Source organism: Gilliamella sp. Pra-s60, assembly GCF_009795755.1.
In the GTDB taxonomy this organism is placed as follows: domain Bacteria; phylum Pseudomonadota; class Gammaproteobacteria; order Enterobacterales; family Orbaceae; genus Gilliamella.
On record NZ_WTFA01000001.1, the window covers coordinates 170893 to 228563 of the forward strand.

General features: G+C 34.3%; 63 protein-coding genes, 2 tRNA genes and 2 pseudogenes (2 of these 67 only partly in view). 45 read left to right on the plus strand and 22 right to left on the minus strand.

Annotated elements, in window-relative coordinates; genetic code table 11:
* From GQ596_RS00915 to GQ596_RS01005, 20 genes are all read left to right on the plus strand, one after another.
* Positions 1–975: the 3' portion of a DUF2213 domain-containing protein gene (locus GQ596_RS00915; protein ID WP_160399816.1), read on the plus strand. 159 nt of this gene lie to the left of the window's left edge; only the last 975 of its 1134 coding nucleotides appear in the window; the start codon falls outside the window, past its left edge; its stop codon occupies positions 973–975.
* 1 nt (position 976) lies between these two features.
* Positions 977–1477 carry a hypothetical protein gene (locus tag GQ596_RS00920; protein WP_160399817.1) on the plus strand — a complete coding sequence of 167 codons (501 nt, stop codon included), beginning with the start codon at positions 977–979 and terminating at the stop codon, positions 1475–1477.
* Entirely contained in the window at positions 1477–2433 is a 957-nt protein-coding gene (locus GQ596_RS00925; protein ID WP_160399818.1) for a major capsid family protein, read from the plus strand. Before GQ596_RS00920 ends, GQ596_RS00925 begins: the two co-directional genes overlap by 1 nt.
* A gap of 15 nt (positions 2434–2448) precedes the next feature.
* Entirely contained in the window at positions 2449–2826 is a 378-nt protein-coding gene (locus tag GQ596_RS00930; protein ID WP_160399819.1) for a DUF4054 domain-containing protein, read from the plus strand.
* Positions 2823–3290: a hypothetical protein gene (locus tag GQ596_RS00935; protein WP_160399820.1), complete on the plus strand. Its 468-nt coding sequence runs from the start codon at positions 2823–2825 to the stop codon at positions 3288–3290. The genes GQ596_RS00930 and GQ596_RS00935 overlap by 4 nt, the downstream gene beginning before the upstream one ends.
* Positions 3280–3606, plus strand: a complete 327-nt coding sequence (locus GQ596_RS00940; protein WP_160399821.1) for a hypothetical protein — start codon at positions 3280–3282, stop codon at positions 3604–3606. The genes GQ596_RS00935 and GQ596_RS00940 overlap by 11 nt, the downstream gene beginning before the upstream one ends.
* Before the next feature lie 127 nt (positions 3607–3733).
* Entirely contained in the window at positions 3734–4024 is a 291-nt protein-coding gene (locus tag GQ596_RS00945) for a hypothetical protein (protein WP_160399822.1), read from the plus strand.
* Positions 4025–4026: 2 nt separating this feature from the next.
* Positions 4027–5538 carry a DUF3383 domain-containing protein gene (locus GQ596_RS00950; RefSeq protein ID WP_160399823.1) on the plus strand — a complete coding sequence of 504 codons (1512 nt, stop codon included), beginning with the start codon at positions 4027–4029 and terminating at the stop codon, positions 5536–5538.
* Positions 5539–5547: 9 nt separating this feature from the next.
* The gene (locus GQ596_RS00955) at positions 5548–5979 is read left to right on the plus strand and encodes a phage protein (protein ID WP_065590540.1); all 432 of its coding nucleotides are present in this window, start codon (positions 5548–5550) and stop codon (positions 5977–5979) included.
* Positions 5979–6395, plus strand: a complete 417-nt coding sequence (locus GQ596_RS00960; RefSeq protein WP_160399824.1) for a phage tail assembly chaperone — start codon at positions 5979–5981, stop codon at positions 6393–6395. The genes GQ596_RS00955 and GQ596_RS00960 overlap by 1 nt, the downstream gene beginning before the upstream one ends.
* Positions 6396–6403: 8 nt before the next feature.
* On the plus strand, positions 6404–6547 hold the full coding sequence (locus GQ596_RS11070; RefSeq protein WP_174798400.1) for a hypothetical protein: 144 nt from the start codon (positions 6404–6406) through the stop codon (positions 6545–6547).
* Entirely contained in the window at positions 6547–8334 is a 1788-nt protein-coding gene (locus tag GQ596_RS00965) for a hypothetical protein (RefSeq protein ID WP_160399825.1), read from the plus strand. Before GQ596_RS11070 ends, GQ596_RS00965 begins: the two co-directional genes overlap by 1 nt.
* Complete coding sequence (locus GQ596_RS00970) at positions 8334–9041, plus strand: phage baseplate protein (RefSeq protein WP_160399826.1); 708 nt, start codon at positions 8334–8336, stop codon at positions 9039–9041. Before GQ596_RS00965 ends, GQ596_RS00970 begins: the two co-directional genes overlap by 1 nt.
* 1 nt (position 9042) lies before the next feature.
* Complete coding sequence (locus GQ596_RS00975; protein ID WP_160399827.1) at positions 9043–9384, plus strand: hypothetical protein; 342 nt, start codon at positions 9043–9045, stop codon at positions 9382–9384.
* The gene (locus GQ596_RS00980; RefSeq protein WP_160399828.1) at positions 9353–10177 is read left to right on the plus strand and encodes a hypothetical protein; all 825 of its coding nucleotides are present in this window, start codon (positions 9353–9355) and stop codon (positions 10175–10177) included. The genes GQ596_RS00975 and GQ596_RS00980 overlap by 32 nt, the downstream gene beginning before the upstream one ends.
* A 106-nt stretch (positions 10178–10283) precedes the next feature.
* Entirely contained in the window at positions 10284–10934 is a 651-nt protein-coding gene (locus GQ596_RS00985) for a Gp138 family membrane-puncturing spike protein (protein ID WP_160399829.1), read from the plus strand.
* Positions 10931–11296: a hypothetical protein gene (locus tag GQ596_RS00990; protein ID WP_160399830.1), complete on the plus strand. Its 366-nt coding sequence runs from the start codon at positions 10931–10933 to the stop codon at positions 11294–11296. Before GQ596_RS00985 ends, GQ596_RS00990 begins: the two co-directional genes overlap by 4 nt.
* Entirely contained in the window at positions 11277–12398 is a 1122-nt protein-coding gene (locus tag GQ596_RS00995; protein ID WP_160399831.1) for a baseplate J/gp47 family protein, read from the plus strand. Before GQ596_RS00990 ends, GQ596_RS00995 begins: the two co-directional genes overlap by 20 nt.
* Positions 12391–13035: a DUF2612 domain-containing protein gene (locus GQ596_RS01000; protein ID WP_160399832.1), complete on the plus strand. Its 645-nt coding sequence runs from the start codon at positions 12391–12393 to the stop codon at positions 13033–13035. The genes GQ596_RS00995 and GQ596_RS01000 overlap by 8 nt, the downstream gene beginning before the upstream one ends.
* A 10-nt stretch (positions 13036–13045) precedes the next feature.
* The gene (locus GQ596_RS01005; protein ID WP_160399833.1) at positions 13046–13771 is read left to right on the plus strand and encodes a hypothetical protein; all 726 of its coding nucleotides are present in this window, start codon (positions 13046–13048) and stop codon (positions 13769–13771) included.
* 14 nt (positions 13772–13785) lie between these two features.
* On the opposite strand, the gene GQ596_RS01010 is transcribed toward GQ596_RS01005, so the two are convergent.
* Positions 13786–14976, minus strand: coding sequence for a glycosyltransferase family 9 protein (locus tag GQ596_RS01010; protein ID WP_160399834.1), 1191 nt, complete (start codon positions 14974–14976; stop codon positions 13786–13788).
* A 583-nt stretch (positions 14977–15559) separates the two neighbouring features.
* The gene (locus GQ596_RS01015; protein WP_160399835.1) at positions 15560–15781 is read right to left on the minus strand and encodes an ogr/Delta-like zinc finger family protein; all 222 of its coding nucleotides are present in this window, start codon (positions 15779–15781) and stop codon (positions 15560–15562) included.
* A 19-nt stretch (positions 15782–15800) separates the two neighbouring features.
* On the opposite strand from GQ596_RS01015, the pseudogene GQ596_RS11085 reads away from it, so the two are divergent.
* The 6 genes and pseudogenes from GQ596_RS11085 to GQ596_RS01050 form a co-directional block, all read left to right on the plus strand.
* Positions 15801–16419: pseudogene (locus tag GQ596_RS11085) on the plus strand (integrase core domain-containing protein); the annotation flags it as partial.
* 262 nt (positions 16420–16681) lie between these two features.
* Entirely contained in the window at positions 16682–17200 is a 519-nt protein-coding gene (locus tag GQ596_RS01025) for a BRCT domain-containing protein (protein WP_160399837.1), read from the plus strand.
* A 250-nt stretch (positions 17201–17450) separates the two neighbouring features.
* Positions 17451–18443 (plus strand): Abi family protein, encoded by a 993-nt coding sequence (locus tag GQ596_RS01030; protein ID WP_160399838.1) that lies wholly within the window; start codon positions 17451–17453, stop codon positions 18441–18443.
* A gap of 80 nt (positions 18444–18523) precedes the next feature.
* Positions 18524–18860 (plus strand): annotated as a pseudogene (locus tag GQ596_RS11090) (tyrosine-type recombinase/integrase); the annotation flags it as partial.
* Positions 18861–18871: 11 nt separating this feature from the next.
* Positions 18872–19549 (plus strand): hypothetical protein, encoded by a 678-nt coding sequence (locus tag GQ596_RS01045; protein WP_160399839.1) that lies wholly within the window; start codon positions 18872–18874, stop codon positions 19547–19549.
* A gap of 554 nt (positions 19550–20103) precedes the next feature.
* On the plus strand, positions 20104–20280 hold the full coding sequence (locus GQ596_RS01050) for a hypothetical protein (RefSeq protein ID WP_160399840.1): 177 nt from the start codon (positions 20104–20106) through the stop codon (positions 20278–20280).
* A 113-nt stretch (positions 20281–20393) separates the two neighbouring features.
* Here GQ596_RS01050 and GQ596_RS01055 read toward each other — a convergent pair whose 3' ends face one another.
* Positions 20394–20861, minus strand: coding sequence for an STY0301 family protein (locus GQ596_RS01055; RefSeq protein WP_160399841.1), 468 nt, complete (start codon positions 20859–20861; stop codon positions 20394–20396).
* A gap of 445 nt (positions 20862–21306) precedes the next feature.
* Here GQ596_RS01055 and GQ596_RS01060 point away from each other — a divergent pair, with 445 nt between their 5' ends.
* From GQ596_RS01060 to GQ596_RS01085, 6 genes are all read left to right on the plus strand, one after another.
* Positions 21307–21513, plus strand: coding sequence for a hypothetical protein (locus GQ596_RS01060; protein WP_160399842.1), 207 nt, complete (start codon positions 21307–21309; stop codon positions 21511–21513).
* A 237-nt stretch (positions 21514–21750) separates the two neighbouring features.
* Positions 21751–22194: a hypothetical protein gene (locus tag GQ596_RS01065; protein ID WP_160399843.1), complete on the plus strand. Its 444-nt coding sequence runs from the start codon at positions 21751–21753 to the stop codon at positions 22192–22194.
* 555 nt (positions 22195–22749) lie between these two features.
* Positions 22750–23223, plus strand: a complete 474-nt coding sequence (locus GQ596_RS01070) for a hypothetical protein (RefSeq protein ID WP_160399844.1) — start codon at positions 22750–22752, stop codon at positions 23221–23223.
* 89 nt (positions 23224–23312) lie between these two features.
* On the plus strand, positions 23313–23513 hold the full coding sequence (locus GQ596_RS11215) for a DUF4234 domain-containing protein (RefSeq protein ID WP_370516472.1): 201 nt from the start codon (positions 23313–23315) through the stop codon (positions 23511–23513).
* 415 nt (positions 23514–23928) lie between these two features.
* Positions 23929–25233, plus strand: a complete 1305-nt coding sequence (locus GQ596_RS01080) for a DEAD/DEAH box helicase (RefSeq protein WP_160399846.1) — start codon at positions 23929–23931, stop codon at positions 25231–25233.
* A gap of 31 nt (positions 25234–25264) precedes the next feature.
* A complete protein-coding gene (locus GQ596_RS01085) occupies positions 25265–25603 on the plus strand; it encodes a YggL family protein (RefSeq protein ID WP_160399953.1) in 339 nt (112 codons plus the stop codon).
* A gap of 155 nt (positions 25604–25758) precedes the next feature.
* On the opposite strand, the gene GQ596_RS01090 is transcribed toward GQ596_RS01085, so the two are convergent.
* Positions 25759–27351, minus strand: a complete 1593-nt coding sequence (locus GQ596_RS01090) for an ABC-F family ATPase (protein ID WP_160399847.1) — start codon at positions 27349–27351, stop codon at positions 25759–25761.
* 208 nt (positions 27352–27559) lie between these two features.
* Between GQ596_RS01090 and GQ596_RS01095 the strand changes: the two genes are divergently transcribed.
* The 5 genes from GQ596_RS01095 (at position 27560) to GQ596_RS01115 (ending at position 32680) form a co-directional block, all read left to right on the plus strand.
* The gene (locus tag GQ596_RS01095; protein ID WP_160399848.1) at positions 27560–28966 is read left to right on the plus strand and encodes a hypothetical protein; all 1407 of its coding nucleotides are present in this window, start codon (positions 27560–27562) and stop codon (positions 28964–28966) included.
* A gap of 26 nt (positions 28967–28992) precedes the next feature.
* Positions 28993–29865: a DUF6708 domain-containing protein gene (locus tag GQ596_RS01100; RefSeq protein ID WP_160399849.1), complete on the plus strand. Its 873-nt coding sequence runs from the start codon at positions 28993–28995 to the stop codon at positions 29863–29865.
* A gap of 45 nt (positions 29866–29910) precedes the next feature.
* Positions 29911–30783 carry a DUF6708 domain-containing protein gene (locus GQ596_RS01105; protein ID WP_160399850.1) on the plus strand — a complete coding sequence of 291 codons (873 nt, stop codon included), beginning with the start codon at positions 29911–29913 and terminating at the stop codon, positions 30781–30783.
* 45 nt (positions 30784–30828) lie between these two features.
* Positions 30829–31704, plus strand: a complete 876-nt coding sequence (locus GQ596_RS01110) for a DUF6708 domain-containing protein (protein ID WP_160399851.1) — start codon at positions 30829–30831, stop codon at positions 31702–31704.
* Between the two features lie 118 nt (positions 31705–31822).
* Complete coding sequence (locus GQ596_RS01115) at positions 31823–32680, plus strand: carboxylate/amino acid/amine transporter (protein ID WP_160399852.1); 858 nt, start codon at positions 31823–31825, stop codon at positions 32678–32680.
* Positions 32681–32690: 10 nt separating this feature from the next.
* Here GQ596_RS01115 and GQ596_RS01120 read toward each other — a convergent pair whose 3' ends face one another.
* Together GQ596_RS01120 and yaaA are read right to left on the minus strand one after the other, a co-directional pair.
* Complete coding sequence (locus GQ596_RS01120; RefSeq protein ID WP_160399853.1) at positions 32691–33635, minus strand: AEC family transporter; 945 nt, start codon at positions 33633–33635, stop codon at positions 32691–32693.
* Positions 33636–33661: 26 nt separating this feature from the next.
* Entirely contained in the window at positions 33662–34435 is a 774-nt protein-coding gene (gene yaaA, locus GQ596_RS01125; protein ID WP_160399854.1) for a peroxide stress protein YaaA, read from the minus strand.
* A 73-nt stretch (positions 34436–34508) separates the two neighbouring features.
* On the opposite strand from yaaA, the gene GQ596_RS01130 reads away from it, so the two are divergent.
* Together GQ596_RS01130 and rnz are read left to right on the plus strand one after the other, a co-directional pair.
* Entirely contained in the window at positions 34509–34736 is a 228-nt protein-coding gene (locus tag GQ596_RS01130) for a YccJ family protein (protein ID WP_160399855.1), read from the plus strand.
* A gap of 6 nt (positions 34737–34742) precedes the next feature.
* A complete protein-coding gene (gene rnz, locus GQ596_RS01135) occupies positions 34743–35660 on the plus strand; it encodes a ribonuclease Z (protein WP_160399856.1) in 918 nt (305 codons plus the stop codon).
* Positions 35661–35715: 55 nt separating this feature from the next.
* On the opposite strand, the gene argE is transcribed toward rnz, so the two are convergent.
* Positions 35716–36879: an acetylornithine deacetylase gene (argE, locus tag GQ596_RS01140; RefSeq protein WP_160399857.1), complete on the minus strand. Its 1164-nt coding sequence runs from the start codon at positions 36877–36879 to the stop codon at positions 35716–35718.
* A gap of 263 nt (positions 36880–37142) precedes the next feature.
* Here argE and GQ596_RS01145 point away from each other — a divergent pair, with 263 nt between their 5' ends.
* From GQ596_RS01145 to GQ596_RS01165, 5 genes are all read left to right on the plus strand, one after another.
* Positions 37143–37664, plus strand: coding sequence for a DUF2867 domain-containing protein (locus GQ596_RS01145; protein ID WP_091124885.1), 522 nt, complete (start codon positions 37143–37145; stop codon positions 37662–37664).
* Between the two features lie 267 nt (positions 37665–37931).
* Positions 37932–39005: an HlyD family secretion protein gene (locus GQ596_RS01150; RefSeq protein WP_160399858.1), complete on the plus strand. Its 1074-nt coding sequence runs from the start codon at positions 37932–37934 to the stop codon at positions 39003–39005.
* Positions 39006–39018: 13 nt separating this feature from the next.
* Positions 39019–41817, plus strand: coding sequence for a ribosome-associated ATPase/putative transporter RbbA (gene rbbA, locus GQ596_RS01155; RefSeq protein WP_160399859.1), 2799 nt, complete (start codon positions 39019–39021; stop codon positions 41815–41817).
* 5 nt (positions 41818–41822) lie between these two features.
* Positions 41823–42953: an ABC transporter permease gene (locus tag GQ596_RS01160; protein WP_160399860.1), complete on the plus strand. Its 1131-nt coding sequence runs from the start codon at positions 41823–41825 to the stop codon at positions 42951–42953.
* Positions 42954–43726: 773 nt separating this feature from the next.
* Positions 43727–44710 (plus strand): AEC family transporter, encoded by a 984-nt coding sequence (locus GQ596_RS01165; RefSeq protein WP_160399861.1) that lies wholly within the window; start codon positions 43727–43729, stop codon positions 44708–44710.
* Positions 44711–45343: 633 nt separating this feature from the next.
* Here GQ596_RS01165 and GQ596_RS01170 read toward each other — a convergent pair.
* Positions 45344–46228, minus strand: a complete 885-nt coding sequence (locus tag GQ596_RS01170; protein ID WP_160399954.1) for a LysR family transcriptional regulator — start codon at positions 46226–46228, stop codon at positions 45344–45346.
* A gap of 98 nt (positions 46229–46326) precedes the next feature.
* Here GQ596_RS01170 and GQ596_RS01175 point away from each other — a divergent pair, with 98 nt between their 5' ends.
* On the plus strand, positions 46327–46914 hold the full coding sequence (locus GQ596_RS01175; RefSeq protein ID WP_160399862.1) for an NAD(P)H oxidoreductase: 588 nt from the start codon (positions 46327–46329) through the stop codon (positions 46912–46914).
* A gap of 502 nt (positions 46915–47416) precedes the next feature.
* Here the strand turns inward: GQ596_RS01175 and GQ596_RS01180 are convergent.
* The 14 genes from GQ596_RS01180 to GQ596_RS01245 form a co-directional block, all read right to left on the minus strand.
* A tRNA-Gly gene (locus tag GQ596_RS01180) sits at positions 47417–47492 on the minus strand.
* 18 nt (positions 47493–47510) lie between these two features.
* A tRNA-Leu gene (locus GQ596_RS01185) sits at positions 47511–47598 on the minus strand.
* Positions 47599–47806: 208 nt separating this feature from the next.
* Positions 47807–48361 (minus strand): CDP-diacylglycerol--glycerol-3-phosphate 3-phosphatidyltransferase, encoded by a 555-nt coding sequence (pgsA, locus tag GQ596_RS01190; RefSeq protein ID WP_160399863.1) that lies wholly within the window; start codon positions 48359–48361, stop codon positions 47807–47809.
* Positions 48362–48471: 110 nt separating this feature from the next.
* Positions 48472–50307, minus strand: a complete 1836-nt coding sequence (gene uvrC, locus GQ596_RS01195) for an excinuclease ABC subunit UvrC (protein WP_160399864.1) — start codon at positions 50305–50307, stop codon at positions 48472–48474.
* Position 50308: 1 nt separating this feature from the next.
* On the minus strand, positions 50309–50986 hold the full coding sequence (gene artM / locus GQ596_RS01200) for an arginine ABC transporter permease ArtM (protein ID WP_160399865.1): 678 nt from the start codon (positions 50984–50986) through the stop codon (positions 50309–50311).
* Between the two features lie 12 nt (positions 50987–50998).
* Positions 50999–51727 carry an arginine ABC transporter permease ArtQ gene (artQ, locus tag GQ596_RS01205; RefSeq protein WP_160399955.1) on the minus strand — a complete coding sequence of 243 codons (729 nt, stop codon included), beginning with the start codon at positions 51725–51727 and terminating at the stop codon, positions 50999–51001.
* A gap of 144 nt (positions 51728–51871) precedes the next feature.
* On the minus strand, positions 51872–52606 hold the full coding sequence (locus tag GQ596_RS01210; RefSeq protein WP_160399866.1) for a transporter substrate-binding domain-containing protein: 735 nt from the start codon (positions 52604–52606) through the stop codon (positions 51872–51874).
* A 23-nt stretch (positions 52607–52629) separates the two neighbouring features.
* Positions 52630–53358: an arginine ABC transporter ATP-binding protein ArtP gene (gene artP, locus GQ596_RS01215; RefSeq protein WP_160399867.1), complete on the minus strand. Its 729-nt coding sequence runs from the start codon at positions 53356–53358 to the stop codon at positions 52630–52632.
* A gap of 164 nt (positions 53359–53522) precedes the next feature.
* A complete protein-coding gene (locus GQ596_RS01220) occupies positions 53523–54119 on the minus strand; it encodes an ElyC/SanA/YdcF family protein (RefSeq protein WP_202113716.1) in 597 nt (198 codons plus the stop codon).
* 52 nt (positions 54120–54171) lie between these two features.
* Positions 54172–54861 (minus strand): CidB/LrgB family autolysis modulator, encoded by a 690-nt coding sequence (locus GQ596_RS01225; protein WP_160399869.1) that lies wholly within the window; start codon positions 54859–54861, stop codon positions 54172–54174.
* Positions 54858–55313 carry a CidA/LrgA family protein gene (locus GQ596_RS01230; protein ID WP_160399870.1) on the minus strand — a complete coding sequence of 152 codons (456 nt, stop codon included), beginning with the start codon at positions 55311–55313 and terminating at the stop codon, positions 54858–54860. The genes GQ596_RS01225 and GQ596_RS01230 overlap by 4 nt, the downstream gene beginning before the upstream one ends.
* A gap of 97 nt (positions 55314–55410) precedes the next feature.
* Positions 55411–56844, minus strand: coding sequence for an exodeoxyribonuclease I (gene sbcB / locus GQ596_RS01235; RefSeq protein WP_160399871.1), 1434 nt, complete (start codon positions 56842–56844; stop codon positions 55411–55413).
* 105 nt (positions 56845–56949) lie between these two features.
* Complete coding sequence (locus GQ596_RS01240) at positions 56950–57453, minus strand: SCP2 domain-containing protein (protein ID WP_160399872.1); 504 nt, start codon at positions 57451–57453, stop codon at positions 56950–56952.
* On the minus strand, positions 57454–57671 hold the 3' end of the coding sequence (locus tag GQ596_RS01245; RefSeq protein WP_160399873.1) for a Na+/H+ antiporter. The gene runs 1411 nt beyond the window's last position; 218 of the gene's 1629 nt are visible here — the last part of the coding sequence; its start codon lies off the right edge, out of view; its stop codon occupies positions 57454–57456.

Here is a 57671-nt window from a genome sequence, read left to right on the forward strand (position 1 = left end):
GACACGCTCAAATCAATTGACGGCATGCCGATCACAATCACACATCCCGACAGAAAATCGGTTGATGCTAGCGACTGGAAAAATAAAACAGTGGGTCATGTTCAAACCCCAAGGGTTGAGGGTAATTACATCGTATGCGATGCATATATTCAAGATGCGTCAGCAATTGAATTACTCAAAAACAAAGATATTCGCGAGTTATCTGTCGGCTACGAGCCTGCGGATATTCAAGAAGAAAACGGAAAGTTTTATCACAAAAATATCAAAGTCAATCATGTTGCTATCGTTGCCGAAGGTCGCGCTGGCTCAGATTGTAGATTAAACGATAGTAAACCAAAAATAGGAGCAACATTAATGAAATTTAAAGCAAAAAGAAAGTCGCTTGTTGACGCTATCAAGAAGTTGTTAACAGACTCCGACTTATCTGCTGATGAAATCAGTAAAAAAATTGATGAACTCATGCAACAGCTTGAAGAAGTTCAAGGTAAAGAAGATGAAGAATCAAAAGCCAAGGCTGATGAACTTCAAAAACAAATCGATGAGCTAAAAGCAAAACTTGAAGCTTTGAACGATGAAGAACCAACAGCAGGCGAAGACGACAAGGACGCCAGAATTACGGCTTTAACGGCAGAGCTTGAACAGGTTAAGAAAGAGCGTGATGAATATAAAGCGCGCGTTGAAGAACTTGAAGCAGAAAAAGACAAGGACAGCGTGATGAATGATGCGAAAGCACGATTCCCGAAAGTTAAGCTAAATGATGCTAAAAGTGGGCGTGATGTTCGAGTTGGCGTGTTAGTCGATCATGGGATTTACACAAAGGGCCAAGCATCAAAATTAACAGACGCAGAAATCAGAGCAGCTTATGCTGGTCTAGTAGCTACAAGCACTAAGAAAAACAAGGTTGTTTCAAGTTTGCTTAATGACAGCAAAGAAGCACCAGCAAAATCAGCCAGTGCGCGATTAGGAGGTAAATAATATGGGTTACAGTTTTACAAGTTGGGATTCAGATCAGGGGACAATGCAACCAGGCTCTATTCACCGCGTATCAAGTTCAGATAGCAAGGTATGGGGTGAAGAAAATTTAACTGGTAAAGATTTATTGTGCGGTACTTTCGTTGCAGTCAATGCGGACGGCGGTATTAAAGCAATCGAATCAGCAAACGATTTAATTCACGGTATTATCGTGCGTGATATTTACGGCGATAAGCACCCGAATAACCGTCACATCAACATCGGACACTTTTCTCATGGTGATTCAGTTGTTGCGTTAGCGGTAAATGACATCGAGTTGAAGCGTGGTGAGCGTGTTTATATCGTACCGACGGGTGATGATGCTGGGAAAATCACAAATGTTGCCGAGGGTAATATTGACTTAGGTTACTGGGTCGAGCGTGTCAGCAATGGTAATCACTGTGCAGCGATCACACTAGGTTATGCGCAATCGGTAAAATCAGTAGCAAGAGGAGTTAAAGCGTAATGGCATATGAAAATGTAGATTATAGTGACGTTATCACAGAACAACTGTTAGAGCGTGATAAACAGTTACAAGAAAAAGAACTACCTGAAATTAATATCGGTCAAGCTGTGCCTGTTACAGAAGGGCTTGATTTTGCAACCGAAGAATGGGAATACGGTGTTACTGAAGTTCGCGGGTCTGTTAAAAATGGTGTAATTGGTATTAAAACCACATCACTCGAAACAATTGACAGCACCATTGAAGCGAAAAAATCGCCGGTAGTTCAGTGGGCTAAAGGTTTGGTTTACACTCAACAAGAAATTGAGAAAGCTCAGAAATTAGGTATCAATTTACCAGCTAAAAAGCAAAATGACTTGTACGCTAACGCGGTGGCAACTATTCAATATGCTGGATATGTTGGGCATGAACAAAAACCCGGTCAAGAAGGGCTGTTAACTGGTAAGCAGGTTGAAGTTTATAACGACACATCAGGTAAGACGTTAGAAGAAATGTCATCTGAGGAATTCGTTAAAATGATTCTTGGTGCATACGATAAAGTTTGGTCTCGTTCTGACTATACTATTCAGCCAGCCAATATCGCAATGGATGCAAAAGATTTCATGACAGCAATGCAGAAATTCGACCCAAATCCGCAAATTGTCGGCACGGATCTATTACCAATTGCTGCTATGGATCGTGTCATGGCGGCATTGCGAAAAGCGTCACAAAATGACAGCTTTAATGTCAACTTTGTTAAAATTCCTGCTGGATACGCCAAAAATATTAACAAAAACAAATCACGTTTAGTAATCTATACGCCAGACGAAGATTATCTTGAAATGAAAGTACACATGCCAGAAATCTTAGAAGTAATGCGAAAAGATTTACTCTCATATCAAAGCGGCTATCGTTCAGCATTTACTGGTGTAATGTGGAAAGAGCCTAAATCTGCGCAGTATGTAGACTATAAAGTCTAAAAATAAGGGGTATTTATGAACTTTCGTGATGAATACCCCGAATTTTCAAAAGTCGATGACGGCACAATCAAGAATTTCTTAGAAAGCAGTGCGTTAGTTGTGAGTGAAAAGGCATGGGGTAAATTATACGACCTCGGCTTGTTTGCTTACACGGCGCACAGATTAGCTATCAAGGGCTTTTTAAATCGGGATTTAGACGATAACGTTATTTTTAACAATGGCGAAAACTTTAAATCAGTATCGAGCAAATCAGCAGGCGGTTTATCAATCGGCTACACATCACAAAACACATCATCTGGCAACCCAAGTGACTACGATTTAACTTCAACATCATACGGTCAAGAATACTTACGCTTACGCCGTTTAATAACTCCGATTGGGGTTATCGGATGAGTGAATTAGAAATCGTAAAACGACTAAAAGAAGTCATGAAGCGAGCTGAACAACTAAACCGAATTCAATTGGTTGTTGGTATTCCGAGTGATGAAAATTCACGAAAAGAATCGGCTAGCATAACCAATGCCGAACTTGGTGTTATTCATGAATTTGGAGTGCCTGAAAAAGGTATTCCAGAACGTTCTTTTATGCGGTCCACAGCGTCAGAAGAAGCCGAAAACTTGGGGCGACTTGGTAATGCTCGTATCGCCGAATGCTTGAAAGGTCAAAAATCTGCGCATGATGCTTTTGCTGATGTTGGTGCTTATTTGCAAGGTAAAATCGTTGAGAAAATAACTGATGGCGATTTTGTGGCAAATAAAGAAGAAACAGCAAAGCGTAAGAAATCAAGTAAGCCGTTGATTGATACTGGACAACTACGGGCATCAATAACTTACGAGGTAAGAGAAAATGAATCGTGAATTAATATCGCAATTTTTAAGCGATCCGTTTTTTGCTACTAAAGTTAATTTTGAATCGCTTGGTGATATTACCTGCATTATTCAACCTGCTAGTAATGATGATTTACAAATATTACCCGAGGGCGATAGGTATAACCCAACCGTTAGAATATTTTCTCGTGAAAAAATCACTAATGGCATGCTGTTTCATCATCACGGTATGAGATTTAAAGTTATTTCGGAATCAATATGGAGCGATTATGGCTATTACGACTGTCTCGCGACTAGATATGATGGCTCTCAGACGCACGATAGCGGAGGTTTTGACGTTACCTGAGGAGTTAGTATTTGATGCTAACAATATGCAGGACGTTTCAAAACTGGATAAATTCATCACTGTACTAAATGCGTATCAGTCGGATATCGGGACCGAGGTTAGGTTCAATGGTACAGATGAAGAAGAAATGGCATCAACTCTTAGAGAAGTCACTATCTCAATCAATGCATACGGTAAGAATGCGTACGATATGCTGTGCAAATTAACCGAATCAATGCGATTAACGGTGGTTTGGCAGAGGTTGAGGCGTCTAGGTATGGGATATCTAAAATGCTCGCAAATTCGAAGCTTGCCAACAACTATTGCAGGTGGCAAAGAACAGCGTGCACAAGTCGATCTTACATTTTCCATTAATCCGATCGTTAAGTCTCAATTGAGGCGTGGCGATACAGTAAAATTTAATTTAGAGAAGGGGTAATAATGAGTTTACCAATCAGTCAGGTGGTGGATGTAACTCTACCACAATCACCGCGGGGCGCACAAAAGCGTGATTTGAGTGTTGTTGCTATTTTCACTGATGAAATGTGCGACGAATTTACAAATCCAGATACTCGCTACGTCGTTGTTTCAGATGTTAACAGTGTAGCGTCTTTATTTGGTACTAATTCAGATGCGTATCGTGCTGCCGCTGCGTTATTTTCAGCACGACCAAAACCGAAAACTGCGTTAATTGCTAGATATATGAAAGAAAATTTCACATCATCAGCAATTAGTTCAAAAATCAATGGCTCAGCGTTAGCAGTTTCATATATTCAATTTAAAAATATTACCGACGGTTATCTGTCATTTTACTTCAATGATGTAAAAATCGATGTTAAAGAGCTGGATTTTTCGACTGTTTCAAGTATGCACGATGTAGCAAATGTCGTTAATGCAAAGCTAAATGATCTTGGTGTCAAATTCATTTATGACGCTGTCGGCAGTCGTTTTATCTTATCAGCAAACACTGATGGCAAGGGTGCTAATTTTGGTTATGTATTTGACGCGCAATTAGATGGTACTTATATCGGTAGCATGACTAACCTAATTGATGGAAGAAGTACGCTAATTAACGGTGAAGATGCGATCACTTACAATAAAGAAACACCTGCTGAGGCATTGAGCAAGTTACAAAACCAATACCAAAATTGGTACGGCGTTTATTTTGCCAACACAATTACTGACGCTGAATTAGTTGAAGCTCATGACTGGGTTGTCGCTCAGGGCGTCGAAAATGCAAAAGTCATGGCGTACACAGAAACCCGACCAGCCAACATTGAATATACTGATACAAACGTACTTAAAACGCTATCAAAACGTAATAGCGGTCGTTTAATGGTTCAGTATAACAATAAGGGCAATACACATGCCGCGGCTGAATTAATGGGCATTGCTTTGACAACGGTTTGGACGGGTGTAAACACGGCTAAAACGGTTAAATTCAAGCAAGAAGTTAGTGTCACATCAGACGATAAAATCACTATCAACGAAGCAACAAAATGCCGACGTTTGGGTATTAATTTTTATACTGATTATGCAGGTGTAAATATGCTAGCCGAGGGTGTTATGCTTGGTGGTACATTTATTGATGAAACAGTTGGTCTAGATGCTTTCATTAATGTGTCGCAAGTGCAAATGTTTAATACGTTGCAGGGTAATCCGTTTAAAATTTCGCAAACCGATAGAGGGCAAGAAATTTTACTTAGCGCAATGAAAATTCCGGGAGAACAGTTTATTAATAATGGGTTCTTGGGTTCTGGAAAATGGACGGGCGGAGATGTTGGCGAACTATCATACGGCGATCATATTAATGGTTACTATTTCTATTCTGATTCGTTCGACATGCAAGATACAGCAGATAGAGAGGCTCGTAAGATGATGCCTATCAACTGTGCGCTTAAACTTGCTGGTGCGGGTCATAGCGTCGATATCATTGTTCAATTTAATCGATAAGGATTTTATATGTCTAAATCATTTTCTTTAGAAGATGCCGTCTTGACTATCGACGGCACTGAAATTACTGGCTACGAGAATGCACAAGATGCTATTAGCATTGCACCAATCGGCGACGACGGTGATATCACATACGGCATTAACGGCAAGGGTGTTTTTGTTCATTCTTGTAATCGTGGCGCAACTGTTACTATTAAAACGTTACAGCATTCTGAAACTAACCAAAAATTAAATCAGTTACGTAATGCTCAAATTAACAACCCAACAACAGCGACGGGTAAATTAATTACGTACAAAGATTTACGCAACGGTGATGAGTTTTTACTAACGGGGTGCTGGTTTACAACACCTCCAACGCACGCACGGGGAACGTCTCACAACGGCGTAACATGGACATTTAAAGCAACTAAGGCAGAATTTGACATTAAAGGCGGTTTATAATGCAAAGCACAGATTTTACTATTGATGATGTAGTTTATACATTCACACAAGCAGATTTTTTCAAGTCAAATAAATACCTAAAAAAATTAACAGCCTTGCTCCAAGGCTGTTTTTCATTCGAGGGTAATAAATCAGGTTTTGATATTGGTCAACTAGCATCAAATATCGGCTCTGAACAATTTGCTGAAATAGAAAAGTTCATACTTGATTATGTTACTGCTGTAGATGAAAACGGTAAAAAAGTACTGTTTCAAAAACCGCAAGAGGCAGGTGAGTTTTTTAACACACATCGAAGTCATTACTATCAAGTCATTATTGAGGGGCTAAAATTCCATTTTTTGGGTTTTTTACCAAATGGCCTATTGTCCAATCTAAGTACGCTCAGCTTGGAGGAGATAGCTCAGAAAGCGATGTAGATTGGTTTGTGTGGGGCGTTATCGTAAATAAATACGCAACGCTCCACGAGCTTCGAACCGTGTATTCTCTTGATGATGTTATCGATATGCACAACGTAATAGCTGAAACTAAATTAGCAGAAAAGCAACAACAGCAAAGTGAGGCGCAATAATGTTTTTAGAAGAATTTTTGATAAAAATCGGTGTTGATGCCTCAAAAGCTGGTGAAATAACGAAAGTTGTTAATAATTTACAAGCTGGTGCAAATCAACTTGCAGATACCGCTAATAGCATACAAGAAGATGCAAACAAGGCTATTCGCGAGACAAAAAAATCAACGGCGGAAGCAGGTAAAGCAGCAAGTCAAACAAAATCGAAATTATTTTCATTGAAGATGATTTTGGTTGCGTTAGCTGCAACAGCTGTATTGTACGGTAAAAAATTGATTGGCGCTTTTAATAACGCAATCGATAAAGCCAAAGAGCTTGCCACAAAAAAAGGTGCTTTGTTCAGCATCTCACAAAAGGAGCTTAAACAAGCTGAGCTTTATAAAAGAGAAATGAGCAAGACTGGACTAGCTCTTGATAGCATAAAAACTAAGATTGCACTAAATCTTGCGCCTGCTTTGACTAATTTAATTGCTGGATTTCGTAACTGGTTAACAGTTAATAAGGAATTGATTGCTGACGGCATTACCAAAGTCATTAAAGCGGTCGGGATGGTTATTCAGATTGTTGTTAATTTTGTTAAATTTATTGACAAGATTGTGTCGGGAACGATTGGCTGGAAAAACGCTGTAATTGCCTTTGGTGTTGCGTGGGCTATTTTAAATAGGGCTTTTTTACTAAGCCCTATTGGCAAAATTATTCTTTTGATAACTGGCTTAATGTTATTGATTGATGATCTCATGGTCTACATGAACGGCGGTAAAAGCCTGTTTGGTGAGTACTGGCAACCATTTATCGACGGAGCCAAAGCAGCGTGGGAATTTGCAAAAACATTCTGGGAATTTCTCAAAGCATTGTGGACTGGCGATACTAAAAAAATAAAATCGTTATCTAAGAGTTTGTTTGATTCGATAGTAAGCGGTTTTAAATCGCTAATAGCTGGCATCAAGTCGTTACTGTCAAAAGCGTTCAAGAGCATACTAATGTTTTTTGGTATGTCTGAAAGCGAAGCAAGCAAGACGGTAGATAGAATCGGTAAGATTTTTAACTTTATTATCGATGTGATCACCTTTCCGTTTCGAATGTCATATAAATTCATCTGCCAAATAATGGACTGGCTAGGTATTGATGCTGGTGACGTTGTTAATGCCATTGGCGAGACGTTTAAAGCCATTTGGGGTCTTATTACAAGACCCTTTAAAGAGGCTTGGGATTTTATTAATAAATTATTTGACATATGGGAAGATGACACTACCACTACTACAGAAAAACTAGGCGAAACGCTTTGGGCTATTTGGGATTTTGTGACGTGGCCGTTTCGAGCTGCTTGGGACTTTGTTAAAGATTTATTTGGATCGTGGGTTGATGATGTCAGTGACACTACCAAGAAATTTGCTGAAACGTTTTTAAAAGTGCATGAGTCAATTACTGCACCGTTCAAGAAAGCAATGGATTGGATAAAAGATAAATTTTATGGATTTATTGATTCAGTTAAAAGTAAAGTTAAAGGGGCTTTATCGTGGATTGGGCTAGGTGGTGACGATGACGAGATAGAAGTTACAGCTAAGCGATTAACTAACACAAACATACAAGCAAAGCTAAGCACAGACGGAGCTAAAGCAGGAAGTCTTATACCAGCAAACAAAAACATCAATAATAACAATGCGGTAACTATCAATAACACGATGAACGTTACAACACCTCAAGAGGGTTTTGATAGCTTGAATAGCATTTCTAATAATGCTGCGAGACGTATAAACGATAATATACAAACAGCCTTGGGGTCTAACTAATGTTTCAATCTATATTAAATAAATCATCAAAAGATAGTGGTTTGATAATTACTGATAACACAGTATTTAGTCTCGATATCAATACTGTTGAGCAACACGCGTCAAAATTAAGGGTAACTGAAAATCCAATAGAAAACGGGGCTAATATTGCTGATCATGCGGTATTAGACCCTAAAGAAGTGACAGTGTACGGTTTAGTGGTCGGGTACGAAACTAATGCATTTTCATTTGATAATTTATTGGGTTTTAATTTTTCAGATTATCCGCTACCGATGCCGATTAAGACCGTGACAGCGCAGGCGGAAAATATGATAAATCGCTTTGCATCACATTTTAAAACTGGCGCAAAAGCTGTTAATCAAGTTGTGGCTGATTTTCTCCCCGACTATCAGTCTCCGCTGTTGAATAGTTTATCATCCGATCGTATTGCTGATGCTCATGAAAAATTGTTAGCTGTACAGCGAAGCGGTGAGCCTGTAATGCTACAAACAAACACACGGCAGTATAAAAACATGATACTTACGTCTGTTGGACTTACTCAAAAGCAAAACACAAGTGGTGAATTTGTATTAACGTTTCGCGAAATTTTCATAGTTGAGACACAAATCGCTAGTGGCCTGAGTGTACCAAAACCGAAAACAAGGAACCTTGGTAAAACTCAACCGCAAGAAGAACGATCGGGGCTAGATAATATTGTTAGAGGTTAAAATGTATGTCATACAAACAACAAGCGATGATGTGTTAGAACAATCATTTTCATTATACGATATGAACTTGCGGTTAACATTAAGATATAACGCAATATCAACTGGGTATCAATTTGATTTATTTGATATTGATAAAGATGAATATATCACGAAAAACAAAGGGCTGTCTGTCGGTAGCCCGTCATTAATTGAGTTCAATTTACCTTTCGTGTTGGTATTAGATGACAAATCAAGGCTTGGAATTAATGCAATATCTAAAGATGATCTTAATAATCGTATGCAATTATTAATAATGACTAAAGGTGAGTATCGTGAAGCAATTCGGGCGAGTTCTAGAACTTAAAATCGGTAATCGCAAAGAAAGCATTGTTATTAATAATTTGCGTGTCGCTTTTTCAATTAAAAAAACGCTAACATCAGAGCCAAACACTGGCGAAATATCAGTTTATAATCTCAATGATTCAAACCGCAATCTTATTACTAGTAAACAGTATCATTTTTTAGAATTATCAGTCTGCTATAAAGAAGATGTTTTGAGGTTGATATTCTGCGGTGATATTTTGACGGTAGAAAATAAACTGACAGGGCAGGACATCATCACAACAATGCGGTGCGGTGATGGTCACCGAGCTTATACCGAGAAAACCATTATTAAAACAATGCAAAAAGGGCAAAAAGATAGCGACTTTTTAAACGAAGCGGTCAATAGCTTTGGTGTCCAAAAAGGCGCTATTAATTTGCCAAATGATAGGGCTTTGCCTCGTGGTAAGGTGCTTATGTGTGACACACGCGAGGCTATGCATAAAATCGCTATTAACAATAACGCTGATTGGTCTATACAAGATGATCAGCTAGTTGTTATACCTAAAAATAAAGCGTTAGCTAATAATGAGGGTTGGGTAATATCTAGAAATACAGGGATGATAGGAAGCCCCAAAAAAACTAATGATGGGCTAGAAATTACAACGCTATGCAATCCGCATTATAGAATCGGTTCGCTTGTTCGTGTTGAGTCAAAGCTTTCGGAGTACAACGGCGATTATAAAGTCAAATCAATTGAACATAACGGCGACTTATACGGTACTAACTGGCACAGTAAATTGGTTTGTACAGGTGGAAAGTTTGAAAAAGTATAAAAACACGTCACGCTTAAAAATATTATTTATCAATTAGTTAAGTTTATATCATGCTCAACATTGATCTTAACCTGCTTCGGCGGGTTTTTTATTGTTCGGAGAAAAGATGACAGATTCACTATTTGAAGCGGTTGAAAATCAAATAAAACGCGCTCAATCGAATATATACACTGCGCTACCAGCTAAAGTTATTAGCTTTGACGGTCATACAGTTAGCTGTCAAGTGATGGTTAATCGAGTAATGTCAAACGGGCAAGAAATAACGATACCACCGTTGGTAGATGTCCCCACCCAATTTCCTCACGCCAGTGGATTTTGCATTACTGTACCGATAAAAGAGGGTGATGAGGGGCTTGTTATCTTTTCAAGCCGTTGTATAGATGGCTGGTTTGCATCAGGTAATGCGTCAAAACCATTGGATAACCGAATCAATGATCTTAGCGATGGATTTTTTATTGTTGGTTGCAATAGCGTGCCTAATAAAATACCTGATTTTTATCATGACGGCGTATCAATGCAAACCGACGACGGTTCAACGCATATCCGACTAACAAACGGAACAATCTATATAAAAGGCAATATTGAGCACGAGGGTAACACTGAGCAAATCGGTAGCTACAATCAAACAAGTGGAAATACAACAAGCTCGGGCACGATAACGGCAGAAGATGTTAAGACAAATAAAGGTATTGATTTAAATACTCACACGCACAAAGATGTAAAAAGTGGCAATGACAAAACTGGAGCACCGACATGATTGTAAGACAGCTTGATGATAATCAAGATTGGACGTTTGGGCACGGATTAGGTAACTATTTAGATAGTTCCGAGGCGATAGCGCAATGCGTAAAAACCAAGTTATTAGCACTAAAGCGTGATTGGTTTTTAAATCGTGAGGACGGAATAGCATGGTTTGATTATCTAACTAAAAATCCGAACACAAAACAGTTAGAAATTGATGTAAAAGCTGAGATTTTCAAGGTTGAGGGTGTGATCAATATCGATAGTTTCGATATTTTGTTAGATAGCGATACTCGACAATTTCTAATACAGATTAGTTATACAGATAAATTTAACAAAACCAACGAGGCATCATTTAATGTTACAGATAACAGATAAAGGCGTCGAAATTGATGACTTATACACTATTCAAAATCGATTGGTTAGCGCATTTAAATCTATTTACGGTGAGAATGTCAACCTTGATAGCGATACGCCAGATGGGCAATTATTGGGTTTATTCTCGCAAGAGCTTGCTAACATTCATCAAGCCGTTTCGTTTATTGTCCAGATGTTAGATCCGTATCAAGCGACTGGGCATTGGTTAGAACAGCGAGCGATGTACGCCGGAATAACACGAATTACAGCATCTTATTCCTATATTGATGAAGTTATTTTCACTGGCTCACCAAAAACTACAATACCGAACAATTCTATTTATATAGACAAGAACAAAAATAAATGGGTAACGACAGAATCGATAACGTTAAACGATCTGGGTAGCGCACGTGTTAAGTTCAGGTCGTTAGAACTCGGTAATTACACTGTTAACGCACTTGATGAGTTCACACCAAGCACAATTATTATTGGCGTTGATAAAGTCACAGCAAATACAAAAAGCTACGGCGGTGTTGATGAAGAAACTGACGCGCAATTATTAAAGCGTTTCATGCTATCCCATTCAATTAATAACTACGATGATCGCCAAGGCATTCAATCCGCATTAATGAATATAACAGGCGTGACTAAATGCGTTGTATATGAAAATTACACGAATAAAACCGATGAAAAAGGCGTGCCTGCTCACTCATTTAACGCAGTTATTCTCGGTGGTGCTGATGAAAAAATAGCAGAAGTGATCACTAAGAAAAAGATTGGTGGGTGTGGGTTATTTGGTCAAATTGAAACGTCTTATCTGTTAGATGATATACCGAGAAGAGTCTACTTTGACAGACCGAAAAAAATTGATGTTAACGTCGCTATGACAATTGGTCGTTATAAATCGTTTAACGATATCAATACCGAGCAAATCAAAAGCAACCTCAAAAGTCTTGATTTTGAAATTGGCGAGAATGTTTATGCATCGCGCATTATTTCGAGCATTAATTTAGTTGATGGCTTTTATATTAAAGAGTTAACAGTTAACGGCTCAAATATAGCAAATATCGGTTATCGAGAATATGCACAGATAAATAATGTAGAGGTGCTAATTGATGAGTAGAGAGAATTTTATCATTTGGCAGTATCGAACCAAGCCAAAGGCTTTGGGGACGATTAGAGCTATCTACGCAGAAACCGATAACACGTTTAAAAATGTTGTTCAAGTAGCAGATATTCTCAATATTGACGATGCGACGGGCTACGCGCTTGACTTAGTCGGTAAACATGTTGGCGTATCGAGGGTTTTGCCGAAAGCAATAGCGAAAGAATATTTTGGATGGTTAAAAGATAGTAGAGCTTTACCATTTAGTATCGGTGAATTTTATCGACATGGCGACGCACTACATGCATCAGTTGTTTTAAATGACAATGACTATCGTTTTTTTATCAAAGCACGCATAACCAAAAACTACCAAACTGGCGAAATATCAAACATTGTCAAATCAATTAAATTCATGATCGGCGAGCACGGAAACATCATTGATGCACAAGATATGACGATGAACGTGCTAGTAAATAACGATAAACTGAATTCATTAACGCTATATGCAATTAGCAAAATGGATATTTTAGTACGTCCGATAGGCGTTATGTATCGATATTTAGTTTTAGTCAATAACGAGCCGTTTGGCTTTGAGCATGATAAACATTCATGCGGGTTTAATTCAGGTAAATTCGTAAGGCTTCAAGAAATATAGGAATCAATTTATGAACATTCAAGAAAAACCAGATTATTTAATTTTTGCTGAGTCCGCAAAAAAAGGCGAAGTTTCGGACTTTCCAGATGTGAGTAGGGGGTGGGGGATAACTATTGAGCAAACAGGTTCAAAACCTCCAATGGAATGGATGAACGGTGCATTTAATCGTGTCGATAAAAACATGCTGTATTTATTACAGCAAGGAGTGCCAGAGTGGAACGAAAGCGTAAAATATCCCGCTAACGCAATTATCAAATATAATGGCGTTTTGTACACCGCGATAGTTGAAAATGATAACGCAAAACCATCAACAAATACAACTAAATGGACGACTGTAATTGAAAATAAATACCTTCCGGCCAATAAAATTAATAATAAAAAATACGAGGTAGCAATTGAAACAAACTTCAAACAGCGTCCCAAATTTAATGATAATGATATTCTATCTGTGAATGATTTTGGCGGAATGTTGAATGAAAATGGTTATCAAAAATTACCTAGCGGTCTAATTATTCAGTGGGGGGTCGCTAATAGTAGTTACATAAGAGGAGAAGTAATCCCTCCAGTCGCTTTCCCAAATAGAGTTTTATCAGTACATTTCACCGACACTAATTCAGAACAAGCGACAAACAGCACCTCAATTTCTTGGCGTTATGAGTCAACAACAGTTAATAGATTAACGTGGTCAGCAAATGAACCCCCTGGGCTTTTCTCATTCTTTGCGATCGGGTACTAATCATAGGTATATAATTAATTTAATATATTTTTTATTCCTTCAATAATTAATCGAGGGGGGATGGTATTAATTAATTCCCCCTGTTGTGAAAAAATTTGAATTGATTTATTTGATGTTTTAGGTGACCACGCGTACTCATTAAAATGTAAGTAGTTTTCTATTTTAAAATTCTTCGGTAGTGCAGATGAATTAAAGTATTGCCATTTTAATTTTTGAAATCGAACATCCCAAAAAAACAATCCATACAGCCCCACGATTTTTTTATTAAATGCACTTGCTAAATGAACAGCGGCAGTATCAACTGAAATAACTAGATCACAGTACTTGATAATTGGGATAACATCTAATATTGAATGAGATGAATATTTATGAATACCCACTGTATCCGGTATAGTATTTAACAAAGATTGCTCTCCAATTAATACAACTTCTAGATTGTTATAATCGGACTGCAGTGTTTTAGTTATATCAGCTAATTGTTCTAAAGACATATCTCGTTCTCTTAACGAGGCGAATGGATTGATAACTACTATTTTTTTATTATTTTTTCTTAAATTGTCAATATAATTTTTCCCTTTTTCATCTATCATTTTTGACACAAATGCATCATACTCAAGCGAGTCATTATTTAAATTAAAAACTGAGTCCATGATCGCTTTCATTTTCATAGTGATATGATTTTTAGGGTTATTATAATTAATTGATACATCAAAACTAAAAAAATTAGACTTATTGAATCCAACTAACCGTTTTGATCCTGTTAATATATTAAATAATATAGTTTTGGGTTCTAATTGTTCTCGTAAATCAATTGCTAAATCAAATTTTTCTTTTCGTATCAATAATATTTTTTTGAATAACTCAGTATAACTCCACCCCCAATTCCATATAAAAGTTTTATCGATATAAGGGTTGCTTTTAATAAATTCTATAGAGTCCTTTGTTGATATAACACTAACTTTATAGCCATTATTATGTAAATTTCTAATTAATGGAGTAGTGATAATCATATCGCCAATTCTATCTTGACGTAGTAAAAGTATTTTTTTTACTTTATTTAATTCTATTTTTTTTCTTATATTCCAGTCGAAAATCAATTTAATCAAAAATAATTGGCGTTTAAATTGGTTAAATTTTTTATCTTTGTTTTTTGATTTGTACAAATTTATCCCTGTTTTATTGTAAAGCCAACATCTAAATCCCATTTTATTTTCTCTTTTCTATTTCGTTGATATTTTTAATTAATTGGGTTAATCAGTAATTAACAATTTGGATAAATGAAATATTAACAAACACACTATCAATCTTCAACTTACAATACTCAACAGCGTCATGCGTATGTAAATTGGTAGTGTGTAGTTTATTGTTATCATGATAAGTTATGTGTGAATTTTTGAGATATTTTATGATGATTTATTTTTGATGTGAAATTAGGTAGGGGATCTCAGAAATGTTTGTGACATATTTGTGCCGTAAATAATGTAAAATAAACTAAAAAATAGTGAATAAATACACAGTAATTGGTTTGGCTAACCTCTTATCTAATTGATTTATAATAAATTAAAATTACGCTATAAAATAATACGTGTCACTCATAATCGATTGGTCACTGGTTCAAGTCCAGTAGGGGCCACCATTCTAAGTAAATATAATCAAAAGTTTACGCTTAAAAATCACACTATAAAAATCAGCAAACTTTATTAAGTGGCGGTAAAATGGCGGTTAGTTTTTTATGTTAGTTACAGAAAATTGATTGGGTCGTATTTTATAATGCAACCCATTTAAGCTTTATCTTGTATGTAATTGATAGTGGTTTTTTGGTGAAATAGGTATTTTTACTGTTGGATCTGGACAAGCACTGGGCACAATCGTTTCTGAGACAGATTGCAATACCGTAAATGAGTGACAGCAGTAAATATTTGTGCATTGTCGGTATTGCTTGCGAGTTAGTTCGCTTAACTCTTGGCTAGTTCGGATTACCGTTTTTGCTTTACAGTGTGGGCATTTCATCGCATCACGATAAGATCATGGTGAAATTGAGACACGTCGTCCGGGGTATTTATGTGCACGGGACAACCATTATATGGGACATATTAAAGGCATAGGAAAAATATACCAACAAACATTCATTGATACCTATTCCAGACTCGCTTTTGCTAAAGTCTATACTGAGAAAAACAGTCTGATTGCTGCTGATATGCTCAATGATAAAGTCCTTCCTTTCTTTGACAGCGAACAAGTCCCCCTTTTACGCATTCTTACAGACTGAGGTACGGAATATCATGTCATAAGGAGATCCATGCATGTGAACTTTATCTTAATCTAGAAGATATTGAACACACCAAGACCAAAGCCTACAGTCACAAACTAACGGCATTTGTGAGTGATTCCATAAGACGATGAAAACAAAATGTTATGATATTTTATTTCGACGTAAGATTTACACGCAATTGAGTGAAATACAAAACGATATTGAGCAATGGCTTGAGTTTTACAATCGAGAAAGAGCACACTCTGGAAAATATTGTTATGGGAAGACACCCTGGCAAACATGGAATGATGCAAAGGGGTTGGTTAAGGAAAAGCAATTGGAGAATTTATTTTGCTCATCGGACACGCATTTTGTTAAAATGAAAGCCGATGAGTAATAGGTGTTTGTCGGATTAAGTTTGAGCTACTATAAATAATAGAACAAAAACTAGACTCTAATGTTAAACAAAAAAGCAACAAAATTTCTAAAAGTTCACCTGAAAAAATTTTAAAAACCAGAGCTAAAGCCAAAAAAATAAAAGAAACATAATCTATGTCTACACACCTCCAACAACAGAAAAAGGGAAAAAAGCTAAAGAACGTGAGCAATACTTAAAAAATCATTTCGAATCTAAACTAAAAACAATAGGATGGGAAAGGATGAGCGGTAAATTAATATTTGCATATATCAATGTAAAAAAACAATTTTCAATTCATGTTGTCCATTATATTCGGCAAGATGAAAAATATATTCAAGGTATATATATAACGAATGGTGACAATGGGCAGTTTAGAACGTATCGAAAAGATCGAATAATTGCAAAATTTGATAATGAACTAGATGCTAATTTATATGATCTTGCCGACAATCTAGAACATGCCCTTGATGTTTTAGCATCAACTATCCCTAGTTCAAAAAACACATCAGCTTCACTTAATACATTTGACATTCACTTCACAGGCTTTAAACAAGCCGACAAACAACGCTTAATCAAACTGGCAGAAGAAAAAGAACTCACTGTACGCAAAAGTGTAACTTTGAACTTGCAATTACTCTGTGTTGGCTATAACGCAAGCATCAAAAAAATTGAAAAAGCACAAGGAATGGGAATTAGCATCATGAATGAAAGTGACTTCTTAAACTTTTTAGAAACTGGTGAGATATTGTTGGGGGAGTGATTGTGGAGCTGATTCTATGCAATTTCATTGATTTAAAAAAAGTACATATAAAAACAAATAAACATCAATAAGCATCAATAAACATCAATTTTAGTCGACAAGGATCCGAACTTGTAGTAATATAATTGTAACGGTACCCTGTCCTCTAATCTCTTATTAACGTACTTAATTGGGCGAAGAGTAATTATGGCAGGGTCTTCTTTTATCTGCATTAGGTAATTAAGCCCATTTTATTTATAAAGGTTTAGTTATGTCTTATTATGTAATTCCCAAAAAAGAGCCAAAACCCCACAAAACGTATCAACAACAAATCGATATACTGGTTAGCCGTGGGATGTTTATAAAAGATATCAAACGAGCTAAACGAAAATTATCTCATATTGGCTATTATCGCTTATCCGGTTATTGGTATATTGCAAGAAAAGAGGCGGCTAATTCTAATTCTAATCCTAACAAGCTTAACAAGCGTTTAGATGACTTTCAAGAAGGAACTATTTTTGAAGATTTTTATAACTTATATTTATTTGATAAGGATATTAGGTTACACCTTTTTTGTGGAATAGAACGAATCGAAAATTATCTTAAAGCTATTATTGCTTATGAACTAGGTAAAAGTAATCCTTGTGCACATTTAAACAAAAACTTTTTTAAGGTAGATAAACCAAAATATAACCATAAGTTTGTAGAGTATAGAAAAAAACTAGAAAGTAAGATCGTAAATAGTAAAGATGATTTTATTAAATGGAATGATGAAAACTATAAAAATATACCGATCTGGGTTGCAACAGAGATTTGGGATTTTGGTATGTTGTCTAATTTTTATCAGATATTAAAACATAACTATCAACAAAGTATTTGCACTCGACTTGGTATAATTGATAGTACTAAGCATTTAGAAAACTGCCTACATACATTAAATATTATTCGGAATAAATGTGCTCATAATTCTAGGTTATGGAACTATAGCGTTAAACCCCCAATATCACCAAGATTATTAAATAATCTAGAAATAGACTCACTACAAGATTATTCATTAACCCGCCTTAAAGCGGTTATTTTAGCTATTTGGAGTTTAACTACACGATTTAGTAAGAATTCAGATTGGCTAATTAAAATGGTTAAATTATTGGAGCAAAAACCGAATATTCCAAATGTGGACTATTATAATATGGGATTTTTTAATAACGACCTAAAAGTGTTATACCAATTGTTGGATAAGTATGACTGTACGCAAACAAACTAACGGCAAATGGCTATTCGAAAAATATCTCGAAGGTGGTCGTAGAGTTCGTAAGACCTTTGCGACCAAAGGCGAGGCGCTTAATCACCTACATTAACACCAAAGGCAAACGTAATCGAACCATTCCAATTAGTGACAAACTCTTTAACGAAATCCCCAAAAAGAATGGTAGCTTATTTACCCCCCTGTTACTCGGCGTTCCGCTCAGCAATCGATCGTGCAGGAATAGAATTACCCGATCGGCAACTAACCCACGTATTACGCCACACTTTTGCCAGCCATTTTATGATGAATGGTGGCAATATTTTAGTTTTACAAAAAATCCTCGGCCACACCGATATCAAAATGACCATGCGCTACGCACACTTTGCACCTGATCACTTTGAAGATGCGGTAAGGTTGAATCCATTAAATGACTAAGAGGAAATTGAATGAAATTATTAAATATATTAAAAAAAATTGAATTAGAAAATTATTATAAGAAAAATAAGCGTAAGCCAAAAATAAAACTTAATTTAAAACAAAGAACATTATCATTCATCATTCAACATCTATCGCTCGTAATAGCCATTATTTTATATGTGGTTGCAATAATAATATCATTAATAGATAAAGATTCTCTTTCACCATTTTGGTTATTATTAATATCTCTTTTATTGATTCATTTTAATTACTCTCAATTTATATATAAAAGTTTAAAAAAAGATATTAAAAGTTTTACTTTACCAATCAATCATTCAATTAATTTAAATGTGAAGGGTAATTACGTCATAGATAAAAAGTACTTAAAAGCTCTTATATCATTGGATATAGAACAATTGAAATTTGGTTATTTAGAATTAAATCATGCATATGAATGTCTAAAAAGAAGAATTAGCTTAGTGCTTGGACCACTAGATAAGATGGGGGTATTTCCTGGTATTATATCATTACTTGGTCTATTACCTCAGGTTAAGGCACTTTCTTGGCAATGGATTGAAGTAATTCCTTATTCGTATGGTGGGTTAATGATTTTAGGTTTGTTTTTTTATAACGATCTTGATAAGTATGAAAGAATGCTAGCTTTAATAAAATTAGCTATTGAACGTAAAGAAAAAGAAACTAATTAATTGGCGATAAAATGACGGTTGACTATATCCTTATATAGCTAAATGTGTCTATATATGTATTTCTAACCGCTTGATTTAATTATAAGTTATTGATTTTAATATAGCTTTAAAGAACTCATAATCGATTGGTCACTGGTTCAAGTCCAGTAGGGGCCACCATTAAATGTTTTATCACCTTTTATCACTTTTCATTTTAGTAAATAAAATCATTAAATTATGTAAAATAAAGTATGTTTATTGTTCATTTTCATTCGTGTTAATTTGGCTGTTATTACCAATTTTAGTAATATATTTCGTAATACAAATTATAGATAATAAAAATTGTATTACTAAAAGTGATGTGATATATGGCTAGAATAGTAAAACCATTAACTGATAAGCAAATTCAGTCATCTAAACCTCAAACTAAACAATACCAATTATCTGATGGTAATGGTTTTTTTATTAATAATGCCAACAGGTACTAAATTATGGCGTTTTAATTACATAAACCCTAATTCTCAAAAAAAAGAACCGCATTAGGTATTGGATCTTATCCTGAATTATCTTTAGTTATGGCAAGAGTTCCTGTTAAAAATTTAAAGAGACAGCAGATTATTGATTTCTTAAGGCCTCTTGAAGAATGTGGTAAATTAGACACCTTAAAACGTGTTGTATCCTTAATTAATCAAATACTGGATTTTGCTGTTGATTGTGGAGCACTTGAATATAACATTGTTTTAGAATCATGAAAGCCTTTACGGTGCATCAAGAACAACATTTAGCCACAATTTCATATAAAGAGTTACCTGAGTTTTTGGAAAAGCTCCCATCTAAACATACGTTAATTATTAATAATAAAAACCTACTTAACCTCTTGCAACTCACTAGCGCTACATTTAATTGTGATATGCAATCGATCGAATTGATCCATAGAATCGATTTCCCAGCAGCTTCTCATGATTGGGTTGATTTTTTTGATTAATTCTACTTCTTCATAGTTGTAACTGCAGCTAACCCAGCTACCTCCTTCGTCGTAAATGGTGTTTACGCTCCAAGTTGCTTGATGTTGTTTGCCATCAATAATACCGTCTTCGGGTTTTTGTTGGATCTTTTTTGCTGGGTTGTCGGAATAGACGCCAGCACCATCAAGCAATAGTAATTTATCTTTCTTTTCAGAAACCATCCAATCGTTAGGTAGGTTATCAATATTAAGATGAGAAGATTTAATTGTCACTGAGCTTGGGCAAGTTATTTCATCAGCTTGGGCTGAGGATAAAGTACTAACCCAAGCCAAAACAGCAATACTAAGAGTGATTATTTTATATTTCATGGGATAGATCCTGATAAAGTATTGAATGAGTAATTATGCCTATACTATTAATAACGTCAAGCGTGAAAGGGGACGTTCTGGTTTTTAAATGTATTGGAACTTATTAGTGGATATTTAATAGTGATAAAAAATGGTCAGGAAAGATATTGATTTTATTGAAGTTTTTATTTGACAATTTTTAGCCAAAATAATATCACCTTAAACAAGCCTAATGATCCCAGTACCCCAAAATGATGGCACTATTAATTGTTTGCTTTTGTTTAAAAAGAAAACATAAAAACTTCAATAAAATCAATATCTTTTCTGACGGTTTTTTATGAGCCTCAAATAGTTAGTTTAATTGGCTACTTGTTTAAAAAATGCACTTGATTTTTTCTTAAATCGGCGTTTATATATACAGTGATAAGCATTGGGCTTGTCGTTATTTAACTTGGAGGGTCTTAGAATGGTACACAAATTTGCTCCATATGGTAGTGATGTTTCGTCTGGCACTTATAAGTGCGCTGACTGTGGTTATATTTATTCAAACCAAAGTAAGAAATCGTTACCTCCTTGCCCTGATTATAATAAAAAGCCACATAGCAAAAATGGTTGGTATATTATGACTGGACAGGGTGACTCAGTTAAAGATCCTCATCCAGATAAAAAGTAATTTTACTCATTTAATGCAATTAAAGGCAGCCATTAGGTTGCCTTTTTTGTTTGTAGCGTCTGCCTTGATTTGAGGATACTTGGCATAGTTATGCATTAATATTTTTATATAACCACTTAATTAATTGTTGAATTTTTTCCCTTTGTGAGGCATTATTATTTAGATAAATACTCATATTAATATGATTCTAACAATAAAAAGAATATTAAATTAATAATAGGAAAGGTGAAATTTAAAATGCTCAGATCAATTTTTAGTACTCGTACCTCGCTTATAAGCTTTTTCATTTGTTATCTGCTTATGGTTATTTCGATATTGTCTTATTATTATTTAAGAAGTGATATTTGTGTTTATGTTGCTAATCTGTTTTTTTATTTAACGGCATTGATTGGAATAGTTTTTTTTATTTTGATGTTGGTAAAGCTGTTTACTGAACCAAAAACTCATAAATTAACTTCTTTTTCAGGATTGATTATTGGGGAGATATTTTGCATTTTTTGGTTTTATTTTGTTAGTCGTGGTTTTAATACTCTAAATTCTGGTTGGGACTATGTTATTGCATTTTTATATGTGAGTATATTCGCTTATTTAGGTCGCTTTGTATATGGCATACTATTTCTTGTTAAAATATTAATATGGTTTGTTTGTTCTAGTTTAGTACAAACAGATGATGCAGATTAAATATGCTTAAAAAACTTCAATAAAATCAATGTTTTTTCTGACTGATTTTTGTGTGTTAAAAATAGTTATTTTATTAATTTTTTGTTTAAAAGTTGCACTTTATTTTTCTTAAATCGGCGGTTATATATACAGTGATAAGTATTGAGTTTATCGTTATTTAACTATGTGAGAACTTATAATGGTATAAAAATTTGCTCATATGATAGAGATGTTTCGTCAGGCACTTATAAGTGCGCTGACTGTGGCTATATTTATTCAAACCAAAGTAAGAAATCATTACCTCCTTGCCCTGATTATAATAAAAAAACGCATAGCAAAAATGGTTGGTATATTATGATTCGGCAGGGTGATTCAGTTAAAGATCCGCATCCACATAAAAAGTAATTTTACTCATTTAATGCAATTAAAGGCAGCCATTAGGTTGCCTTTTTGGTTTGTGGCAATTAGCGGTTGCGGTGATTGCTTAACTTGTTAATTAATTGATGAATTTTCGGTTGTTGTGGTGCATGATGACCAAGTTAAATACACAGTGTTAATATGAATAAGGAGTGCTAATTGAAATTAGTAACAAAACAGATCTTCCAAAAGAAGCTCAACATTTATAACTTGCTTATCATCTTTGCTGTTTGTTACCCGCTTATGATTGTTTCGATATTTGTGTGTAAGTGGGCTTATTATCATTCATGGGAATATGGGTTTATTTTCAATTATATTACTTATCTGTTTATTGGTTTAGCGGCATTGATTGAAGCTATTTTATTTGTTTTGATGTTGATAAAATTGTTTACTGAACCCAATGCTCATACATTAACATCTTTTTTAGGACTAATTATCGGGGAGACGTTTTGCATTTGTTGGTATTATTTTATTGGTTATGGTTTTAATCTTCTTGAGTTTGGTTGGGATTACTTTATTGCCTTTTTATATGTGATTGCATTCCCTTTTTCTGGTTGTTTGGCATATGGTATGCTATTTATTGTTAAGGCATTAAGATGGCTGGTTTGCTTTGTGTTAAAAATGAACCCATAATACGACCTTAAACAAGTCCCATGAATCTCATAACATAAAATGATAACAGTATTAAAAGACTTGATTTTATTTTAAATTTAAATAAAAACTTGAATAAAATCAATAGTTTTTCTGACGGTTTTTTATTTAATTCAAGGAAAAAAATGAACAGATTTAACTTTTTAAAACAAAAAAATAACTTAACTACCTTTAGATTTATTTTATTTTCCATCATTACTTTAGGTATTTATAATGTAGTTTGGTTTTATAAACGTAATAAGCTAATTCAAAATACGCTTGGCGTAAAATAGTTAGCGATATTTATGTGATTATTTTAATTATTTTTAATGTGGATTTATTATTCGCCGATGTTATGTCAATGTTATATAAAAATAATCTTTTTGAAATAATAAGCAATATCTTATTTTTTGTTACTGCTATCATGTTTTCCATCTGGGCAAATTGTGCACGAAGTGTGTTAACTTATTATTGTTGGGGCGAATATAATATTAAACCCAAAACAAAATCAGTGTATGCGATTATTTTTGGTGTTTTTTACATAAACTATCTAATTAATTCGTTAGGTAAGATAAATAAACCTGATATCAGTAAATAGGCCAATTTGGCATAATTTGTTAGCCTATTTAAATAGTCGAACATTTATTATTAAATTGCTTTATAATGGATGCGGATAATTTATTTTTCGTTTATTTTAGGAAGCATTTCATGTCATTTGACTCTCTTGGTTTAGATACCGAGATTTTAAAAGCAATTCACGAACAGAACTACACAACACCAACTCCCATTCAACAACAAGCTATTCCGGTTATTTTATCAGGCAATGATCTGATGGCCAGTGCGCAAACTGGAACTGGAAAGACGGCTGGCTTTGGTTTGCCGATTTTGCAAAAACTGCTTGACCAACAAGTTCAAAATAACAATAAATCGGGTAACCCAAAAGGCAAACGTCCGTTATATGCCTTGATTTTAGCTCCAACGCGCGAACTGGCTGCTCAAATCGGCGAAAATATCCGCGATTATAGCCGTTATTTACCCATTCGTTCGTTAGTGGTATTTGGTGGCGTGAGTATTAATCCACAAATGATGAGGTTACGTGGTGGTGTTGATATTTTGATTGCAACACCAGGGCGATTGCTCGATTTAGTGCAGCAAAATGCGGTGGATCTTGCTACCGTTAAAATGCTGGTATTGGATGAAGCCGATCGTATGTTAGACATGGGCTTTATTCATGATATTCGTCGGGTGATCGCTAAGTTGCCTAAAAAACGTCAAAACTTGATGTTTTCAGCGACTTTTTCAAGCGAGATAAAAGCTTTGGCAGAAACAATTTTACATTCACCAAAATTGATTGAGGTTGCTAAAACCAATAGCGCTTCAGAGCAGATCACACAATATGTGCATCGGGTTGATAAACGTCGTAAGCGTGAGTTACTGTCTTATTTAATTGGTAAAAATCAGTGGCAACAAGTACTAATCTTTACTCGCACTAAATACGGCGCTAATCATTTGGCAGATCAATTAACCAAAGATGGCATTAAGGCTGCTGCAATTCATGGTAATAAAAGCCAAGGAGCTCGTACTAAAGCATTAGCGGATTTTAAAACAGGGCAAATCAGGGCGTTAGTGGCAACTGATATTGCTGCTCGTGGGCTTGATATTGAGTTATTGCCTTATGTTGTTAATTATGAATTACCACAAGTAGCTGAAGATTATGTGCATCGCATTGGTCGAACAGGGCGTGCGCAAAATCAAGGGCAAGCTATTTCGTTAGTTTGTGTTGATGAGCTTCCACAATTAAAAGCGATTGAAAAGCTGATTAAAAAGGCCATCCCAGAACTGATAACGCAAGGGTTTGAAGTCGATCCTAGAATAAAACCAGAGCCTGTTAAAAAATCCTCAGCAAGGCGTTCTTCCCCCAAAAGAGGAAGCTCAACGGCACACCGATCGTTGCAACCAAAACAAAATAATGTGAAATCAGCTAACAGACAGCATTACACAAGAAGTAAATAAACGAATATTTAATAGAAAAAAGAAGGAAATTATTATGGTTAATCGTAGCAGACGTTTACGAAAAAAATTACATATCGACGAGTTTAAAGAGTTAGGTTTTACAGTTAGTTGGTCGTTTGACGAAGGTACAACCGAAGAAACTTTAGATAATATTGTTGATCAATTTATTCTTGAAGCTATTCAACCCAATGGTTTGGCTTATGAGGGTAGTGGTTATTTAAATTGGCAAGGCATTATTTGTACTCAAAAACTTGGCAACTGTACTGATGAACATCGTGACATTGTCACAAAATGGCTTGAAAGTCAGGGTTTAAAAAATGTTAAAACCAGTCCACTTATCGATATTTGGTGGGATGAGTTAGATTTTTAATTTGCTAAGTAATCAATTGAAGTAAACTAGCCACTAACTGATGTGGCTATCTTTATTGGCTGAATTGGTTTTACTGACTGTTATTTAAAAAATGGATAAAGTCTGTCTTAAAGTAATGTAAGACAGTAAAAAGCAATAGCCACTAGAGTGGCTAATTATTCAATCCCTTGGCTACGCAAGTAATCTTCATAATTACCTGTGTAATCAATGACTTTTTCAGGTGTGATTTCAACAATGCGTGTTGCCAATGAACTAACAAATTCACGATCGTGTGAAACAAAAAATAGTGTGCCTTGATAAAGCTCTAATGCCATATTAAGTGATTCAATCGATTCCATATCTAAATGATTGGTTGGTTCATCCATAACAATAATATTGGGGCGCTGCATCATTAATTTACCAAATAACATACGGCCCTTTTCACCACCTGATAGCACTTTGACCTGTTTTTTTATGTCATCTTGCGAAAACAGCAATCGACCCAAAATACTACGTACGGCTTGCTCGTCATCGGTTGGCTGCTTCCATTGGCTCATCCAGTCAAATACGGTAAGGTCTCCGTCAAATTCATATTCATGATCTTGTGCGTAATAACCAATATTGGCGTTTTCAGACCATTTTATGTCGCCTTGTTCTGGTGTTAATTCCCCCATTAGGGTTTTTAATAATGTGGATTTACCAATACCGTTAGTCCCTAAAATAGCGACTTTTTCGCCCACTTCGACCATTAGATTTAAATTTTTAAATAGTGGACCATTATCAAAACCTTTGGTCAGGTTTTCAACAACAAGCGCATTACGGAATAGTTTTTTATCTTGCTCAAAACGAATAAATGGATTTTGACGGCTAGAGGCCTTGACTTCTTCTAATTTGATTTTTTCAATTTGCCTTGCTCGCGATGTTGCTTGTTTTGATTTAGAGGCATTGGCACTAAAGCGGCTAACAAAGGATTGTAGTTCACTAATTTGTGCTTTCTTTTTGGCGTTATCTGCTAATAAGCGCTCTCTTGCTTGGGTTGATGCTGTCATATAATCATCATAGTTACCAGGATAGATGCGAAGCTCGCCATAATCCATATCGGCCATATGCGTGCAGACCATATTTAAAAAATGGCGGTCATGCGAAATGATGATCATGGTACTTTCACGTTGATTTAGGGTGTCTTCTAACCAGCGGATTGTATCAATATCTAAGTTATTGGTTGGTTCATCAAGCAATAATATATCAGGATTTGAAAATAGGGCTTGTGCCAATAATACACGCAGTTTCCAACCAGGGGCAACTTCGCTCATTAAACCATAGTGTTGTTCAATTGGAATACCAACGCCTAATAATAATTCACCTGCGCGTGCTTCGGCGCTATAGCCATCCATTTCGGCGTATTGAGTTTCTAAATCAGCCACTTTAAAGCCGTCTTCTTCGCTCATTTCAGGAAGAGAGTAGATGCGATCACGTTCCTGTTTGATTTGCCATAATTCGGTATGTCCCATAATTACCGTATCAAGTACCGTGAACTCTTCAAAAGCAAATTGGTCTTGGCGTAATTTACCTAGTCTTTCATGCGGATCTAAAGCCACATTGCCAGAGGTTGGGGCTAAATCACCACCAATAATTTTCATAAAAGTCGATTTACCACTGCCATTGGCGCCAATTAAACCATAACGATTGCCATTACCAAATTTAACAGAGATATTTTCAAATAATGGCTTACTGCCAAATTGCATTGTGATGTTATTTGTACTTAACACTAGAATTTACTCTCTTTAACATGCATTCCACTCACAAGTAATAATTAGCCTTTGAGCGAAATCGCGGAAATATGAATTGGCGCACATTATGCCATAATAAAACCTGTTTGAGGATCTTTGATTTGTTGCTGATGTTTATGGTGGTAATTTTAATTTGCTAATTACTTATTTTGCCAAGAGTGTCCCGAAAAAAATTGAAATTTCGGTGATGGCAAATGGCGACGATTTACAACAATCGCTATTAAAAGAATTAGAAGAATCGAAAAAAATATATCATGTTCAAACTGAAAACCAAAAAATTGTTGTCAGCGGTTTAGCAAAATGCTTTTTAAATGTAGTAATGATTCATTTTACGCTAAATGCATTTAAAAATAATCTGGAAGAAATCCAAAAAGAGACCGATCCAATAAAAAAAGCCTTTTTAGCTTATGATATAAGTTCAGGGTTTCTTGCTATTTCAGGTATGGCCGCTGAAGTTGGTGGGCATATTATCAAAATGGCAACAGGTATGACCGCATTTAAAGTGACTAACTTTTTAACGCGTCATCCTTATGGTGAAAGCCGACTAACATCACCAAAATTGAAATTTGCCCATGGTATGAAACAAGTATTTGATGTTACAGAAAAAATGCTAAATTTTGTCAGTAAAGGACTTGGTATATTAGCAATAGTTGATGGCGCGATAGAGATTTTAAAAGGGGGGGATTTACTTTTTAATGAGAACGATGGTATTGCAGGTATTTCCAAAATTGTTGGAGGTTTAACCATAATAGTTGGTGCGCTTATGACATTAAAATTAACGACTTTAATGCTTTCAGCAGAGATGGTACCAATAGTGGGGGTTATTGTTACCGTTGCTGGTGTGATTATTATTTATGTTTCCACGTTATTTGAGCGTAGCAATTTAGAACGTTGGTTTGCTCGTTGTGGTTTTGGTATTGATCATTGCCGTTATGCATTAACTGAAGCAGGTTTGGCTCAAGCACTAAATGATTTTTCTGTGTTGGTATCAGGTTTATCGGTAGAGTTATCTTTAATGGCTCCTGATGAAAATTCAGAATTAATATATAATAGCCCTCAGATTGGAGGTATTCCTTTCTCTATATCTGAAAGTAATACAGACAATTTTGGTTTTTCTCATTTTTCACTTTATCTCAATATGACGATACAGGATTTTAATATAGAAAGTGATAATTTAGATATTGAAATTACTATTATAGATAAATCAAAATCCTCGTTTAAGGCAAAGTTATTTTTGAGCCACAACTGCGCTAAAAAAGAATTTGATATTAAACCATTGGAAAATGGCTTTGGTCCGTTACTGGATTTACCTGCTATAATTTTAACGAATAAAAAAGGTAAATTTCATAAATATCAATCTAATGTTGGGGAAATAGATAACAGTGATGAGACTTTAAAAAAAGTTACACAATCACTGTCAACACTAATTTTTAGAATAAAATTGGCTGAAATTCGCCAAGAAATAATCCCTAAACTGCTATTTGCAATAAAAATTGTCTATAAAAAACCTGATATTATTAATGGTGATAAAATAGAAAAATCACAACCTATTGAGCAATATTATGAATTTGAAGGGAAAAATTTGCTAGGCTAATAAAAATCAAACAATAAGGAGTAAACATGCCATCGCGTTATCAACCGCAACTATCAGGCTGGAGTAAAGACCTTAGTAAAACCAGTGGATCGGGCATTATCAGTGAAGCAAACTATATAGCTTGTGCTAATGATAATTATCTCGAAATTTATCGTTATAGAAAACTGATTGGAGTAAGTTTTATATTGATTTTAATGGTTTTTGCTGATTTTATACTTATTTCTACTTTTTTTCACATTTTATTTGTAAAAAGATATTTATGGGTGATGGGGATTGGAGTATTTTGTATAATTATAATAATAAGTGTCATTATTTATCAGACTCTATTCAATTTTCTTTTTGCCTATTTTGCTCCTTTTAGCAATCCGATTCGCTTTAACCGTAAAACAGGTAAAGTGTATCTTTACGAAACAGTGGCAAAAAAATGGATGTCAACATTTTGGTTACCATTTAGTGCATTTAAGGATTTAAAAAAATATCAAATCAAAGTTTATGATTGGGCAGACTTTCATGCGGTATTACAAAGTTCAACAGGTGCCTTTGCTAGTGGTGGTACAATTGAACACCATATGTTGTTTGGCGTAGCTTGTAAACCAAATAGTAACGAAGTGATTGAATATATCCAAATTGGTGAAACTAATCAATTAGCTTATGCTTGGGATTGGATCAGCCATTTTATGGAGTATGGAACGGACAGGCCATTAAATAAAGCGGGTTTAAGATATATATATTACAGCCGAGACGATGCCAAAAGTTTTATGGATGTTGAACCACGTCGTAAAGTTACCTCAAGACAAATTGAAGGATTAGACAAAGCCTCGAAAGCCGGTTCAAAAGAGGAGCTAGCCCAAATTGAGCAAGAGTACCAACTGAGTGATACTGTCTATCCTGTTTATTAATAAAGGGAATAATAATAAAAAAACAATCAAATAAGGAACAAAAATATGCCATCACGCTATCAACCGCAACTATCAGGCTGGAAAAGAGACCTAAGTAAAACCAGTGGAGCAGGCATTATCAGTGAAGCAAACTATATAGCTTGTGCTAATGATAATTATCTCGAAATTTATCGTTATAGAAAAATTGGTGCGACAAGTGTTACATTTTTTTTAATGTTATATTTTAATTTAGTTCTTTTTATGTTGTTTTTTCATTTTTGGCTAGGAATCGAATTTTTATGGTGGATGTCTTTGGTCTCATTTTTAATGCTCACTGTGCTTAGCACTATTTGTTATCACTCTCTATTCAATTTTCTTTTTGCCTATTTTGCTCCTTTTAGCCGTCCGATTCGCTTTAATCGTAAAACAGGTAAAGTGTATCTTTACGAAGCAGTGGCAAAAAAATGGATGTCAACATTTTGGTTACCATTTAGTGCATTTAAGGATTTAAAAAAATATCAAATCAAAGTTTATGATTGGGTAGACTTTCATGCGGTATTACAAAGTTCAACAGGTGCCTTTGCTAGTGGTGGTACAATTGAACTCCATATATTGTTTGGCGTAGCTTGTAAACCAAATAGTAACGAAGTGATTGAATATATCCAAATTGGTGAAACTAATCAATTAGCTTATGCTTGGGATTGGATCAGCCATTTTATGGAGTATGGAACGGACAGGCCATTAAATAAAGCGGGTTTAAGATATATATATTACAGCCGAGACGATGCCAAAAGTTTTATGGATGTTGAACCGCGTCGTAAAGTCACCTCAAGACAAATTGAAGGATTAGACAAAGCCTCGAAAGTCGGTTCAAAAGAGGAGCTAGCCCAAATTGAGCAAGAGTACCAACTGAGTGATACTGTCTATCCTGTTTATTAATAAAGGGAATAATAATAAAAAAACAATCAAATAAGGAACAAAAATATGCCATCACGCTATCAACCGCAACTATCAGGCTGGAAAAGAGACCTAAGTAAAACCAGTGGAGCAGGCATTATCAGTGAAGCAAACTACATAGCTTGTGCTAATGATAATTATCTCGAAATTTATCGTTATAGAAAAATTGGTGCGACAAGTGTTACATTTTTTTTAATGTTATATTTTAATTTAGTTCTTTTTATGTTGTTTTTTCATTTTTGGCTAGGAATCGAATTTTTATGGTGGATGTCTTTGGTCTCATTTTTAATGCTCACTGTGCTTAGCACTATTTGTTATCACTCTCTATTCAATTTTCTTTTTGCTTATTTTTCTCCTTTTAGCAATCCGATTCGCTTTAATCGTAAAACAGGTAAAGTGTATCTTTACGAAGCAGTGGCAATAAAATGGATGTCAACATTTTGGTTGCCATTCAGAGCATTTAAAGATTTAAAAAAATATCAAATTAAAGTCTATGATTGGGCGGACTTTCATGCAGTATTACAAGGTTCAACAATCGTCAATCCTAAAGGTGGTAGCTTTGAAGATTATACTTTATATGGTGTAGCTTGTAAGCCAAATAGCGACGAAGTGATTGAATATATCTATATTGATAAAATCAACCGATTATTTACTTATGCTTGGGATTGGATCAGCCATTTTATGGAGTATGAAACGGACAGGCCATTAAATAAAGCGGGTTTAAGATATATAGATTACAGCCGAGACGATGCCAAAAGTTTTATGGATGTTGAACCACGTCGTAAAGTTACCTCAAGACAAATTGAAGGATTAGACAAAGCCTCGAAAGCTGGTTCAAAAGAGGAGCTAGCCCAAATTGAGCAAGAATACCAACTTAACGATAGGGTTTATCCAGTTTATTAATAATGAAGTGATGCTCAAATTTGATTGAATGATAAGACATTCTTTTTGAGTAAAGTTTACAACTGTTAAGTGAATTGATACGATGCATTCCATTTGTCATTGTTTATATGAATTAATTATGGTTTACCTTATTTTTGTAACGATTGTTTGGTCTTTTTCGTTTAGTTTTATTGCTGTTTATTTAAGTGGACAGGTGGATACTTGGTTTGCTGTAGTAATGCGCGTGTTGTTGGCTTTTGTAACATTTATTCCATTTTTACGTTTTAAAAATATTAATTTTAAACAGATGTTTCTTTTAATGGGTGTTGGGGCTTGTCAATTGGGGATTATGTACTTTTTTTATTATAATTCCTTTCAATATATTTCAGTACCTGAAGTGTTGTTATTTACTATTTTTACACCAATTTATGTCACGGTTATTTATGATTTATTGCAAGGTCATCGACTTAGAATGAGTTATCTGTTTACTGCTATTATTGCGGTAATTGGAGCGGCAATTATTCGTTATGACTATATTAGCCGTGATTTTGTTATCGGCTTTTTATTGATCCAAGGGGCTAATATTGTTTTTGCTTTAGGACAAGTAGGGTATAAAAGGATTATGGAAATTTACCCAATGCCACAGCATCAAGCTTTTGCATGGGTTTATTTTGGTGCGGTAATTGTTGCTGCTTTGGGGTGGGGGTTATTTGGCGATTGGTCAAAATTACCCACGACTAATTTACAATGGGGCATTATTGTTTGGCTTGGTGTTATTGCATCAGGTTTATGTTATTTTTTATGGAATTTTGGCGCAACCAAAGTCGATTCGGGGACTTTGGCAATTATGAATAATGTGGTTATCCCAACGGGGATTTTAGTAAATGTTGTAATTTGGCACCAATCCATTGATTGGTTACGTTTTTTATTGGGTAGTATTGTTATTGTTTTGGCATTGTTGCTGCACTACAAAATCACAAAACGTGTCGCACATTAATTTGCCCGCCTTAAGGTAAATGCGTCATAATTGATAAAATTAACGGCGTTGTGATAGAAGACAGTGCCGTTGATATTAACAAACTCGAAGCAATTGGACCTTGTAACACCTGAAATTGCCGTGCCATCATATAACAATTTATCGCAATTGATACTGAACTGAGTAATACGACTACTTGTAATTCTAATGTTGGTAAGCCGATTAATTTGCCTAAAATATAAGTTGCTATGGGTAATATGACCAATTTTAATGAACAAATCGCCGTTGTTACTAGAAGTTTATCGCGAATTTTGTATTCTGCCAGTCCCATTCCTAGCACAATGAGCGAAAGTGGCGCTGTCATATCGCTAACCATTTTGGTTGATTGATTGATGAATTTTGGCATAGGTAATTGTATATAGTTCACTACAATTCCAACAAATATACCAAGAATTATAGGGTTTTTGGATATGTTCTTTAATGCTTTGATGAAGCTTTGTCCGGAAAATTTCCCCATTTGAACAAATTCAATTGATACCGTAGCGAGTGTCCATAAAATGAGCGCGTTGAATATAACAATAATAGCAACAATGGGAATGGCTTTGTCGCCAAGTAGCATTTTGATAATAGGGATACCAACAAATACAGTATTAGTATAAATTCCTCCCATAGCAAAAAGCGTACTTTCTGAACCATTTAATTTAAATAACTTTGACGCAATTAGACAACCAAATGCAAAGACAACAAACGAAGCCCCAAAAAAGACAAGTAACACGTTTATATCGATCTGTGACTGTTCAGAAAAGTGACTCATGATCTGAAATAGCATAATCGGAAACGCAATATAAAAGGTAAATTTGGTTAAGCTATCGGTTACTGTTTTTTGCCAGTGACCTAATTTAACCGCTGAAAAACCTAATAAAATCAATACAAATAAGGGCAGAGTGGATAAAAACTGTGCCCATAATGTGGTCAAAAATTCCATTGCTATTTTTTATTCTTTTATTTGTGATTACGAATGAAGTACCATTCTAAGTCAGTTGATCGTTTAGAATCAAACTGATAGCCCTCTAGATTAAAACTTTTAATATCATCACTATTTTCAATGCTATTTTTTATAATGTATCGACTCATAAGTCCACGCGCTTTTTTGGCATAAAAACTAATAACTTTATAGGTATTTTTACTTTGATCTAAAAAGATCGGTTGAATGATGTTAGCGTTTAGTTGTTTAGTTTTAATCACTTTGAAATATTCATTTGATGCTAAATTAATTAGGGTTCGATTTTTTGACTTAGTCAGCTCACCGTTTAAATGGTTGGTTAATTGGTCCCCCCAAAATTGATAAAGATTGCTGTTATTACCATTTTTTAACCGTATCCCCATTTCTAAACGGTAAGGTTGAATTAAATCTAGTGGTCTTAATATGCCGTAAAGCCCTGACAGTATGCGTAAATGGTTTTGTGCAAATTCGAGCTCTTTATGAGTAAAATCTTCAACATGCAATCCTTCGTAAACATCACCTTTAAAAGCAAGTATAGCTTGCCTTGCGTTTTCAAGATTAAAATCACGATGCCAGGTTTGAAAGCGTTCATAGTTAAGTTCGGCCAATTTGGGGCTAATTGACATTAATGTAGCTAAATCTTTAGAACTTAGCTTTTTGCAGTCTTCAATTAGGTTTTCAGATTGGTGCATAAATTGGGGCAAGGTGTTTTGTTTAGTAGTTAACGGGCTTTGGTAATCAAGTGTTTTAGCGGGTGATATCACGGTAAGCATAAAAAGTAACCTATTGTAATTTTCTTCAATTAGGTTTATTTTACACTTAATCCCATCATAAAGGAGTAAAAAAATGAACTCAACCAGAAAAGATATGCATGATATCCGTGCTTGGGCAACAGTTCGTGACACATCAATAGAAATTGCCGAGGCGATTTTTGAACTAGCTAATCATGATGAAGTGCTTGCTGAACAAATTTGGTCAGAAGGTAGTGATGAAGTCTTAAAACGTGCTTTTGCCAAAACAAAAGCTGATAAACTGTTTTGGGGTGAACAAACCATCGAACGTAAAAATATTTAGGTCGTTATGAATTTAACTTTTTTAGGGACAAGCGCTGGGTCTCCAACTGCGCAACGCAATGTCAGTAGTATGCTGCTAGATCTTAGGCAAGAGCAACATGGACTATGGCTTTTTGATTGTGGTGAGTCAACTCAAATGCAAATGCAAAAAGCCAAATTCAGCCTTGCCAAACTCGAGGTTATTTTTTTAACGCATTTGCATGGCGATCATTTGTTTGGTTTACCTGGTGTATTAACTACGCGTTCTTTGATGCAAAATCAATCGCCATTAACCTTGATTGCCCCGAAAGGGGTTAAGCAATTTATCGAAACTGTGATCGAAATTAGCTACTCTTGGTTAACTTATACTCTTAATATTGTTGAGCTTGAACAAGACAGCACAGTTTTTGAAGATGAACGGTTCCGAGTGGAAGCCAAATTATTACAACATCGCGTGCCGTGTTTTGGCTATCGTATTATTGAAAAAGATCTGCCAGCTCAGCTTGATATTGATAAATTAAAGCAAGACAACATTCAGATTGGTTCTTATTATAATGATCTAAAAAATGGTAAAACAGTAACTTTAGATGATGGGCGCATTATTCGTGGTGTTGATTATCAAAGTAAAATGAAAAAAGGTAAAAAATTAGCTATTTTAGGAGATACCATACCTTGTCAAACATCAATTACGCTTGCTAACGGTGTGGATTTGCTTGTTCATGAAGCAACGCAAGAAAATGCACTAGAAGACAAAGCAATCGAACGCGGGCACTCGACAACCATTCATGCTGCAACTATTGCTAAACAAGCCAATGCTAAGCGACTTATTATGACGCATATTAGTCCTAGATATAGTTTGGATGATAATAATAAATTAGTTAACGAAGCAAGAAGTATTTTTGCTAACACTGAAATTGCTACCGATTTTTCAACATTCACTATTTAAGCTATTTTGTCTTTTCGCCGACATTGTCGGCGTTTGCATAATTTAGTATCTAAAGCTAAAGGCAGAAATCCTTAATCAATTGTTCTATTGCTGTTTTAGTCGGTTTTAGAAAGTCCATTGAAATAAACTCATCGGGTTGGTGTGCTTGCTCAATTGAACCCGGACCCAATACAATTGTTGGGGCAATTTGATTTAAGTATGGTGCTTCAGTGCTGTAATTAACTGTTTGTGCACTATGACCGACTAACGTTTCAATATGCTGTAATACGGGGTGATCTTTTTTACACTCATAACCGGGAATTGGGGCGACTTCATATTCAATAGCAATTCGATTTGGGTATTTATCCATAACGGGTTGTAGCGCTTCGCAAAGTGCATGATACAGTGAATCAACATCGTTATCGGGTAATACACGAATATCAATCACCAGTTCACAACAACCGCAAATACGATTGGCAGCGTCACCGCCGTGAATAACACCTAAATTTAGGGTAGGGTAAGGTACACTGAATCCGTCGTTGTGATATTGTTCTTTAAATTTTTGTTTGAGTATCAATAAGCGTTCAATAACTAAATTCATTACTTCAATAGCATTAATGCCTTTATCGGGGTCACTTGAATGTCCTGATTTGCCGATCACTTTAATTGAATTAGAGATAAACCCCTTATGAGCTCGTATAGGAATTAACGAAGTGGGTTCACCAATAATAGTGCAGTCAGGTTGTAATTTGGTATTTTTGGCAAAAAATGCTGCGCCTGCCATGGATGTTTCTTCATCGGCAGTTGCAAGAACATAAATCGGTTTATTGAGTGTTTTAAGGTCAATATCGCGTAGCGCATCTAAAATAAAGGCAAAAAAACCTTTCATATCAGCGGTGCCAAGTCCATATAGTTTGTTATTTTCTTCGGTTAGTTTAAAGGGTTCTTTAGTCCATTGTCCTTCGTCAAACGGAACGGTGTCACTGTGTCCGCTTAACAATAACCCGCCTTGTGTTGTATTTTCGCTATTGGAATAAGTGGCTAGCATATTGAATTTGTGGCGAGTATTAGGAACTGGTTGAATATCAACCGTAAAACCTAAATCTTCAAACCAAGTGGCTAGTTTTTCAATAAGTGGTTGGTTTGAATAATCTAATTCTTCGTTCGTGACATTACTGATTGTTGGAGTCGAGATAAGCTCATTGTAAAGCGTTAAAAAAGAGGGAAGCACCATAAACATCACCTTTAAATGATAAATTGAAGATATGTCTTTTATAAGGCTACAAGCATAGCATTTACATTATTTTTTGCATATAAATAATCATGTTGTTTCAATTAATGTTTTATGTTTTGATAGTATTCAATATGTAGATTAACTAATGCATAGTTAGATGATTATGACTTAAATTGACTACTAAATTTGTTGAATGTGGTGTTTTTTTATGATTTTTATTCATGTTTTAGATAAGCATTTTATATAATAGGAGGAAGGGGAATAATTATATGAAAAATAAACAAAACAATATTATAAAAGTACGGCAAACATTACCTGATAATGTAAGCTTTATTGCAGAAGAAATCGATTATTTAGATTGTCAAAAAAAAGATATTTCTAAAAAATTGACAGCCTATGAAGCTTATAAAATGATGACATCTTATCAACCTAGATGGCTAAAAATACTCTTTAAAATAAGGGATTGTTTAGTGAAATTAATCGGTGTCAAAGCGATTAATGGATTTGATAGTTCTGCGGAAGATAAGCATCAACCAGACGAAAGCAATATGGCCGATTTTTTTACCATAACAGAGGAAACCAACGATAAATTGACATTAGTTGTAAAAGATTGCCATTTAGATGTTTGTGTTTGTATTCGTGTTGTAGATAAAGGTAATGACATAAGTAAAAATACAGTATATTTAATTGCATCAGTTAAAAATCACAATATCTGGGGGAAATTATATATGTTACCCGTTGCTATTTTACATCCTTATATTGTTAATAAATTATTTGAAAATATAAAATAATAAGTCTTTTATTATAAATAACTTATCAATTTGCAATGAGCATATCAGCTTTATTGCATAATATAATGATGTTATTAATTTCAAATCTATAAATAAAATATAAAACCATCTAGCTTAATTTTTTAGCTTTTATTGCGATTGTTTTATGAACAGATATTATTTGCCATAAACATTTGATATTATTTAATCAATACAATTATAGCCTATAACGATTTGTTATTTCGTTAAGCTTTGTTATAAATCACTTTAAAATATAAGGTGTTATTCATGAAACAAATAAGCAGAAAAGGGATTATTATTACAGTCGTTATTGTCGCTATCATTTTTATTTTATGGCAACAATTTAAAACAGACGGATATGGTGCGGACTTTGTCAGTGGCAATGGACGTATTGAAGCGACCGAAATCAATATTTCGACAAAATTAGCTGGCAGAATAGAAAAAATTAACGTTAATGAGGGCGATTTTGTTAAAGCAGGGCAACAACTTGTTGTTATGCAAACCGATACCTTACAAGCTCAATTAAATGAAGCGCAAGCACAATATGGGCAAGCAATAAGTAATGAAACAAGCGCCCAAGCACAAGTCGCGTTAAAAATGAGCGATAAAGTTGCAGCCCAAGCCGGTGTAAGTCAGCGTGAAAGCGATTTAGATATTGCTTCTAAGCATTTACAACGGACTCGCACACTTTATCAAAAAGGCGCATTATCTATACAACAATTCGATGATGATACCGCCAAATTTAATAACGCTAAAGCGGCGTTAGATTCTGCAAAATCGCAAGTTACAGCAGCAGATGCTGCAATTGCCGTTGCTCAGGCCGGTGTTGATAGTGCTAAAGCAGCTATCAATGTTGCCAGTGCAAATATAAAACAAATTCAAGCTGATATTGATGACAGTACTTTAGTTGCTCCTGTTGATGGACGTATTCAGTATCGTATTGCACAGTTAGGCGAGGTTTTACCATCTGGTGGTAAGGTTTTAAATTTAGTAAATCTTTATGATGTCTATTTGACTTTCTTTTTGCCAGAAACGGTGGCTGGTAAAGTGGCTATTGGTGACGAAGTTAGACTTATTTTAGATGCGTTACCAGATAAAGCCATTTCAGCCAAGATTTCGTTTGTTTCAAGTGTTGCGCAATTTACACCCAAAACAGTTGAAATAAAAGATGAACGTCAAAAGCTGATGTTTAGAGTTAAAGCGCAACTAAGCCCTGAATTATTAAAATGTTATATAGCTCAAGTTAAAACTGGTTTACCGGGTGTGGCTTGGGTTAAACTTGATCCTAAAACGCCATGGCCAGATGGCTTATCTGATATTGCAAAATGTCCGACCGAATAATTGGAGATAGCATATGTCAGATTCAGACAATAAGGATTTAGTTTTATTAAATGAAGCTAAATCCATTGATGATGCTGTGGTAAAAGTAAGCAATGTCACACTGCATTACAAAAAAAACTGTGCACTTAATAATATTAATTTAGCCATCCCTCCACGATGTATGGTGGGTTTTATTGGGCCTGATGGGGTGGGTAAATCTAGTTTATTATCGCTAATTGCGGGAGCTCATGTTATTCAAGACGGTTTAGTGTATGTCTTAGACGGCGATATGAAAGACAAATCACACCGCAAAAATGTCTGTACACGCATTGCCTATATGCCGCAAGGATTAGGCAAAAATCTTTATCCAACTTTATCTGTTGAAGAAAATTTACAGTTTTTTGCTCGTTTATTTGGCAATGATGCTGCAGAGCGTCGCCGTCGTATTGACGAATTAACGCATAGTACTGGTCTTTACCCTTTTTTATCAAGACCGGCAGGGCGTTTGTCGGGTGGGATGAAGCAAAAAGTAAGCTTATGTTCGGCGTTAATTCATGATCCTGATCTATTGATTTTAGATGAACCAACCACAGGGGTTGATCCTCTTTCCCGAGCGCAATTTTGGCAGTTAATCAACAAGATTCGTAAACAAAGACCACAAATGAGTGTAATTGTGGCAACGGCCTATATGGATGAGGCACAAAACTTTGATTGGTTGGTTGCGATGTATGGTGGTAAAATTCTTGAAACTGGTACACCAAGTTCATTACTAGCTAAAACCAAAAAAGACAATTTAGACGACGCCTTTATCGAGTTAATGCCTGAAAATGCCAAGCAAGGTTATCAAACTGTCGAAATTCCACCGTTAGACCTTAATACAGATTTGCAAATAGCAATAGAAGCAAAAGACTTAACCAAACAGTTTGGTAATTTTATTGCGGTTGATCATGTCAATTTTTCAATTAAGCAGGGCGAAATATTTGGTTTTTTAGGATCAAATGGTTGTGGTAAATCAACTACCATGAAAATGTTAACGGGTTTATTACCGATTTCATCAGGTGAAGCGTGGCTATTTGGTAAACCTGTTGATGCTAGTGATATAAACGTTAGGCGCCATTTAGGCTATATGTCTCAAGCCTTTTCTTTATATAGTGAGTTAACTGTAAAACAGAATTTAGTTTTACATGCACGTTTGTTTGGTATTGAGGAAAGTAAAATACCTGAGCGTATTGACGAATTGCTTAAACGCTTTGGTTTAGAGCAAGATGCACAAAACTTGCCCGATAGTTTACCTTTAGGGGTAAAACAGCGGCTTTCATTGTCAGTTGCAGTGGTGCATAATCCACAAATCCTCATCCTTGATGAACCAACATCTGGGGTTGACCCCATTGCTCGAGATGACTTTTGGCGTTTGATCATTGAATTGTCTAGAAAAGACAAAGTCACCGTATTTATTACAACTCACTTTATGAATGAAGCTGCAAGGTGCGATAGGATTTCGTTAATGCATGCAGGTAAAGTGTTAGCAAGTGATACACCTGATAATATTATCAGCGCTAAAAAGGCAAAAACACTAGAAGACGCGTTTATTCGTTATCTTGTTGATGCTGGCGCTGATGATAGTCACACTGAAGAACAAATAACTGAATCTCCAAAAGTCATAACCAATAACGCTATTGAAACATCACAAAAAAATCACCTTCAAGGATTTAGTTTTACACGCATGATAGGCTGCTTATGGCGTGAAACACTTGAATTATCACGCGATCCATTACGAGCATTATTAGCATTATTAGGTTCCGCAATTTTAATGTTGGTAATGGGGTACGGTATTACTATGGATGTTGAAGATCTCAGTTTTGCAGTGCTTGATCGTGATCAAAGTATCATCAGCCAAAATTATACGCTTAATTTATCTGGTTCTAAACGCTATTTTATTGAAAAAAACGCTATCACTGATTATAACGACATGGACGCCCGATTACGGAGTAATGATATTGCCTTAGCGATAGAAATCCCTCCTAATTTTGGACGAGATATACAACGTGGTGATCCTGTTGATATTGCTATTTGGATTGATGGTGCTATGCCACTAAGGGCAGAAACAATCAAAGGTTATGTACAAGGTATGCACCTTGCTTGGCTAAGCGAAAAAGTAAAAGAAGTAACAGGAAAGTCATCCACTAGCTTAGCAAATATAGAAACACGCTATCGTTATAACCCTGATATCAAAAGCTTACCATCTATGGTGCCAGCGGTTATTCCTATTTTATTATTAATGATTCCGTCAATGTTAGCAGCGTTATCAGTCGTGCGTGAAAAAGAGATGGGATCGATTATCAACTTATATGTAACACCAGTCACAAAAGCTGAATTTTTGTTAGGTAAACAAGTACCTTATATTGTTATTTCCATGTTTAGCTTTTTATTATTGCTATTTATGGCAATCACCATTTTTGGCGTGCCAGTAAAAGGTAGCTTATTTACATTGTGCCTTGCTGCATTTGCTTATTGTATTATTTCTACTGGCTTTGGCTTATTGGCGTCAACGATCACGCGTAGCCAAATTGCGGTTATCTTTTTAACTTGCGTGGGAACAATGCTACCCGCTATTCAATTTTCAGGACTGTTAAATCCCGTTGCATCACTAGAAGGTAGTGGTCGTTATATTGGTGAAATCTATCCAACAACGCATATGCTAATTATTGCTCGTGGCGTATTTAACAAAGCACTCGGCTTTATGGATTTGCATAATTCGATATTTATTTTATTGGTAACAATACCAATTGTGCTTGGTGCTAGTATTTTTCTTCTTAAAAAGCAAGAAGGGTAGGTATTATGCAAAGTTTAATTAATATTTATCGCTTAGGCATTAAAGAACTTTGGGGATTACTGCGTGATCCTATCATGTTGTTATTAATAGTCTATTGCTTTACCTTTGATATCTATATTGCCGCAACAGCAACGTCTGATTCGTTACATCATGCATCAATTGCTGTTGTTGATGAAGACAACTCCCCCTTATCAACGCAAATTATTGCAGCTTTTTATCCACCAATGTTCAATACTCCTGTTAAATTATATTCAATGAATGATGTCGATCGTGGAATGGATACTGATAAATACACGTTTGCGTTGAATATTCCTCCTAATTTTCAGCGCGATGTGCTCAATAACCAAAGCCCTGAAATTCAACTCAACATTGACGCAACAAGGATGGGGCAGGCATTTGTTGGTAATGGCTACATAATGCAAATTATTACAGGCGAAGTGACTGAATATGTCAATCGTTACAGTAAAACCACAAATTTGCCTGTTAACATACAAATGCATACCGCGTTTAACCCTAATTTAACGCGTTCTTGGTTTGGTTCGGTAATGGAAATCATCAATATAGTCACAACACTCTCGATCATCTTAACCGGTGCTGCTTTAATGAAAGAGCGGGAACATGGAACGATTGATCACCTGCTTGCTATGCCTGTCAAACCATTTGAAATTATGATATCAAAAGTATGGTCAATGGGGCTTGTTGTTTTAATATCAACTTGGATTGCATTGTTACTGGTTGTTCATAGCTGGTTAAATGTGCCTATTGCTGGTTCGGTCAGCTTGTTTTTAATAGGGGCGGCATTGCACTTGTTCGTGACAACGTCACTTGGAATCTTCATGGCAACCGTTGCTAAATCAACCGCCCAATTTGCAATGTTACTTATTTTAGTTTTATTGCCACTCCAAATGCTATCAGGTGGCAGTACACCACGAGAAAGTATGCCCGAAATAGTTCAAAATATTATGATGTTTGCACCAACAACGCACTTTGTTGAATTAGGGCAGGCGATACTCTATCGTGGCGCTGGTTTAAGTGTGGTTTGGACTTCGTTTGCGTGGTTATTGGCAATTGGTACTGTATTCTTTTTAATTGCTTTAAAACGATTTCGTAGTTCAATTGTCAATATGGGATCATAATATCTTTTAATCAATATAATAAAAGAGGAGGGTTTTGATAAAAATAAATAGAACGTTTTAAGTTAGAATTAACTTAAATTGCATTGCGCATTTTACAATGTGACATAAATGATTTACATTGTATTGATTATTTATTGATTATTTTTAAACAAATTTTTATATAGTATTTTCTATTTTTACCTTCATTATATAAATATCAGAAAAATATTTTTATAGCGATAATTTAATATAAACAATTTAAATCAAATAATTAACCATAATTATAGTGGCGATTATAACAAATAAAATGTAATAAGAGCTATTATTTAGGTAATTTTAATGACATTTTAATTTTTACCATACTTTAACATTCGTTTTTTACTTTATTTATTTGTTTGTTTTTTAAAGAAATAAACCATTTTTTTTACTGATATTAAGCCAAATTTCTATGTTTTTTTGTTTTTTAAAGGTTGTTTGTAGATCTTGCTTCACACAAGGTCTATAAGAATAAGTATAATGAACCGAAGTGACACTATTTTATATTTGAATATAACAACGACTTTATAATTAAGAATGTCTTTTATTAAACATAGTAATAATCATAGTAAGTGCGAAATAGTATTTAATAATATCAATTTATAACAAAGAAGAATGTCGTTTTACATGTAATAAAATATATTCGATTTTGTACCTACTTATTTTAGCTCGGTCTATAAATATAATCTCTAATCTTAAGTTACCGACCATTACCGAATTTGTCTTTTAAGTAATATTATTTTAGGAGTTTTAAAAAAATGAATCTAATCTGGTCTGCAGTTGGGCAAGTTGTAAGTTCTTGTCTTCCGGTCTTTTTACTAATCTTTCTTGGTTGGTTATGTGTACAAAAAGGCATTTTCACAAAAGATTCTAAAAAATTATTATCAGGGTTAGTATCAAATTTTGTTTTTCCTGCGTTGCTTTTTGTGCATACGTCTCACGCTAAACCATCGCAGATATTTAATGGTATTTGGATGATCGCTTTTTTCTGCACTATGTCATTTTTATGGATAATTTGTTTTCTAACCAATAAATACATTTTGCATAAAGAGTTAAAATCAACAGCGATGAATGCCATGTTGTGTTGCTTTCCTAATATGGGCGGAATGGGAGTCCCTTTTTTGACGTTAATGCTTGGGGCAGCATCTACTATTTCGGTTGCTATTGCTAATTTTGTTGTTGCATTATCACTAATTCCGATGACAATTTTTTTATTAGAATTATGTGATACTAAATTATCTGGTGGTAAAGTTACTGGTGATATGATCTTTAGTGCAGTAAAAAACTCACTCATGAAACCCATGTTTTTGGCCGTTATTTTAGGGTTAATTGTAAGTGTTACCGATGGTACTAAATGGTTACCACATTTTGTATTTAATACTTTTGACATTATGTCTAACGCTTGTAACTTTATTTCGCTTATTGCTGTGGGAGTGGGAATTCACGGAGTTCAGTTAAAATTATCTAAACCATTAATGATCAACGTGGTTTTAAAAAGCTTTATTACACCAGTCGTTGCGCTTATTTCAGTGTACTTATTTGGTATTACAGGTATGGAAGCAGAAGAGTTAGTATTCCTATTAGCCATGCCAACAGCATCAACAGCGGTGATTTTGGCTTATAATTGGAATGTCGAGCAAGAACAAGCTTCGAGCATTTTCTTTGCATCAACGGTTTTATCTATCTTTATTTTGCCAACTTTACTGCTTATTATGGATTTCACCGTTCCTGGTGTTGCCTAATAAATAAAGACTAAGTATCAATGCTCTTGTTTTATTTGACTTAAACAAGGGCATTTTTATTACTTATTACACACTTCTTACTTTTTATAAAAAACTCGTCAGGAAAGGTATTGATTTTATTGAAGTTTTTATTTTTATGATTTTATTTACATAATAGCCTTCAAATACCCCATTTTTAGTACAAATTTCACGTAGAAAATTATACTCTTTATTTTCGTGTTTTATATTCAATGGGTGTTACGTTATTTGATTCATCATGATGGTTTTCAGTATATAAATAATTAAGCATTCTTTGGTATTTTTGTTAATACATCCGATAAACATATTTATTGCAAGGCATTGAAGGTTTGTTTACAAAAAATGTTTATCATTCAAATTTTTACAAAAGTATCTTATTGTTTTGAGTATTAGCAAGTACCAAAGTAAAACACAACGTTATATTTAACCATTTTTACTTATTTAATTTTATTCAAAAACGCTACCACTATTGATATTTAGATCGATACATCAATAGTTAATAATATTGTTAGGTTAAAATGAAATAATTAGCGTGTACTTTAAAGGTATATTGATACACAAAAAATCAATAACCTTATCTTTTTTTACTAAAAAGTGTTGATATATCATTTATTATTATAAATTTTTAATGTAATCAACAAATGTACGCAGACTATGGCTAATATATTGATTACGTGGATAGTAAAGTTGTAAGCTAGGTCTTATAGGTAACCATGATTCAAGAACTGAAATCAATTCTCCACTTTCCAGATAAGATTTTGCTTGTTCATAACTGGTATAGCAAATCCCCATATTACATAATGCTGCTTTTAATGCTGAGTCCATATCATCAAGTATAATATTACCTTTTGGCATAACTTCTATTTTTTCATTGGATTTTTCAAATTCCCAAAGATAAGTTCTGCCACTTTTGTATCGAAAAACAATACTTTTGTGAATACTTAAATCATATGGGTGAGTTGGAATCGGATAATGAGTGAAATAATTTGGAGTAGCCACTACACACATTTTTATTTTTGGACCAATAGGTATGGTGACCATATCATTTTCAACTGTAGTATGTAAACGTATCCCTGCATCGAATTCATGTTGTACAATATCAATTAATTGATCCTCGGTTGAAATTTCGACTCTAATATCTGGAAATTGACGAGTAAATCCAGCAACAATCGGTATCAGTACTAAACGAGAAAATATAGGGGCCGTATTAATTTTTAATGTCCCCATTGGTGTTTTACGAAAATGGTTTACTTCATCTAATATTGTCTCTATTTCATCAAAGGCTGGTCTTAAACGTTCATAAAGAGTAAACCCAACTTCAGTTAGCGATACACTACGTGTTGTGCGCTTAAAAACTTGAACCTTAAGTCGCTGTTCTAATTGTTTAATGGCGTGGCTAATAGCAGAGGGCGATAAACCTAATGCATTTCCTGCTGCACGAAAATTTTTGTAGCGAGCTACTGCAATAAATACTGTAAAATCAGCAAATTTCAATTTCATTAGTGAAAATTCTTCATTAAATAATGCCAAATAAGTCACTTTACAGAATAAAAAACGTTCTGTAAATTCATAATTTGTACTTTGGTAGGGAGAATTTAATGAAAACAAATAATTTATATATCATATGGGCTAATCCTCGAGAGGATTCATTAACTGCAAATATTGTTAAAGAAATGAATAATCAGGCAATAAAGCAAGGAATTGAGGTCACAAACTTAGATCTTTATCGTTGTAATTTTGATCCTGTTTTACGAGAAGAAGATGAACCTGAATGGGAAAACCCTACAAAGCAATACTCTGCAGAAGTTCGTCGTTTGTTTGCAGAACTTAATAATAAAGATACTATAGTAATAGTCTTTCCTGTTTGGTGGTATAGTTTTCCTGCAATATTGAAAGGGTATTTTGAACGAGTATGGAACTATGGTTTAGCGTATGGAGAAGGATCTAAGTTAAAAGTTGAAAAAATCAGATTTGTTGCACTAGTTGGTGGTACAAAAGCTGGCTTTTTGGAATATGGTTGGGAACAACATATGACTGATTATGTTATGAAAGGCATGCATTATCTACAAGTTAGTGATATAAAAATTGATTTTCTTTATAACACAATTGGTCTTGAGAATGTTGATGAAGATCATTATCAACGTTTTTTTGAGCAAGCTCGTAATATTATCTCTGAATTAGTTTAATAGTTTCTATAAATTATTTAGTTAGGTCTGCTTTTGTTGAATAGCTAGACCTAAATTTTAATAAAAATTTTTTAAAAATATTAACGTAAGTTAAGAAAAAACAAATACCCCCATTTTTAGTATAAATCTCACGTAGCCAGTGTAATTCGCTATTTTACCTATAAAAATATTTAGGAATGACATTGATTTTATTATTTTTTAAAATATATCATCTAAGGAATTCTGAATTGTTAATGTAAAATTCTTTGCACTTTTCAAAAGAGGAAAGATTAAATTTTATATTTCCTTTCCTACCAACCTGAAATGTAACCTCTGTTTTATGCTCAAAGGCATCATCGTTACCCCCAATTTGATTAAATTCATTAACAAAAGCATACAGCCCTAATGTGTCTAGATCGTTTTTGGGAAGAATGTTATTTTGTCGATATATTCGCCAGGAAAATTTTGTAGGAGTTTAGTGAGTTCATGATATTTAAAGTTTTTATATACTAAACTATGAAATTGGAGCGGGAAACGAGGTTCGAACTCGCGACCCCGACCTTGGCAAGGTCGTGCTCTACCAACTGAGCTATTCCCGCATGAGAGGCGTTTATTAGTGGTGCCCGGGGCGAGACTTGAACTCGCACGGCCAAAAAGGCCGAGGGATTTTAAATCCCTTGTGTCTACCGATTTCACCACCCGGGCTCAAAACAAATTACTAAAAGTAACTGCGCTTTGAATGGTGTGCATTTTACCTATCTTATCCTTGCAGTCAATAAAAATTTTAAATTAATTGTTTAATTGCTCAATGTTTGACTTATTTTATATTTAAAACAGATTATTTTTAATTTTATACAATAAAAAGTGTTATTTTTTAATTAAATACTTTATGTAAAAAATACTTTAAAAAAAGTTATTCTTCATCAAGTAGATCACTGTGTGCTATCCATAAATATTGTAACATTGATAATAAGGTTAAGAATGTTGCAATAAATAAGGCAGCAAGTCCTGCGTAAATGACCATATCACAAGGTCGCCAAAGCAGCCAAGTTAACGCTGTCATTTGTACAATTGTTTTGATTTTGCCAATTGATGAAACAGCAACACTGTTACGTTTACCAATTTCGGCCATCCATTCACGCAGAGCTGATATGATTATTTCACGAGAAACAATAATAATTGCAGGGATTGAGATCCACCACGCTTGGTAATATTGCGTAATTAAAACTAATGCAATCGTTACCATAATTTTGTCAGCGACGGGATCCAAAAAGGCACCAAACTTCGTAGTTTGACCTAAACGACGAGCAAGATAACCATCTAATACATCAGTCACTGCTGCAATTAAAAAAACTAATGCAGAAAAAAAACCAGACCATTCATAAGGAAATAAATAAAATGCCAACACAAAAAAAGGGATTAAAATAATTCGAAATAATGTTAAGGTTGTTGGAAAATTAATTTTCATGTGACATAAGCTCTTTTTTTTGCTTTATTAATCAATACATTAATGATTAGTAAAAAAATAGTATTTTATTGGCGTTTATGTTGCCTGAAATACATTATTTTTTCAATGTGCTATTGCTTTAAATTTAGGTAAATTTTTTCTGCTAATGACTTAGATATGCCTTGTACTTGTGCTATTTCGTCAACACTGGCATTTTTTAATCCTCTTAATCCGCCAAAATGTTTTAATAGTGCTTGACGTCTTTTAGAACCAATGCCTTCAATATGTTCTAGGGCACTGTCAGTAAGTTGTTTTGTCCCTTTTTTGCGTTGTCCAACAATAGCGTGATCGTGCGATGCATTACGAATTTGTTGAATGAGTAATAGCGCAGGGGAGTGATCATCAAGATAATATCCTATGCCATGGGCTTCAAAAAAGAGGGTTTCTAATCCTTCTTTACGATCAGCACCTTTAGCAACACCAATTAGTATAGGATGATTTTTGTTCCAATTTACCTCTAATTGTTCAAATACCTTTAGAGCTTGATTAAGTTGCCCTTTACCACCGTCGATAAAAATAATATCTGGAACTTTGCCATCAGGTAGATCTTTTTTACTATAACGGCGTGTTAAGACTTGTTTCATTGCGGCATAATCATCGCCAGGTGTGATGTCGGTAATATTATAACGACGAAATTCAGATTTAACTGGTCCTTTGTCGTCAAACACAACACAAGATGCAATGGTATTTTTGCCCATAAAGTGGCTGATATCAAAGCATTCCATTCGGTTAATTTTATCGATTCCCAAAAAAGATTTTAATGCGTCATATCTCTGTTTTATTGTTGAGTTTTCTAATAATTTATTTTTAACTTCAGTTTGAGCATTCACTGTTGCTATATTGAGTAATTTAAGATTATCTCCTTTAGGCTCATCAATTAGTTTAACTTGATGTTCTGCAATAAGTGACAGTGTATCTTCCATTGGTTGTTTATCTGATAACGAAAAATTGAGTAAAACTTTTCTAGGAATATTTCTATTCTGATTACCTTGTAGATAAAATTGACCTAAAAAAGTTTCTATAACTTCTTCTAGTTCTGTATTTGATGGTACTTTAGGAAAGTATGAGCGATGACCAAAAGTTTGTCCGTTACGAATAAATAGTACATAGATACAAGCTAAGCCTAACTCATAATGAAAACCGATGACATCAAGATTATCATTATTGTTGTATATCGCTTGTTTTTCATTAATGTGTTTTATTGCTTGAAGTTGATCACGCAAGATCGTTGCTTTTTCAAAGTTAAGTTCGCTACTAGCTTTTTGCATATCTTTAGTTATTTTTTGTAGTATTTGATCTGATTGACCAGATAAAAATAATCTAACATAGTTAACTTGTTCAAGGTAATCTTCATCACTGACTAAACCCGGCACACAAGGGCCTAGGCAACGTTTAATTTGGTATTGTAGACAAGGGCGTGTTCGATTGCGATAGGTTGAATTTAAGCACTGCCTTATCGGAAATGTTTTTTGTAATAAAGTTAATATTTGTTTTACTGCGTATCCACTTGGATAAGGCCCAAAAAACTCATCTTTTTTTCGATTTATCGCTCCCCGATAAAGTGAAAGTTGTGGATGAAGTTCTTTGCTTAGTTTTATAAATGGATAACTTTTATCATCTTTTAAAAGTACATTGTATCTAGGTTGATATTTTTTTATATAAGTTTGTTCAAGCAGCAATGCTTCTGTTTCGGTATTGGTAATTGTGAATTCGATACGATGGATATGGCTGACTAGCATATCCGTTTTTAATGTTTTTTTGCTGTTATTAAAGTAGCTTTTTAGTCGATTATTAAGATCTTTGGCCTTTCCCACATAAATAATCGTTTCTTTATCATTAAACATTTGATAAATACCCGGTTTATGTGGGACTGTTTTTAAAAAAGAATTTGAATCAAATTGGCTCATATTAGTTTTCGAAGGTGAGGGCTCTTTTCTCTATGATCCTCATAATGGTGCTAAGTAAGCCATTTATCAAGAGGTAAACTAAGCCTGCAACAACAAAAATAAAAAAATCATAATAATCACCATTTAATTTGTTGCTATATCCCATAATGTCCATCACGGGAATCATTGATGCTAATGCCGTACCTTTTACAACAAAGACTACCTCATTAGAGTAAGTCGAAAGAGCTCGTTTTAATGCATAAGGTAAAATAACTTTTAATGTTTGTTTTTTATCCATACCAAGTGCTTCACAAGCTTGCCACTGTCCTTTAGGTAAGGCCTTTAATGAACCATAAAAAATTTGAGTTGTATAGGCGGCACTGTTGAGTGTTAATGCTAGATAAGCACAAAACCAAGGTGATGAGATAAGTTCATAAAGTACGGGGACTTTGCTTAATGTATCACTAAATTGTGGTGGCCCATAATAAATTAAAAATAGTTGTACAAGTAGTGGGGAACCCGTAAATAAAATAATATATGTACGAATAGCTTTAGTTAAAGCATACGAATTTAGTGACAATAAACATGAAAAGATGATTGCGAGCAATCCAGCCGATAAAATTCCTAAAATTCCTAAGCTTAATGTATTAGGCAGACCTTGAAGTATGATTTTAAGGTAATAAATAAAAGTATCAAACATAATAAGACCTTACTAATTTTTTGCTGATGTTGGTTGTTCAAAATAGGTTGAACGTTTTTCAATTCGTGATATAACTTTTTGACTTAAAATTGAGATGATTAAATAGATAATCATTGCAATAAAATACCATAAAAAAGGTTGATTTGTTCGAGCTATAATTGCTTTTGTTTGCATCATTAAATCATTAATGGCAATAGCCGATACAAGTGCTGTATCTTTTAATAAAATCAGCCATTGATTACTTAATCCCGGTAATGCATGACGCCACATTTGAGGCATTATTATACGAAAAAATATGCGTGATTTGCTAAGTCCAAGTACTTGGGCTGCTTGCCACTGTCCATTTGAAATCGCTTTAAATGCACCACGCAGTGTTTGTGAGGCATAAACTGCATATAAAAGGGAAAGTGCAGCAACGCCACATAAAAAAGGGTTAATATTAAAATTTTGAATGTCTAGCTGTATTGTTAATGAGGTAAAGTAAAGGTTAATTGTAAAACCATCATTTAATAATATGAGTAACAACGGTAATCCGTTATAAATAGCGACAACAATTAATAGTTCAGGTAAAGCTCGAATCGTTAAATTAAAAAGTGACATTAACCATGCAACTGGTTTAATTGGAGATAATTCTAATAGCGTAAAAATAAAGGCAAAAAATATGCCTACCACTAATGATACTAAAGCTAATGATAATGTAATTGATGTCGCTTGTGCTAGTGGCAATATATATCCATCCATCAAAGATAGAATCCAATTTATTTTATTTGTTAGAAAGTCTGACATAAGAAAACCGTTGTTAAATTAACATTGTTTAATAAAAAATAAACTCGCCGCAAAGTATGCGGCGAGATCATAATGACGTCGATTTTTGCTATTTAATAACTATTTGTTAAACCATTTTTTATAAATAGCGTCTAATTCACCATTTGCTTTTAGTTTATCAAGAGCTTGGTTAAATTGATTCAACAATTGATCATTACCTTTGCGTACTGCTATACCTAAGCCTTCACCAAAAAATTCGTGATCGGTGATTTTGTCAGCTAATGGTACAATATCAGACTCTTTACCTAGCCATTCACCAGCAACAATTGAGCTTGAAACTATGGCATCAATTCGTTTTGCTTTTAAATCTAAAAAAGCAAATTGATAGCTATCGTAACTGACTTGTTTAACATCAGGGTATTTTTCACTTAGGTATTTTGGATAAGTTGTTCCTTTTTGAATACCAACACGTTTGCCTTTTAGTTGATCAAGGCTAGTTAAGGTATCTTTTAAAGTAACAAACTGGATTGAACTATCATCATAATAAATTTTTGTAAAATCAACTTGTTTTTGACGCTCAGGTGTCACATCAATTCCCGCTATTGCTGCATCAATTCGACGTGTTTTTAAGCTTGGAATTAAGCCATCAAAAGATTGATTAACAATTTTGCAAGAGGCTTTGATGTCTTCGCAAATTTTATTAATCACATCAATATCAAACCCAATAATTTCATTTTTTTCATTGGTAAATTCAAAAGGCGCATAAGTTGCTTCTGTGCCAATGGTTAATGTTTCTGTTGCTTGAGCAACAAAGGCTGTGCCTGCAAGAAAAATAGCGAGTAATGTTTTTTTCATATATCCACCCAATTTTATTTTAATTAATGTGACAAATAAGCTTTAAATTCTTCAGTTTTAGGATGAGTAAAACATTCAAGTTGCCCTTGCTCTATAATTTTACCTTGTTCCATATAAATTACTTGTGAAGCAACCTTGCGAGCAAAATCGACTTCATGAGTAACAATAATTTGCGTAATACCTGTCTGCGATAGTTCATTAATAATTTCAGCAACTTGTGAAGTAATAGCCGGATCTAATGCCGCTGTTGGCTCATCAAATAATAAGATTTTTGGCTCCATCATTAATGCTCTAGCTATTGCAACACGTTGTTGTTGTCCACCAGAAAGGTGGAGAGGGTAACGATGAGACATATCATTAATTTGTAGCCTTTCTAATATAGCCATTGCTTTATCACTTGCTTCTTTTTTTGATAGTTTTAATACTTGGCAAGGTGCTTCAATCAAATTTTCTAGTACGGTTAAGTGCGGCCACAAATTATAATTTTGAAAAACCATACCAACATGTTTTCTTAATAATCTAACTTTTGATTCATTGATTTTTTTTGAAAAATCAAAATATGAGTTAGCAATAGTCATGCTGCCTGATGTTGGAATTTCAAGTAAATTAAATACTTTTAATAAAGAGCTTTTACCTGCTCCACTTTGACCTAGTAATACAATAGTTTCACCTAGTGGATAGCAGAGTGAAACATCATTTAATGCCTGATGCTCACCATAAAAGCAGTTAATATGACTTAATTCAATGTTCATTGTTAATTAAATATTTTGTATAACGATAAATTTGACTAAATATTACTTTTTTTTGCATAAAAATGCAATCTAATTTATTAGACTATTGCGTTTTTATTTTGTTCTTATACAAAAGTCATAGCTTTCCTGAAACTTTTCGACAAAATTTTTATTATTAATAATAGTTATTGAGAATTGGATAGGATTGGAATAACAGGACCAAGATATTTAGGTTCTTTTTTTAGAATATAAAGATCAATAAAAGCACTAACTCGCGCAAACATTTCTCGGATTCGAACTAACTTCATGCTTTTAGGGGAAGGTACTGCAAAGCATTGTGCTTGTATACCTTGAGCAAGCGCAATGAAAATTGCTCTTTCGCAATGAAACTCTTGAGTGATGATGGTAAAATCATTCGCATCAAATACTTTATTGGCCCGAACAACTGAATCAAGGGTTCTAAAACCTGCATAATCTAAAACAATTGAGTCACTAGGGATACCAGCCTTTATTAAATCTTTTTTCATTGTAATGGGTTCGTTGTAGCTCAAAAGAGCGTTATCTCCACTAAGTAAAAGATAATTAACTTTACCTTGCCAATAAAGCTCAATTGCTCCATTAATTCGATTTTGGTAAAACCCATTTATAACACCGTTGCGAACATATTTTGATGTACCAAGTACAACACCAATCTCTCTATAGGGAAGTTTATTTTCATCATGGTAGATATAAGGTGCTGTTTTATAACTAATCCAATAATCTAAACTGACAATTACTGCCATCAAAAAAAAACAGAAGCTAGCAATATAAGCAATAATTTTTTTAAATTTCATGCTAAAACCAGTTAAAAATAAAAACCATTATTGGAAATAAAAACGGAGCTGTCAATGACGTTATAATACCACATAAAACTAATGATAATGAACTATATGCTCCTTCATTATAGTCCATCTCAATGCAACGCGCAGTACCGACTGCGTGTGAAACAGCGCCAATGGATAATCCTCTTGCTGGAGCCGATTTTATTTTTACTAGATTTAATATCTGGTGTCCAAATATACCGCCAAGTATTCCAACAAGTATTACACATAATGCTGCTATAGATGGAACTCCACCTTGGTTACTTGCAATTGTTACCGCAATAGCTGTAGTGACTGATTTTGGTAATACTGATGCGGCAATTTCGTTATTTCCACCTAGCCAAAATACAATGCAAACTCCGGTTATCATTGATGCAAGTGAAGCTGTTAGCGTAATAATCATTATTGATTTCCATCTAGCTTTGATCTGTGGAATAAGTTCATATAAAGGGTAGGCAAGGGCAACAACAGAATAAGGTAATAAGTCATTAATAATTTTCACATTATTAACATATTGAGTGTAATTTGTTTTGGTTATTAGTAAAATTGGAATTAAAACAATAACTGTAATCACTAAAGGATTAAATAATGGATTTTTTATTTTAAATGACATTTTTCGAACAATGAGAAAAACACAAAGCGTTAATGGTAACATCCATATCATGGCTGATTATCCTCATTTTTTGGTGGTACAGTTGGATCTTTATTTACTGTTTTATGGAAATGTTCTGTTAAAAAAGCAGTAAAAAGCAGCACAATTAGAGTACCGCCAACACTGCCAAATATAATTGGTACCCAATTTTGCAATAAAAGTGAATAATTATCCATAATCCCCATCGCTGCAGGAACAAAAAGTAATGTCATGTAGCGCATAAAAAGATTACAACTATTTTTTATCCAATAAGTGGGTATTAATTGAAAAGCCAGTAAAAAAAATAAAATTAACAATCCAATAATACTACCTGGAATTATTATTGGTAATAATTTAGAGATTATATTACCTACCCATAAACAAAGTGTTAAAACAAGAAGACCTCGACCATAACTAAAAGTAGTATAGTATAAAGAATATAGTCGATGTTTAATTGTGGCGTGCTTGGCTAAAAAATGTTTCATAATATAAATGCTAATTATCTTAATCTTTAATTATGATGATTATCCCTATGGTTAGGATGAAATATATTTGTTTATATCATACGCTCGCTAAAATTAATTATCCAACTAAATAATGACAATAGTTATAAAGCTGTTTAATTATTGCTAGTTTTTTGGGGTGCTGAATATACTTTTCAGTAAGTTGTTCTAATGTTAATAAATAATCTTGTACTTTTAATGTATTAAGTTTGTCACGGCAATGATCTAGCCATATTAGTTGTTCTTGTTCAGTTAATGTTTGTGGATAATTTCGTGCTTTGTATCTGAAAAATAGAGGGGCTAAGCGAGAATCATCAAATGTTAATGATAAAGTATCTAATAAATTAGCAGGTGTTGTTCGAATTGTTTCGCAACGTAAACTGTCTTGTTTATTTAAAAATCCATTATATATTTGGGCATCAACATCAGGATGGGTAGAGTAATTTTCATTTATTGCAAATAATTCTGCCATTTTATTTTGTAGTGTTTTTTGATGCTGGAATAATTTTTGTTGCTTGATTAAACAAAGATCTACATCAATATTAAACCTTTTGCTATTTTGTGATAATAATGTTTTTATTGGAGCAACAATAGGACATTTATTAATATGAATTAACTTTAAAGGAATTCGTGATTCATTAAACTCAAGATTTTCTGTTTTGGTATAGAGCTTTTCTTTAATCTTTTCTACAGGTAAATCAATAATTGAATCAATATCACCCATTAAGTCACAAACAATCACTGCGTTATTTTGTAATGGATGCCAAGCAATTGGGCAAACTAATGACATATTGCCACGATAGTTACCAAGCATGCCTGATACGTGAACAATAGGTGTCATGTTGACGGTATTAATAAGTTCTGCAACTCTATTTTTATTGCGTAATGTAAAAAAATAATTGAAAAGCTTAGGTTGTTTTTCTTTTATTAATTTGGCTATTGCTATAGTTGCATAAACATCAGACATAGCATCATGCGCATGTTCATGTTCAATGTTATTCGCCTTTGATAAATGTTCTAAGCGAAAGCTTGGCTGGTCTTCATTATTTATTGGCCAATTAATACCTTCTGGCCTAAGTGCATAACAAGCACGAACGACATCAAGAAGGTCCCATCTGGAATTTCCGTTTTTCCAACTATAGGCATAAGGATCATAAAAATTGCGATACAAAATATTTCGCGTTACTTCATCATCAAAGCGAATATTGTTGTAACCTAAAATACATGTATTGGGCACACTAAATGCTTGATGGATTAAACGAGTAAATTCCGCTTCACAAAGGCCTTTTTGGTTTGCTTCTTGGGGGGTAATTCCTGTAATTAATGCTGCTTCAGGATTTGGCAGGTAATCTTGAGATTGTGAACAATATATAACCAATGGTTCTTCAATAATATTAAAATCTTCATCAGTTCGAACTCCGGCAAATTGAACAGGTCTGTCTAGAGCTGGGTTGACACCAAAGGTTTCATAATCATGAAAGTAAAAACTTGGCTGTTCTTGGTTATTTTTCATTGTGCTTCTTTGCTCGTAATTATTTTACTATATTAGATTTTTTATTACAGATATAGTACCGATAAGATCTTATCTAAATGTTAAATCAGAGAAGATCTTTTTAAATTAATTGGTAGGTGCGCTTTCAATGATGTTTGCAAGCTTTTCAAGCGTTAGTCTTAAAAATTTAGGCATGTTATCTAATTCTATTGAATCCATTAGATTTTTAACGTAAAGACCTAATTCAGTATCTCCTTCAACAATTAAGCGACGTTGAAAAAATAGGGTATCAGGATCTTGTCGTCTGGTTGCTATCATAATTAAATCATTAGCATTACCAATAAAACTCACATCGGGAATTTCTTCTCGACTCACAACTAATTTATTGTTGATTAGGCTAACAAACCAGATAAGTCCTAGATCGGTAACTGCTATTTTAAGCCAACGGTTTTCTAAAAAATCAAGATCGCCATCTTCTAGAGAATGTTTAAATTGTAATTGTAATAATTGCTCAATAACCTGTTTTTTTAAGTTAAATGGAATACAACGTAAAGTAAGCCCCAATGCTTGTGGGGCTTTATTCACAAATGCTGAATGTATCTTTCCTAGAAACTGATGATTTTCTATCATTTATACATCTCCAGAAATCATTTTTTCATAAATATCTAAGTCAGTATTTAAATGCTCAAAAACCTCTTCACTAACTTCATTACGAACTTTCATTTGTAAAAGGGCTGTTCGTTCTGCACCTATAGCGACTAAACGCATACGTCTTTCTAAATTTTCTGCCTCAAGTGCTTTCTGTTCTAAATCTTTAAGTCCCGTTCTACGTCGTAATGAGCCAATAA

What these genes read in the sequence shown, in the direction of transcription:
- GQ596_RS00945 (WP_160399822.1), top strand. Translation starts at nt 3,734, where the DNA reads ATGGCATCAACTCTTAGAGAAGTCACTATCTCAATCAATGCATACGGT.
- GQ596_RS01065 (WP_160399843.1), top strand. Translation starts at nt 21,751, where the DNA reads ATGCTCAGATCAATTTTTAGTACTCGTACCTCGCTTATAAGCTTTTTC.
- artM (WP_160399865.1), bottom strand. Translation starts at nt 50,986, where the DNA reads ATGTTTGATACTTTTATTTATTACCTTAAAATCATACTTCAAGGTCTG.
- GQ596_RS01210 (WP_160399866.1), bottom strand. Translation starts at nt 52,606, where the DNA reads ATGAAAAAAACATTACTCGCTATTTTTCTTGCAGGCACAGCCTTTGTT.
- GQ596_RS00985 (WP_160399829.1), top strand. Translation starts at nt 10,284, where the DNA reads ATGACAGATTCACTATTTGAAGCGGTTGAAAATCAAATAAAACGCGCT.
- GQ596_RS01130 (WP_160399855.1), top strand. Translation starts at nt 34,509, where the DNA reads ATGAACTCAACCAGAAAAGATATGCATGATATCCGTGCTTGGGCAACA.
- artP (WP_160399867.1), bottom strand. Translation starts at nt 53,358, where the DNA reads ATGAACATTGAATTAAGTCATATTAACTGCTTTTATGGTGAGCATCAG.
- GQ596_RS01105 (WP_160399850.1), top strand. Translation starts at nt 29,911, where the DNA reads ATGCCATCACGCTATCAACCGCAACTATCAGGCTGGAAAAGAGACCTA.
- GQ596_RS01055 (WP_160399841.1), bottom strand. Translation starts at nt 20,861, where the DNA reads ATGAAATATAAAATAATCACTCTTAGTATTGCTGTTTTGGCTTGGGTT.
- artQ (WP_160399955.1), bottom strand. Translation starts at nt 51,727, where the DNA reads ATGGATGGATATATATTGCCACTAGCACAAGCGACATCAATTACATTA.
- GQ596_RS01015 (WP_160399835.1), bottom strand. Translation starts at nt 15,781, where the DNA reads ATGAAATGCCCACACTGTAAAGCAAAAACGGTAATCCGAACTAGCCAA.
- GQ596_RS00975 (WP_160399827.1), top strand. Translation starts at nt 9,043, where the DNA reads ATGTATGTCATACAAACAACAAGCGATGATGTGTTAGAACAATCATTT.
- rnz (WP_160399856.1), top strand. Translation starts at nt 34,743, where the DNA reads ATGAATTTAACTTTTTTAGGGACAAGCGCTGGGTCTCCAACTGCGCAA.
- GQ596_RS01030 (WP_160399838.1), top strand. Translation starts at nt 17,451, where the DNA reads ATGTCTTATTATGTAATTCCCAAAAAAGAGCCAAAACCCCACAAAACG.
- GQ596_RS01045 (WP_160399839.1), top strand. Translation starts at nt 18,872, where the DNA reads ATGAAATTATTAAATATATTAAAAAAAATTGAATTAGAAAATTATTAT.
- GQ596_RS01080 (WP_160399846.1), top strand. Translation starts at nt 23,929, where the DNA reads ATGTCATTTGACTCTCTTGGTTTAGATACCGAGATTTTAAAAGCAATT.
- GQ596_RS01160 (WP_160399860.1), top strand. Translation starts at nt 41,823, where the DNA reads ATGCAAAGTTTAATTAATATTTATCGCTTAGGCATTAAAGAACTTTGG.
- GQ596_RS01170 (WP_160399954.1), bottom strand. Translation starts at nt 46,228, where the DNA reads ATGAAATTGAAATTTGCTGATTTTACAGTATTTATTGCAGTAGCTCGC.
- rbbA (WP_160399859.1), top strand. Translation starts at nt 39,019, where the DNA reads ATGTCAGATTCAGACAATAAGGATTTAGTTTTATTAAATGAAGCTAAA.
- GQ596_RS01060 (WP_160399842.1), top strand. Translation starts at nt 21,307, where the DNA reads ATGGTACACAAATTTGCTCCATATGGTAGTGATGTTTCGTCTGGCACT.
- GQ596_RS00965 (WP_160399825.1), top strand. Translation starts at nt 6,547, where the DNA reads ATGTTTTTAGAAGAATTTTTGATAAAAATCGGTGTTGATGCCTCAAAA.
- pgsA (WP_160399863.1), bottom strand. Translation starts at nt 48,361, where the DNA reads ATGAAAATTAATTTTCCAACAACCTTAACATTATTTCGAATTATTTTA.
- GQ596_RS00970 (WP_160399826.1), top strand. Translation starts at nt 8,334, where the DNA reads ATGTTTCAATCTATATTAAATAAATCATCAAAAGATAGTGGTTTGATA.
- GQ596_RS01165 (WP_160399861.1), top strand. Translation starts at nt 43,727, where the DNA reads ATGAATCTAATCTGGTCTGCAGTTGGGCAAGTTGTAAGTTCTTGTCTT.
- GQ596_RS01240 (WP_160399872.1), bottom strand. Translation starts at nt 57,453, where the DNA reads ATGATAGAAAATCATCAGTTTCTAGGAAAGATACATTCAGCATTTGTG.
- GQ596_RS01100 (WP_160399849.1), top strand. Translation starts at nt 28,993, where the DNA reads ATGCCATCGCGTTATCAACCGCAACTATCAGGCTGGAGTAAAGACCTT.
- yaaA (WP_160399854.1), bottom strand. Translation starts at nt 34,435, where the DNA reads ATGCTTACCGTGATATCACCCGCTAAAACACTTGATTACCAAAGCCCG.
- GQ596_RS01005 (WP_160399833.1), top strand. Translation starts at nt 13,046, where the DNA reads ATGAACATTCAAGAAAAACCAGATTATTTAATTTTTGCTGAGTCCGCA.
- GQ596_RS01110 (WP_160399851.1), top strand. Translation starts at nt 30,829, where the DNA reads ATGCCATCACGCTATCAACCGCAACTATCAGGCTGGAAAAGAGACCTA.
- GQ596_RS00935 (WP_160399820.1), top strand. Translation starts at nt 2,823, where the DNA reads ATGAGTGAATTAGAAATCGTAAAACGACTAAAAGAAGTCATGAAGCGA.
- GQ596_RS00995 (WP_160399831.1), top strand. Translation starts at nt 11,277, where the DNA reads ATGTTACAGATAACAGATAAAGGCGTCGAAATTGATGACTTATACACT.
- GQ596_RS01150 (WP_160399858.1), top strand. Translation starts at nt 37,932, where the DNA reads ATGAAACAAATAAGCAGAAAAGGGATTATTATTACAGTCGTTATTGTC.
- GQ596_RS00925 (WP_160399818.1), top strand. Translation starts at nt 1,477, where the DNA reads ATGGCATATGAAAATGTAGATTATAGTGACGTTATCACAGAACAACTG.
- GQ596_RS00920 (WP_160399817.1), top strand. Translation starts at nt 977, where the DNA reads ATGGGTTACAGTTTTACAAGTTGGGATTCAGATCAGGGGACAATGCAA.
- GQ596_RS01095 (WP_160399848.1), top strand. Translation starts at nt 27,560, where the DNA reads ATGGCAAATGGCGACGATTTACAACAATCGCTATTAAAAGAATTAGAA.
- GQ596_RS01050 (WP_160399840.1), top strand. Translation starts at nt 20,104, where the DNA reads ATGGCAAGAGTTCCTGTTAAAAATTTAAAGAGACAGCAGATTATTGAT.
- GQ596_RS00940 (WP_160399821.1), top strand. Translation starts at nt 3,280, where the DNA reads ATGAATCGTGAATTAATATCGCAATTTTTAAGCGATCCGTTTTTTGCT.
- GQ596_RS01115 (WP_160399852.1), top strand. Translation starts at nt 31,823, where the DNA reads ATGGTTTACCTTATTTTTGTAACGATTGTTTGGTCTTTTTCGTTTAGT.
- uvrC (WP_160399864.1), bottom strand. Translation starts at nt 50,307, where the DNA reads ATGAGCCAATTTGATTCAAATTCTTTTTTAAAAACAGTCCCACATAAA.
- GQ596_RS01225 (WP_160399869.1), bottom strand. Translation starts at nt 54,861, where the DNA reads ATGATATGGATGTTACCATTAACGCTTTGTGTTTTTCTCATTGTTCGA.
- GQ596_RS00990 (WP_160399830.1), top strand. Translation starts at nt 10,931, where the DNA reads ATGATTGTAAGACAGCTTGATGATAATCAAGATTGGACGTTTGGGCAC.
- GQ596_RS01010 (WP_160399834.1), bottom strand. Translation starts at nt 14,976, where the DNA reads ATGGGATTTAGATGTTGGCTTTACAATAAAACAGGGATAAATTTGTAC.
- GQ596_RS00930 (WP_160399819.1), top strand. Translation starts at nt 2,449, where the DNA reads ATGAACTTTCGTGATGAATACCCCGAATTTTCAAAAGTCGATGACGGC.
- GQ596_RS01220 (WP_202113716.1), bottom strand. Translation starts at nt 54,119, where the DNA reads ATGGCAGTAATTGTCAGTTTAGATTATTGGATTAGTTATAAAACAGCA.
- GQ596_RS00950 (WP_160399823.1), top strand. Translation starts at nt 4,027, where the DNA reads ATGAGTTTACCAATCAGTCAGGTGGTGGATGTAACTCTACCACAATCA.
- GQ596_RS00960 (WP_160399824.1), top strand. Translation starts at nt 5,979, where the DNA reads ATGCAAAGCACAGATTTTACTATTGATGATGTAGTTTATACATTCACA.
- GQ596_RS01025 (WP_160399837.1), top strand. Translation starts at nt 16,682, where the DNA reads ATGAGCGGTAAATTAATATTTGCATATATCAATGTAAAAAAACAATTT.
- GQ596_RS01175 (WP_160399862.1), top strand. Translation starts at nt 46,327, where the DNA reads ATGAAAACAAATAATTTATATATCATATGGGCTAATCCTCGAGAGGAT.
- argE (WP_160399857.1), bottom strand. Translation starts at nt 36,879, where the DNA reads ATGTTTATGGTGCTTCCCTCTTTTTTAACGCTTTACAATGAGCTTATC.
- GQ596_RS01230 (WP_160399870.1), bottom strand. Translation starts at nt 55,313, where the DNA reads ATGAAACATTTTTTAGCCAAGCACGCCACAATTAAACATCGACTATAT.
- GQ596_RS01000 (WP_160399832.1), top strand. Translation starts at nt 12,391, where the DNA reads ATGAGTAGAGAGAATTTTATCATTTGGCAGTATCGAACCAAGCCAAAG.
- GQ596_RS00955 (WP_065590540.1), top strand. Translation starts at nt 5,548, where the DNA reads ATGTCTAAATCATTTTCTTTAGAAGATGCCGTCTTGACTATCGACGGC.
- GQ596_RS01145 (WP_091124885.1), top strand. Translation starts at nt 37,143, where the DNA reads ATGAAAAATAAACAAAACAATATTATAAAAGTACGGCAAACATTACCT.
- sbcB (WP_160399871.1), bottom strand. Translation starts at nt 56,844, where the DNA reads ATGAAAAATAACCAAGAACAGCCAAGTTTTTACTTTCATGATTATGAA.